The sequence below is a fragment of the Streptomyces sp. NPDC029292 genome (assembly GCF_055569295.1).
This window is the reverse complement of record NZ_JBVHXR010000025.1, coordinates 55,339-99,832: the sequence shown is the minus strand read 5'-3', so window position 1 is coordinate 99,832 and position 44,494 is coordinate 55,339. Positions and strand designations below refer to the sequence as shown.

Sequence of the window (44,494 nt, the reverse complement as noted above, 5' to 3'; positions counted from 1 at the left end):
CTCCTCCCCCCCTCCTTCCACCCTCCCCTCTTCGTCCTCCTTCTCCTCCCCCCCCCCCCCCCCCCCCCCCCCCCCCCCCCCCCCCCCCCCCCCCCGCCAGAGCATCAGCGGGCTTACCTGGCGAGTTCGGCCGGTTCATCCAGCCGCGTCAGCTTCCGCGGGTTTCTCATCAGGTAGATCCGGGTGACCCGCCCGTTCTCCACCACGAGGCTCACCGCGGTGGGCTCGCCGTCGACCTCGAACCGGCCCGCGGGCGCGCCGTTGAGCCACACCGTCGTCGTCTCGAACGCGTCCACCACACGGTCCGCGCGCGCGAGCACCGTCGCCACCAGTTCGGCCCCGTGGAGCGGAGCCGGCGCGGCGGCCGCAAGCCCGCCGCCATCGGCGATCAGGACCACGTCCGGCGCCATGACCTCCATCAGCTCCTGCAACTGCCTGGTGCGCAACGAGGCCAGGAACCGTTCCACCACGGCCTGTTGCTCCGACCGGCTCACCTGCACCCGTGGCTGACGAGCCGTCACATGCTCGCGTGCCCGGCGCCCGATCTGCCGCACCGCGGCCGCGGACTTCCCGACGGCCTCGGCGATCTCGCCGTACGGCATCTCGAAGACCTCGCGGAGCACGAACACCGCTCGCTCCGTCGGCCCGAGCGTTTCAAGGACGGTCAGCATCGCGATCGAGACGCTCTCCGCGAGTTCGACGTCCTCGGCGACATCAGGGCTGGTCAGCAGCGGCTCCGGCAGCCACTCGCCGACGTATTCCTCGCGGCTGCGCGACAACGTCCGCAGGCGGTTGAGCGCTTGCCGTGTGACGACCCGGATGAGGTACGCGCGCGGCTCACGCACCTGCGACTGGTCGACGTCGGCCCACCGCAGCCAGGACTCCTGCAGCACGTCCTCCGCGTCGGCCGCCGACCCGAGCATCTCGTAGGCGACCGTGAACAGCAGGCTGCGATGGGTGACGAACGGGTCCTCGGTCATGCTGTCGACGCTACCCGGGACTTCTCAGGACGCTTGGCCAGCGGAATCTCGCACGCATCGGAGTAGCCCTGCGACGTAATCCCGTGCGCCGTGTTGGTCCTGGTCGACAGGTTGGCAAAGCCGATGAACACGGTGAGCTCGACCAGCGCCGCCGGGCCGAGCCGGCCGAGCAGCCTCGCCGACAGCTCGTCGGTGACGGTCGTCGGCGTGTTCGTCATGGCCTCTGCGTACTCCATCACCTCCCGCTCCAGCGGCGTGAACACCTCCGACTCCCGCCAGCGCGGCACCTGGCTCGCCTTGGCCAGGTCCAGGTTCTGGTTCTGCGCCGCGAAGTAGTTGATGTCGAGGCACCAGCTGCAGCCGACCTGCGCCGCAACAGCCATGTGCGCGAACGTCTTGAGGCTCGCGTCGGCCGCATCCCACGCGCCCACCTTGGCCGAGAACTCCTGGTTGGACGTGGCGACGTCGGGGTTGTTGAATACCACCTCCACGGGCTCGGGCACGGCACCAAGCTGCTTGATCAGGTTTTCCCTCATCTCGGTGGGGAGCTCCGCCTTCGGAATGCGCGGTGTCATGGTGTTCTCCTTATCCAGTGGCCTGTTGGCCTGTTGGGCATGAAGACACCGTCGGTCCCGCGAATGTGACAACCACCATCGCCACCGCGCACAGATCGTCGGCGCGCACAGGTCCAAGGGATCACCTTCAGCGAGACCGGTCACGGACGGATCCGGCTCGGCCCTCTCCATGCGGGCGCCTCCAACTACGGCCTGTCCGTGGAGAACGAGCAGATCACCATCAGACTCACGCCTGACGAGGCCCTGGTCCTCTCGGACTGGCTGGAGCGCGTACAGATGACCGACCTGAGCCGTCTGGTCGACGACGAAGCGGTGTGGGCTCCGATCCACAGGCTTGCGGGGACCTCGGGCAAGGCTCTGCCTGCTGTGTGACTGTTCATCCCTCGGTTGGTGGCGGGCAGGCCTGTAGGGCTGGGCGGACGGACGGACAGGCTTCGCCGGACCAACGTAAAACCCGTGGGCGGCCTCGCAGATGACGCCGTAGCCTCCCCGGATGGCTACCGTTTCTGTCGAAGATCTCGCACGCGCGTCCGCATCCGTCGGCGACCTGATCGCCGGGGTCCGCCCCGAGCAATGGAAGGCGCCGACGCCGTGCACGGATTGGAACGTACGCGATGTGGTCCGCCATCTGGTCGGCATGGACCTGGTGTTCACAGCCATGCTCGAGAGTGGCCCGATGCCCGAGCGTGGAGCGGACCCCCTCGGTGACGACCCGGTCCGGGCCTACCGGGCCTCCAGTGCTTCGCTGCAGGCCGCCTTCGCCCGTCCCGGGGTTCTCGAGCGGAGTTATCGCGGGCCCTTGGGGAGTGCTACGGGCGCCGAGCGCTTGCAGATCCGCCTGTACGATCTGCTCGCTCACGGATGGGACCTCGCCCAGGCCACCGGAATCCCTGGCCGGCTGCCCGAAGACCTTGCCGAGCAGGCCCTGGCTTTCGTCCAGGTCCAAGTATCTGCCCAGTCCCGAACGGGACGATTCGCCGAGCCGCAACCCGTCGAGGAGACCGCTCCGGCCATCGATCGGCTCGCCGCGTTTCTGGGCCGGCCGGTTCCACCGCAGCTGTGAGACCGATCGCGGGCAACTGACCGCCCCCGGAGCCACGCTACGCCCTGGCCGCTGGTGGCCTGGGTCAGCCGCAGCGAGGAGCCTTCTGTCAGGACGATGTGCGCGTGGTGCAGGAGCCGGTCGACGGCGGCGGTGGCCGGCGTCTTCGGCATGATCGAATCGAATCCAGTCTTCTAGCCCACCCGCTCCGCCAGGAAGTCCTCCCAGCTCCGCTTGCCGATCTCCGCGCCGTCGAGCGTCAGGTTGTCGCCCGCCCGGTACGCGCGGCCCGCCTTGCCGGGGATGCGGACCGGCATCATCAGGCGGCGCTTGCCACGGGCCTCGAGGTAGCCGCGGGCCAGGTCGTCCAGGCTGTAGACCTTGGGGCCCGCGAGGTCGGGCACCAGGCCGGCCGGGGCCCCGAGGGCGAGTTCGGCGATGCGGGCCGCCACGTCACGCGCGTCGACCGGCTGGATGCGCAGGCCGCCCGGCACCGGGAACACCGGCATCTTCGCCATCCCCTGCACCATCTTCAGGGACAGGTCGTGGAACTGGGCGGCCCGCAGCGTCGTCCACGGCACGCCCGACTCGGCGATGGCCCGCTCGGAGTCCAGCTTCGACCTCAGCCAGGCCAGCGGCACCCGGTCCGCCCCGATGACCGAGATGTACACGAGATGCCGTACGTCGGCGGACCGCGCGGCCCGCACCAGGTTGCGGGTCGCGATGTCGTCGCCCTTGGGGCCGCCCGCGAGGTGCACAACGGTGCCGACCCCGTCCAGCGCCTCCTCGATCCCCTCGCCCTTGATCAGGTCGACGGCCACGTACTCGACGCCGTCGGCGGCCTCGCGGGCGTGCCGGCTGAGCACCCGTACGTCCCGGCCGGCCTCCCGCAGCAGCGGGACGACGAGCCGCCCGAGCGTGCCCGTGCCGCCGGTGACCAGGATGGTTGACGTCATAGCTACTCCCAGGGTGGTGGGGGCCGGAGGTTCGAAAACCCTGTCCCCTCAGCGGTTTCTCGGTGTTCTACTTCTCTGACACCCCGCGAGGAAGGAATGTGACACGGTGCGCGAGAACGCATGGCCGGCAGAGCGTTTCGAGGAGCACCGGGCGCATCTGCGGGCGGTGTCCTACCGGATGCTCGGCTCGGCGAGCGAGGCCGACGACGCCGTCCAGGAAGCCTGGTTGCGGGTCAGCCGCGCCGACACCGACGACGTCGAGAACCTCGCCGGATGGCTCACCACGGTCGTGGCGCGGGTGTGCCTGAACATGCTCCGCACGCGCGAACGGCAGCGCGAGGAGCCCCTCGACGTACGGCTGACCGACCCGGCCATCAGTACGGAGGACGGGGGCGACCCGGAAGAGGAAGCGATGCTCGCCGACTCCGTCGGGGTGGCGCTGCTGGTCGTGCTCGACACGCTCTCCCCGGCCGAGCGGCTCTCCTTCGTCCTGCACGACATGTTCTCCGTGCCCTTCGACGAGATCGGCCCGCTGCTCGAACGCTCCCCGGCCGCCGTACGACAGCTCGCGAGCCGCGCCCGGCGCAGGGTCAAGGGAGCCTCACCGCTGCCCGAGGCCGATCTGACCCGCCGGCGCCGGGTCGTCGACGCCTTCCTGGCCGCCACCCGAGGCGGCGACTTCGAGGCGCTGGTCGCCCTCCTCCACCCGGACGTCGTGCTCCGCGCCGACCAGTTCGTCATCCCCACGCCCGAACCCGTCCTCGTCAGCGGCGCACACACCGTGGCCAAGGGCGCGATGGCCGCCACGGGCCGCGCCCGCTTCACCGGCCTCGCCCTCCTCGACGGAACGGTCGGCCTCGCCATGGCCCCGCTCGGCCGCCTCTCCCTGGTCCTCGGTTTCACCCTCACCGACGACGGCCTCATCACCGAAATCGACGTCATCGCGGAACCGGACCGTCTCAGCCGACTCGAAGTCGCCGCACTCGACGCCTGAATTCACTCCGGGCCCCTGGGGACCGGGCGGCCGCCCGGTCGCGGAGGGCGCCGCGAGCGTCGTCTGGGCGGCCGCCCTCCCCGACGACGGCCCCACCGGCGGCTTCTTCCGTGACGGACATCCGCTGCCCTGGTAGCTCACCAGGGCAGCGGCCGCGCGTGCACCACATCCAGTCGCGACACGGCCCGGGTCAGCACCACATAGAGCCGGTGCAGGCCGCGCGCCTCCGCCTCCGCGACGGCGGCCGGTTCGACGGCGACGACATGGTCGTACTCGAGTCCCTTGGCGAGCGTCGCGGGCAGCACCGTGACGCGCGCGCCCAGTTCGTCGGGTCCGGCGGCCGTGATCCCCGCGGCGTGCAGCGCCTCCCGCACCCGTACGACATCCGTATCGACGGCGATGACCCCGATGGAGCCCTCGTGCGCGAGCGCGCCGCGCACGGCGTCGACGGTCGCGGGCAGTACGTCCGACACCTGCCGGACCCGCAACTCCCCGTCCCCTCGCAGTGATCGAGCCGGAGTAACCCCCACGTCCAGCCGCGCCAGCAGCCGGTTGGCGAGCTCGACGACGGCACCCGGCACCCGGAAACCGGTCGTCAGCGGTACCACCGCGGCGTCCGGTTTCCCCAGGTGGCCGAGTAGTTCGTCCCACTCCCGCGCCGCCCATGGCGTGGTGCCCTGCGCGAGATCGCCCAGCACGGTCAGCGATCCGAACGACGCCCGTCGCGCGATCGTCCGGCACTCCATCGGCGACAGGTCCTGCGCCTCGTCGATGACCAAGTGCCCATAACTCTTGGGGTGTTCGATGAGCCCGGCGATCTCGTCGAGGAGGACGAGGTCGGCGGCCGACCACCGCGCCGACTTGTACGAACGCGGCGGCTTCGCCCACAGGATCGCCTTCTGCTCGTCCGCGTCGAGAACACCGTCGGCGGCAGCCGCCAACACATCGGTGTCGGTGAGGAGTTGGGCGAGGAGCTCCTCGGGTCGCACCCTGGGCCAGACCTCGTCGACGTACGCGCTCATGGCCCGCGCCCGCGAGATCTTCTGCACCCACGCGTTCGTACACGACCCGGCGCGCCGTTCGGCCTGCTCCTGCAGGTGCCGCACGGCCCGCGTCCGAACGCGCTCCCGCCCGACGGCGTACGGAGGTTCTTCGGCGCGTACGTCGTCCACGATGCGGCGGAGTTTGTCGGCCGGGACGCGCCAGCGGTACGAACCTTCGGGTACGGCAAGGGAGTTGACGGGCACACTGATGTGTCCGTACAGGGCCCGGCGCAGCACCTCCGCCATCCGGGCGTCGTGCTTGACGACGGCGGCGGGCTCGTCGTCCCGTGCGGTCACGGGGTGCCGGGCGATCTCGTCCCCGACCGTCGACTGGCGCACGCTCATCTCACCGAGGGCGGGCAGCACCTCCGAGATGTACGAGAGGAAGGTGCGGTTGGGGCCGAGGATCAGCAGGCCGCCGCGGCGGATGCGCTGGGGATGCGTGTAGAGGAGGTACGCGGCCCGGTGCAGGCCGACGGCCGTCTTGCCGGTGCCGGGAGCGCCCTGCACACAGACCGAGGCCGCGAGATCGCCTCGTACGAGATCGTCCTGTTCGGGCTGGATGGTCGCGGCGATGTCGCGCATCGGGCCGACGCGGGGACGCTCGATCTCACCTTGAAGGATGCCGCTCTCAGGCGCCCGCCCCTGCCCCTCCCCCTGGGGGCCCTGCCCGACATGCTCGTCCTCAAGTGCCGTGAGGTCGGTGGAGTCGCCGTGGCTGCCGGGCGCCCAGCCGAAGCGGCGGCGGACGGCGACGCCCTGCGGGTCGCGGGCGCTCGCCTGATAGAAGGCGCGGGAGACGGGTGCGCGCCAGTCGACGACGAGGGGCGGGGCGGAGGGGTGCTCGGTGATCCGCAGCCGCCCGATGTGGTAGCTCTGCCCGGCGTGCTCGCCGGCCGTCGGGTCAGCGGTGCGAAAGTCCAACTTGCCGAAGAACAGCGGGCCTTCGGGCAGTTCGCGCAGCTCCTTGGCATGGCTGCGCAGCCGGTAGCCGAGCACTTCGGCGTCGGCACCGGAGGCGGAGACGTCCTCGCCGGTGACGACCTGCTCCTCGGCACCGTCGACCATGGCGGCGAGGGCGGCGCGACAGGTGTCGTGGTAGGCGCGTTCGCGGGTGAGGGAGTGGGCGAGGGCGGGGCCGAGGGCAGGGTCGGGTGACGTCATTCCAGCCAGGGTAACGGAATAACGTAACCGAGTTAAATTCTTTACTTGGTAATAGCGATCCCGGCGGGTCAGGCGAACCTCGGATGCCCGGCCTCGAGCTGCGCGAACGCCCGCTCGGCCGCCGAGACCGCGTCCCGGTGTACGTCCGCCAGGTGCTCCCCCGCCGCGATCCGGCGCCAGTTCTCCAGGGCGAGAATGCGCTGCACGGCCACGATCTGCCCCGCGGCGAGCCTGGCCTCCAGGTCGCCGCCCAGGGCCTCGGCGAGCGCCGCCTCGGACCGCTCCAGGTACCCGTACATCCGGCCGGCGAGCGAGGGCGTCCCGTACAGCAGCCGATGGAAGGCGAGAACGCCCGGGTGGTCGTTGAGCCCGGTGATGGGATCGCACCGCTCCAGCCCGTCCAGGAAGTGCCGCCGCAGCGCTCCCAGCGGGGACGCCCCTTGCGCGGCCACGCGCGCGGCCTCCGTCTCATGGTCGGCGAACCGGTACAGGACGAGGTCCTCCTTGGCCGGGAAGTACCGGAAGAGGGTCGGCTTGGAGATCTCGGCCGCGGCGGCCACCTCGGCGACGGACACCTCGTCGAACCCCTTCTCCAGGAAGAGCCCGATCGCGATGTCGGAGACGGCCTGGTACATCCGCTGCTTCTTGCGCTCCCGGAGCCCGATCTCACCCATGTCTCCGAGACTACGCACCACGCCGGGCCGCTCTTGACCTCAAGCAGACTTGAGGTCGAAGACTGCGGAGCAATACCTCTCTTCTCTCCAGCTCTCTCCAGCTCTCTCCAGTTTTCTTCAGGTTCTTAGGAGTGTTCCGATGCTCGCAGCGCAGGTGAAGGAGTTCGGCGGCCCCGAGGTGCTGGTCCCGGTGGAGGTGCCGGACCCGGTCCCCGGACCCGGCGAGGTCGTGATCGATGTCGCCTACGCGGACACGATCTTCGTGGAGACCCAGGTGAGGGCGGGCTGGGGCCGCGACCACTTCCCGCTGACGCCGCCGTACATCCCCGGGGGCGGCGTGTCGGGTGTCGTCGGCGCGCTCGGCCCGGACGTCCCCGCGGAGTGGCTGGGCCGCCGGGTCACCTCCTTCGTGACAGGCAGCTACGCGGAACGGGCCGTCGCCGCGACCTCGGCCCTCACGATCGTCCCGGCCTCCCTGAACCTCCGCACGGCCGCCGCCCTCGTCCACGACGGCGTCACCGCCTCCGGCCTGCTGGAACTGACCGCCGTCGGCCCCGCCGACCGCGTCCTCGTCCTCGGCGCCTCCGGAGGCATGGGCACCCTGCTGGTCCAACTGGCCCACGCGCGCGGGGCCCGGGTCGTGGGGGTGGCCCGGGGAGCGGCGAAGCTCGCTCTGGTACGGGAGCTGGGGGCGGACGCGGCGATCGACGCCACGCTTCCGGACTGGGCGGCTGCCGCCCGTCACGCGCTCGGCGGAGACGACGAGGCCGCCGACGTCGTCCTGGACGGCGTGGGCGGCCACCTCGGCGCCACCGCATTCCCGCTGACCGCCGACGGCGGCCGCTTCTCGGCCCACGGCGCACCGTCGGGCACCTTCTCCCCCGTCGACCCGGACGAGGCCGCCGCCCGCGGCATCAAGCTCTTCGGCATCGCGGACGTCCAGTTCGGCCCCGAAGATCTGCGCCGCTTCACCTCCGATGCCCTCGCGGCGGCTGCGGCGGGGCGCCTGCGGCCGGTGATCGGCGAGGTGTTTCCGCTGGAGGGGGCGGGGGACGCGCATGCCGCTATTGAGGGGCGGGGGGTGGTGGGGAAGGTGGTGTTGGAGGTGTGAGGCAGGCGCGCGTCAGGGGGAGAACGTCGGGCGGGGCCGGCGCGGGTGTCGGACGTGTGCGCAGTCCGAGGGACCCCGTGGCAGCCGCCAGCGTCATCGCGTACGCGTCGAGGGCGCGCCGCACGTTCGGCGTGTCCAGCGCGGCGCCCGTCACCAACCGGTCCAGATCGACGTAGGCCGAGCGGACCTGCTCCATCCACCGGTAGACCTGCCAGTCGTTCTCCCACCCGGCGACACAGCCCTTCGGGAGCTTCTGCTTCCATCGCTCGAAAATGCGATGCCGGATACCGGCCCGGGTGGGCGTCAGATGCAGATGGCGTACGAGGTCGTACAGAGGGTCGCCGATCATCGCCATCTCCCAGTCGATGATCGCCAGCCCGGTACCGCGCCCGTCCCGTACCAGGTTCCACGGGTTGAGGTCCCCGTGCAGCAGGACAGGGGTGCGCTCGGCCACCCTGTACCGACCGAGGATCTTGCGGAGCAGGCGGCCGTCCGGCAGCCCTTGCAGCCGGGCCTGGTCCTTGGACACTGCGGGGAGGTCGTCAACGAGTCGGACCAGCCGCTTGCTCAGCCAGCCGTAGAAGTCGGAGCTGCCGCCGGCGGGATCCAGTGACAAGTAGTTCACTCGCGCCAAGGCGGCCAGCTGGTCGACGAGTTGGTCCGCATCATGGGGCAGCAGTCCATGGACGGGATGGTTGGGCGGCCGGTCGGAAGGGCCTTCGTAGGTGTGGATCGCGAACTGGCAGCCCAGCTCGTCGTCTCCGAGAGCGAGCACTTTCGGAGCCCTGACTCCGAGATCCGAGTCCTCGATGACCTTCAGTACGGCGTGTTCGCTCAGGAATCCTCTCTCGCGCCGGGCAACAGCCACGGTCTTGCGACGCACCACCACCGGATGCGGGAAACCGTTCACGGACACCACGGAGTTGAGATGGGCCGTCCCCTTGAACACCCGGTCGGCGGGGGCGGCGCCTTCCGCGGCCAGCGCGGCCCGCACGAGGACCGGCGGAAAATCCGCGCGTTCCGCGACGCGCTTGTCCCGGGCCCACTGGAACGCCGTGACCGACGGGCTTCCACCCCGCCCCGCGAGACGTGACGCCTGCCAGCGGAACAGCGCGCGCTCGACCTCGCCCTCCGTGGGCAGCTGCGCCAGGCCGAGGGGGGCGGCAGCGTCCCGCAGGGCCCTGCGGATCGCGCCCGCGGCCTTCTGAAGCCGTTGTTCGCCGAGCGAGCTCTCGAGGGAACGCGCCGCGTCGATCACATCGGTGTACGCGGCACGGGCACGCTCGAAGTCGACGTAGTGCCGCCAGTCCCGGGCGAGACCATTGACCGCCATGGGTCTGATCCGCTGCATGGCCTGCTTCCACGCACGGATCACCTCGCCCCACTGGCTCTGGGGATACCGCATGCGGACCAGGTGGCTGACGAGGCCGTGCAGCGGATCTCCGTACGTCGCGGCCTTCCAGTCGAGACAGACCACGGAGGGCTCGGCCGTGTCCAGGACGATCACCTTGTCCCGGCCGAGATCGGTGTGCAGGAGACCGTAGGGCCGACGGGCCATCGCGGGCACGCGCTCGGCCAGCCTCCGCAGGGCGTCGCCCGGGACGCCGAGTACGGCGAACAGCCCACCGACTTCGGTCCAATTGGGCTGCAATAACTGGGACTCGGCCAGCTGTGCCAGCTTCAGCAGAGAAGCCCGGCTGTCCTTTTCGTCGCGCCGCCAGTCCGCGGGCAGCGGCGGCAGGGTCTCCTTGCGCACCTGAGTCAGCTGCGCAAGAAACTGGGTGAGTCCCAGGACCACCCAGGAGTCAACGGGCTTCTCGCCCGGACACCAGGCGTCCAGAACCTGGCCCTGGATGCAGCTGTGCGCTCCGGTGCGACCGCACGGGCCGAGGCACTGGGGAACCTGGGGAACCCGACGCCGGACGGCAGCAAGGACCGCCGACTCACCGTCCGGCCAGGCCCCGATCGCCACCCGCACTCCTGAGATGCTCGCGCCACACCACGAAAAGGGATGCACTCACTAGAAAAGTGATGCACACCTTAGCGGCGTGCGCCTGCTGGGACGACCGTGGCGGCGCCCTTCTGAGCGAGAGCCGCCGCAGATGCCCGAGACGCGCAGCACATTTAACGTCTCAGTGCGCTCGTCGTTACTTGGCGAGACGGTTCCAGGTCGATTCGAACCAGGACTGCCAGCCGTTCACGAGAACCGATTCCTGGGACAGCGGGTCGTCGTCCTTGGCGAAGTGGGTCAGAGTCGAGCCCACGCCCATCACGTCGACGACGTCCACCACGTCGCCGTCATCGAAGGCCGTACGGTGTTCGACCGGTTCGTACGGTCCTGTCACCGCCTCGGCGCGATTGAAGAGGTAGATCTTGGAATAGGGAACAAGCGGGACGTGGCGGATATCCACCTTTGCCGTCAATTCCGACTTATTCGTGTCGATTTCCCTCAGGGTGTCACGCAGGGAAGTCGTGTGACGTTCCGTGATGACCTTCAGCCTCTCCCCGGGCCGAAGATCGTCAGGGGCATGCTTGGCGAAGGGGTAGGGCAAGCGCACGTCGCCGGACGGGAGCATCATGCGGATTTTGATGCTCCTCGGCTTGATCTCCTGCGCCCAGATGCGATCCTTCTGCATGCGCACGTAGGTGTCGAGAGTTTCCGACGTCAGAGTGAACACGTCCAGCGCAACCTCGGACTTCTCGAAGGCCGCGTCGAACAGCGGGCGCAGGGACACGGCCTTCGCGGCGCCATTCCTGCGCGTGCTCGACTGGACGGTCTGCGACCGCAGCACCCTTGATCCGCTGCCCTGCCTGGACTCGATCCACATTTCGTCGGCCAGCTGCCTGAGCACCCGCTGGACGGTGTCACGGGACACCCCGAGCTGCTGGGCCAGTTCACGCTGTGGCGGAAGGAAGCTTCCGACCGGATAGTCGCCCTCCGCGATGCGGGAGACCAAGGTGCCCAGCACCTCGTGAAACCTCTTGCCGCCCTCGTCGGCGGTACGTCCGGTACCCACATGCCGACCCTACCGCCACCAGTCCACCGGCAAACCAATTTCGGTCAACTCCGGCACGACGCCCTCCGCTTGATTAGCCGGATGACCGGGAGGGAACAACCAATCCAAGGCAACCAGTCCAATTGGACCGGGAGTTGATCGATTCTTCAGAGATGGACAGGGGTGGGGTCCCGTGATCTTCTTCGAACTGCTGAGGGCGGTTCTGACTCTCGGCATCGAGCAGTTGCTCCAGACTCGCTACGGGATTCTGGGGCTGCTCTGCGTCGGCCTGCTCACCATCGGCCTCCGAGCCCGCAATGCGACATTCCTGACCGTCGGAGCCGTGCTCTTCATGCTGCTGATGGCTCAGGCTCAGACGCCCAGTTGAGTCCAGACCGAGTCGAACCAGCTCCGCATGCAGCCCACCAGGACGGATCCGGGAGAGTCCGGGTCCTGGTCCTTGACGTGATGCGGCAATCCGCTGCGGAGCGATCTCACCGGCACGGATGCGTTCCACCTGTAACCGGATGTGGGCGTCCAGCGATTCGGACGTCAATGTGTGGACGTCAAGGGTGACTTCGGGGCACTCGAAGGCTCTGCTGACGATCGGCCCGAGGGCCGGGGGGCGGACCGATCGCGGGCTCCTCGGAGTCAAGGACTGCAGGCGCTGCGTCTTGATCACACGCGACCCACTGCCGCGCCTGGACTCGATCCAGCCTTCGCTGCCCAGTTCCCTCAACGCCCGCTGCACGGTGTCCCGCGAAACCTCGTACTCCTCAGCGAGCTCGCGCTGCGCCGGCAACCGGGCCCCCAGCGGATACGTCCCGTCTGCCATGCGGGCACGCAGCGCCTCCGAGACGCGCAGGAAGTCACCGCCGGGATTCAACGCCGCTCCTTCAGCACCCTCAACACCGGTTCCAGCGATTCCACGATCAGCTCGGCCCCCGCATCACGCAGCTTCTTCGCCTTGTCCGCGTTACGCGCGTAGCCGAGGAAGAAGACGCCGGCCTCTTGGGCGGCACGGAAGTCCGACGGCGCGTCGCCGATCATCAGGGATGCGGCGGGGGCGGCTCCCATCGCGCTCATGGCCCGGTTCAGGCAGTACGGGTTCGGCTTCAGCAGGTGGAGGTCGCGGGTACGTCCGTAGATGTGAGGGGCGAAGCATTCGTCGAGGCCACGGCGTGAGACGTAGTCGAAGACCGTGCGCGCGGAGTTGTTGGTGGCCACAGCCAGCCGGGCGCCCACCGCGGTCCAGGTCCGAATCAGCGGATCAGCGAATGCCGTGGGCATGGCGGTGGGGACGGCCTTCAGCTCGTGCTGGGTAAGCATCTCCTCGAGCTCGGCCACCAGGTCGCTGCCCGGATGCCGTCGGTCGACGGCATGCAGGACGACATGCGGATCGGGATGGACGCGCTCCGCCTCGGTGAGCAGCTCCCGCAACCCCTGCAGCTCCAGCCACGCCACCAGGTTCTTCGCCACGTCCTCCGCCGAGTGCCCCGCGAACAACCGGCAGATCGGCCCGTCGAAGTCGAAGAGCACGAAGCGGGCGCGGGTGATCACTTGCCTCAACTTCTCTGTCTCTGCTGCCACCGATTCAGTCTGCGCCGTATCAGAAGTCACTAGGAGAGTGTCAGGTCCGTGGTGATGGTTTCCCAGAGGGCGTCGAACCACTTCTGGGATTCCTGCACGAAGGCGGCGTCGCGTTGACCGACTCGCTTCTCGAAGGAGAAGAGGAGCGACTTGGAGCCGAGGACGTCGTACATCTCCAGGACTTCGCTGTCCACGGCCTCCTCGCGCTTGGTGATCATGTAGTAGGCGACCAGTGCCTCCGTCTCGTTGAGGAGGTACAGCTTCACCGGTGGGGTGAAGGGCAGCGCGCGGAAGGTCACGCGGACGTCGATGCCGTGGGAGGAGCGGAGTGACTGGAGATTGTGGCGCAGGACGTGGCCCTGGGCGTTGCGCTGGTCGAGCCAGCGCTTGTGGACGGCGTCGTCCTCGCCGCGGCCCTCGACCGGGACCGGGAACGCGAGGGTGATGTCCCGGGAGGGCAGCAGGATGCGTACGTCGATCGACTCGGGGCGGATCTTGCCCTCGTGGATCTGGCGGACCGGCTCGCCCAGGGCCAGCATCAGGGTCTCCGCGGTGAGGCACGCCGCGTCGATGTGGACGTGCGGCATGGAGAACGCCTCGGCGAGTCGCGGCGCCAGGCCCACCATGGTCGGCTGGGGTTCGTCCCGCATGGGAGGTACGTCGGCGATCCGCGGGGGGCTGCCCTTGCTGACGTTGCTGAGGAGGCCGTCGTCCTGGAGGACGCGCAGGGCCTGACGGACGGTGCCGCGCTCCACGCCGAATTCCTCTGCCAACTCCGCCTGGGTGGGCAGGCGGTCGCCCGCCTTGAGGTCTCCGGCGCGGATGCGTTCCCGCAGGACATCGGCGATCTCCTGGGGCGAGAGCCTTCTACTGCCGTTCACTGCCACGTTCTCCTGGGTCACGACCAAACGCTACAACTCCCATCCATCTATGGGGAGTTGTTTGAGAGTTGTTTATGAGTAGTGGCCAAGTGGGGACAACTTAATCAGAGTTGGTAGCCAACTTGGCCAAGTTGGCGGAAGTTTTGCCTCCCCCTCGCCAAGCCCGCCCGTAGCAGTCAGGAGGAACCACCATGCCCGTCATAGCCCTCCTCTCCGCCGTCTTCGTCGTCGGCTTCGAGCAGCTCGTCCAATGGCAGTACGGTCCGACAGGCATCGTCGGACTGCTGCTGCTCACCATCGGGATCAAGGCCAAGAGCCCCACCTGCAGTTCCATAGGGGCGGTCGTCCTCGCCGTGATGGTCGCGGGCCCCGCTCTCTGACGGGGCTCGCCCCATGCTGTGCGCGGCAGCCCACCCAGGAGACCTCAGCTCGTGAGCAGCAGCTCCGAGCTGATGGTCTCCCACAGCGCGTTGAACCACAGGTGGGACTGCTCCACGAACGTCGTGTCCCGCAGCCCTGCCCCCTGCGCGAAGGGGAAGAGCATGGACTGGGTGCCCTGGACGTCGTACATCTCCAGGTGCACGTGGTCGATCTCCTCCTCGCGCCTGGTGAGGGTGTAGTACGCGAAGAGCGCCTCGGCCCCGTTGAGCAGGTACAGCTTGACGGGTGGTGTGAAGGGGAGCGCGCGGAAGGTGACGTGGACGTCGATACCGTGCGTGGAGCGCAGGGCGAGCAGGTTGTGACGCAGCACCTGGCCCTGCGCGTTGCGGTTGGCGAGCCAGTTGCGCTGGAGCCGGTCGTCGCCGGACGCGTCCACCGCGGCCGGGAAGGCGAGATCGATGTCGCTGCTGGGGAGCAGCACACGGACGTCGATCCTGGCCGGTTTTATTCGCCCGGCGTGAATCTGGCGGAGCGGCTCGCCCATTGCGAGGGTGAGCGATATCGACGTCAGGCACAGTGCGTCGATCTCCACATGGGGAGCCCCGAAGGCGGCCGTTATCCTCGCGCCGAGCGCCACCGTGGTGGGCAGCGGCTGCGCTTCGGGCCCGGTCAGAGCCTGTCCCCAGCTCTCGGCGACGGTCGCCGGGCTTCCCTTGGACACGTTCACGAGCAGACGTTCCGACTGCAGGATGCGCAGCGCCTGCCGTACGGCTCCGCGCTCTACGCCGAACTCGTCCGCCAGCCTGGCCTGCGTGGGCATGCGCTGTCCCGCCCGCAGCTGACCGGACCTGATCCGGCTGCGCAGCTCGTCGGCCACCTCAAGGTGTGACCTCAGTGGCCGTGGTGACCTGTTCCGCCCATTGACGGCGGCGTGTTCCGGGTCCACGACCAAACACTACAACTTCCCGCCATCTTTGGGCAGTTGCTTGATAGGTGGTTATGAGTCGACCCAACGCGGAGATAAGTATCAGTAAGTTGGTCGCCAACTTGAGCAACATGGTCAAGCTTCCCGGGGGTTGGCCGCCAGAGTCGCACCTGTCGACCAGGTGGACCGGGCGTACGGCCCCAGCGGGGGTCCGCCTCCCCGTCCCCAAGGAGGGACCGCATGCCGCTCATCGCCCTCGCCGTCGCCGCCCTCGCCATCGGATTCGAACAGCTCATCCAGTGGAAGTACGGGCCGATGGGCATCATCGCGTTCGTCGCGCTGTCCATCGGCCTCAAGGCCAAGAACACCATGATCAGCGGCATCGGAGCTGTGATCCTCGTGATGCTGCTCGCCCAGTCCGGCTGATCGGGCGCCACCGTCCGGCAGTCCGGCTGACCGGGCTCCCTTCCGGAGGGGAGCCGGGAGCTCGGTCAGTCCGTAACACCGCACAGCACAGCCACAACTGAATGCGCAGCCACAACTGAATGCATCACCACAACTGAATCGCTACGGATCAGCAGTCATCGTCCGCACGGAAGGAGGCCCGCTCAGCCGAGATCAGAAGATGTCCGGGCACCACGGTCGCCTGGACGTGCGGAGCAGGGCGTCGGCAACGGAGGCGGCGCCCGCTCGTTCTTCCCGCACCCGCCCCAGCGCCGCGAGCCGCACCGCCGACTCGTCACCCAGCCACAGTGCAGCCAACTCGCTTACATCCAAGGCGAGTTCGGCGCCCTCAGTGGTCGGCGCACAGGACGCGCCGTCGGGACCCGCGTCCAGCCGGTAGCGCCCGGCGGACAGCCCGTCCCGGTCGGTGACGTCCAGGACCAGCGTCCCCGAACTCCCGTACGTACGCGCCTCCAGAGCCCGTACGACATCCAGGATCCGCACCCACAGCCAGTCCGCCTGCGTGGTGATGCGGGCGGCGCGCGGATCCGGCAGGAAGTGCGGCAGCAGGTCGTCGGGGGCCCGCCAGCCGGTCTTGACCTTCGTGATCCAGTCGATCGAGCAGAGGTACTGCCACAGGGCGCGCTCCGCCGCCGGCGTCACCGCGATCAGCCAGTTCACGGCCGCCGTGTTCAGCGGCTGCTTGGCGTCACCCCACTTGTCGTCCGACTGGTACGAGACCATGCCCTCGACCTCGCCGGTCGCCGAGCGGTACACGGCGTAGAACGGCTCCGTCCAGGGGTGGAACAGGCTCACGCCCGGCGCACCGGTGTTGAGCCGCCACCAGCGCTCGTCGCGGCTGACCGCGCCGGGCTGGCCGCGCCTGAGCCGTTCGTGCAGCTCGGGGCCGGTCTTCCGGACGTCCTCGGCGTCCACGAGGTCGATACGGCCGCCATCGGCCGGGCCCGACCAGCGGGGGTCGAGGCCCGCCCTGGGCACGTCGATGGTCCACTCGGCGGTGCTGGTGGCGGGGCCGAAGCCGTACCGGCCGTAGATCGGGTACTCCGCCGCGATGAGGGTCGCGACGACATCGCCCCGCTCCTTCGCCGCCGCGAGGTCGGTCGCCATCATGCGGGTGAGGAGGCCTCGGCGGCGGTGGGTGGCGGTGACGGTGACGTTCGAGATCGCGTCCGCGGGGACCGGCGTGCCGCCCACCGTCGTGAGCTCCTGCGGGAACGACCTGAACGTCGCCACGATGGGGGTCCCCCCGCTCGAGCGAAGTCGAGAGTGGGGGAGGCCGGCGTCGAAGGCGCCGAGTGTCCGCTCCGGCACGATGTACGAACTCCGGTCCGCGATCTCGCTCTCCGTCACGGCCGGGGGGCGCAGAAACCCCGTGCTGAGCGCCCGGATCCAGTCCGGGATCTCGGACTCCGTGATGGCTCGTACGTCGATGTCGGCGCGGTGGGTCATGGAGACACGCTAGGTGTACGACGGTGGGGGTGTCGCGGGGGTTTTCCCCGCTCCTCGAACGCCGGACGGGCTGGAGATGCCCCCTCCGGCGTTCGAGGAGCGGGGTCTGGGGCGGAGCCCCAGGAAGATGAGGGTCCCCCCGCTCATGGGGGTCCCCCCGCTCGAGCGAAGTCGAGAGTGGGGGAGAAGCCGAGAGTGGGGGAGGGCAGGGGCGGCGGGGGCGAAAACCACTCCCCTCAGAACGCCGCCCGCACCTCTCCCACCTCCTGGCCCCCGCCCAGCAGCGGCGCCCGGCCGATCCGCGAGACCACCGGGGCATCCACGCCCAGCAGACCCAGCGCTCGGGCCAGCACAGGACCCAGCGCCCGGCCCCCACCGTCGTCGATCTTGAAGGCGAGGGCCCGGCCGTCCGGGAGGGCAACGGCCTGGACGGCCTCGGCGCCCATCTTGGAGAGGGCGCCCGGGACCTCCCGCATGAGCCAGGTGTCGGGACGGCGGGTGCCGGCGACGTACTCGGGGTGCGCGCGCATGGCGTCGGCGACGCGGCGTTCGGCGGAGCCGGGGGCGGCGAGGACGAAGGTGCGGAAGGCGCGGGCCAGGCCCGTGAGGGTGATCGCCATCAGGGGCGCCCCGCAGCCGTCCGTACCGACCGCGGCGACGGGCTCACCGGCCGCCTCTTCCACCACGGAGTGGATCAGCTGCTGGAGGGGGTGGCCGGGGTCCAGGTAAGACTCCGTCGGCCAGCCCCGCAACGCGCACACCGCGATCATCGCGGTGTGCTTGCCGGAGCAGTTCATGGTGACCCGGTCGCGGACGGCGCCCGCGGCCAGGTAGGCCTCGGCCTCCGCCGGGTCCAGCGGCAGATCCGGCGGGCACTGGAGCTGCGCGGCCGTCAGCCCGTACTCGCCGAGCATCTGCTGGACGAGATCGCGGTGGAAGGTCTCCCCGGAGTGGCTCGCGGCGGCGAGGGCAAGGCGCTCCCCGGCCAGGTCGAGGCCCGCGCGCAGGACACCGGCCGCCTGCATCGGCTTGTTCGACGAGCGCGGGAAGACCGGCGCGGACACATCGCCGAGCGCCAGCTCGACCGACCCGTCCGCGGCCAGCAGCACCAGGCTGCCCCGATGGTGACCTTCGACGAAGCCGGAACGCACGACCTCGGCGAGGACAGGGCGTTCGGGGAGTGCGGCGGACGCGGAAGGTATGAGGGATATCGGGGCGGCGGACATCGGCGGTGGCCTTCCAGGACGGGGACCCACCCAGGCGGCCGGACCGGTCCGTCCCCGGACCGATCCCGCACGGCCGTGAACCGGGCCTTCCCGAGCCAACGGGAACCACGGAACCCGGCCAGGAGCCCGGGATGTTCCCGAACCCGAGACCGAACCCGGGACCGGACCCGGGGACCGAACCCGAGATCCAACCCGAGACCGGACCCGAACCCAGCCCCAGAGGGCCGCCGCGCACCCCCGGGATCGCCGGGACCGTCGCGTCACATGAGCAGGTCGTCTACTTGTGCTTCGCCTTCACGGTACCTGCGAGCGATCTCGGCGCTGCAATCGTCGGCCGTGCGCTGGAGCTGCTGGCGCCGCCGGGAGACCTGCTGCTCGTACCGTACGAGCCGTCCCATCCCCGCGCCCAGCTCGTCGTCCGTACGGGCTTCCAGGTCCGACAGCTCGACCTCGGCGAGCATGTCGGCGGCCAGCCGCCGGTACTCCTCGCCGTGCGGCGTGCCCACCGTCACATGGCGGGCCGACGAACGGTGCCGGGCGGGCGCGTCCGTCAGGATCTCCGGGAGCCGCTCCACGACGGACGGCTCCTCCGGGACGGCGAGCGACAGCTGCCCCGAGGGCGCCCGAAGCCCCCCGCGGCGCGCCAGCTCGGCCCGCAGGATGTCGATACGCCCCTGGAGCAGCCGTCGTACGTAGCTGAGGTCGGCCTCGTCCCGCTGGGCGTCCCGGCGCAGCACGCGCAGCTCGGGCAGCCGCAGCACGGCCAGGTCGTGCGGGGGCTCGTCCGCAGGCAGCGGGCTGTCGGTGCGCTGCGCCGGCGGCCGGGCCGTCATCCCTTCCGCCCATGGGCTCGTACGGGTCAGTGACACGGCGCCGGGCTGCTGCCCGGTACTCGGTGTGCTCATGTGCCTCTACCGTCCCCTCGACCGGCGCGGTCCACCCCACGGATGCACCGCAACACACCGCATCGTGCCACCCCAAGTGGTCGCTATGTGACCGAGTGCCCCTGATCAGCCCCAGATGGGGGGGTAGCGACCCCCGGAAATCACGCGAAGGGCTCGCACGGCATGATGGTCCGCATGCGTGCGGTGGTGCAGAGAGTGGACGGCGCGAGCGTCGTCGTGGACGGCGAGACGGTCGGCGAGATCAGCGGCGAGGGGCTGTGCGTCCTTGTCGGGGTCACCCACGAGGACACCAAGGAGAAGGCGGCCCAACTGGCCCGCAAGCTCTGGTCCCTTCGCATGCTGGCCGACGAGAAGTCCTGCTCCGACATCGACGCACCGCTGCTCGTCATCAGCCAGTTCACCCTGTACGGCGACGCCCGCAAGGGCCGCCGCCCCACCTGGAACGCCGCCGCCCCCGGCGACATCGCCGAGCCCCTCGTCGACGAGGTGGTCGCCCAACTCCGCGCCCTGGGCGCGACGGTGGCGACGGGCCGCTTCGGCGCGCAGATGCGGGTCTCCCTGACGAACGACGGCCCGTTCACCGTGCTCCTGGAGATGTGAGGTGTGAGGTGTGAGGTGTGAGGTGTGAGCCCTAGGGCTCGACCACGACCTCCTGCGCCGCCGCCGTCGTGTCCGCCACCAGCGGCGCGTCGAGCGGCACGTTCCGCTTCACCAGGGCCAGCGCGATCGGGCCCAGCTCGTGGTGCCGTACGGATGTGGTGATGAAGCCGATCTTGCGCCCGTCCGGACCGTCGGCCGCGAGGCGCAGCTCCGTGCCGTGCGGCGGCAGATGGACCTCGCTCCCGTCGAGGTGCAGGAAGACGAGCCGACGCGGCGGCTTGCCCAGGTTCTGGACGCGCGCGACGGTCTCCTGGCCGCGGTAGCAGCCCTTCTGGAGGTGCACCGCGCTGCCGATCCAGCCCAGCTCGTGCGGGATGGTGCGGTGGTCGGTCTCGAAGCCGAGCCGCGGGCGGTGATGCTCGACGCGCAGCGCCTCGTACGCGAGGAGCCCGGCCGCCGGGCCGCCCTTCTCCGCGTACGACTCCAGGTCCGCACGGGGGAGGAAGAGGTCACGCCCGTACGGGGTCTCGCGGACGACGACGCCCTCCGGCACCTCGGCGATGGAACCGGCCGGGAGGTGTACGACGGCAAAGTCGGCCGTGCGGTCGGCGACTTCGACCCGGTAGAAGAACTTCATCGACTCCAGGTACGCGACCAGCGCGTCCTGGGTGCCGGGTTCCGCGTGCATCCACACCGTCTCGCCGTCGTCGACGAGATACAGCGCATGCTCGATGTGGCCGTGCGCGGAGAGGATCAGCGCCTCGGTGGCGCGGCCCGCCGGGAGGTCCGAGACGTGCTGGGTGAGCAGCAGGTGCAGCCAGCTGAGCCGGTCGTCACCGGTGACGGTGACGACAGCGCGGTGCGAGAGATCCACGAAGCCGGTGCCGTCGGCGAGGGCGCGCTGCTCGCGGAACAGGTCGCCGTAGTGCGCGGCGACGGCTTCGTCCACGCCCTCGGCGGGAACGGCGCCGGGCAGGGACAGCAGGGGGCTCTTCATATCCACATAGCCTACGACCCAGTAGACGCCGATTTTATTTCTTGCGGGCGCTACTTGTTGGGCTACTTGTTGGGCCGCTGTTCCGGCTACTTCTCCGGCTACTTCTTTGCCGCGCAGTCCTTGCAGCGGCCGAAGATCGCGAAGTGCTTCATGTCCGTCTCGAAGCCGAACGTGTCGCGGAGCTTCGCGGTGAACTCGGCGGCGACCGAGATGTCGGCCTCGATGACGTTCGTGCAGTCGCGGCACACCAGGTGGATGTGGTGGTGCCGGTCGGCGAGGTGGTACGTCGGCGCGCCGTGCCCGAGGTGCGCGTGGCTGACCAGACCGAGCTCTTCGAGGAGCTCCAGGGTCCGGTAGACCGTCGAGATGTTGACCCCCGACGCCGTTTTGCGCACTTCAACCAGGATGTCGTCCGGGGTGGCGTGCTCCAGCGTGTCCACCGCTTCGAGCACAAGCTGCCGCTGCGGAGTCAGCCGGTAACCGCGCTGCCGCAGATCACTCTTCCAGTCGGTGCTCACCACGCGCCCAGTCTAGGCCGCCAGGATCTTTCTGACGCGAGTCACGATGTTCTCGAGGCTGAAGGGCTTGGGGAGGAAGACGACCGGGACGTCGTATCCGGCGCCGCGCAGGATGCGGGCCACCTCCAGGCTGTCGAAGTCCGGGAGGCGTACGTCGAGGACGACGAGGTCGGGGGTATCGGCGTACGCGGTGTTCAGCGCGGCGACACCGCTGCCGACGGCGGTGACGTCGAAGCCGGCCAGCCGGAACGTTTCCGCGAGCAGCTCGCAGACGTCTGGCTCGTCGTCGACGACGAGCACCTTGGCGGCAGCGGGAATGGAAGTGGGGCCGGTCACTCTCGCAGAGTTACCGGCCCCGGATCAGAGAAGCGTGAACTTTCCCTGTGCGCTGCTTAAGAGGCGTCCTGGCTGCCGGGCCCGGCCGATGGGGCCTGGCTGACGGGGCCCGGCTGACGCGCTTGGCCGATGAGGGCGCGTCCTACTTGAAGAACGCGATCCCGTCGTCCGGCATGTCGTCCGGCAGGGCCTTCGCCCAGCGCTCGACGTCCTCGGGGGTGACGACCTTCTTCAGGTGCGCGGACATGTAGGGGCGCAGCTCGACCTCGGGGGTCTGCTTCTCGCCGACCCACATGAGGTCGCTCTTCACATACCCGTACAGCCGCTTGCCGCCGCTGTAGGGACCGGACGCGGCCGTCCGCGCCACGGCGTCCGTGACCAGGTCGATCTGCGGCTTCTTGTCGGCCAGCTCGCCGTACCAGATCTCGACGACACCGTCGTCGCGGGTCATGACGACCTCGACCTTGCGGTTGCCGTCGACGCGCCAGAAGCCGGACTCGGTCTCCAGCGGCCTGACCTTGTTCCCGTCGGCGTCGAGCACCCAGGTGTGCGAGTGGTACTCCAGGAAGTCCCGCCCGTCATGGGTGAAGGTGACCTCCTGCCCGAAGTTGCACTTCTCGGAGCCGGGGAAGTCGTGAACGCCCGCCCCGGCCCAGTTGCCGAGCAGGAAGGCGAGGGGGACCAGGTCCTTGTGGAGGTCCGACGGGATCTCGATCATGAGCAGCTCAGAAGTCTCGTACGTCTGTGAGAGGGCGTCTGTGAGGGGGCGTCTTGGATGGGGGTCAGCGCTGGCCCTGGTACAGCTTCTTCACGGTCAGCCCGGCGAAGGCGAGAACGCCGACGCAGACCAGGACCAGCAGGGTTTCGAAGAAGATCTCCACGGGGTGCTCCTCGGATGAGCGGGTGTGCGGTGGAAGCGGTACACAAGAGCCGGGCCCCAGCTTAGTCGGCCGGGGCCCGGCTCTCTCTGCCAGGTACACCCTGGTGGCTCAGCCGAGCAGCTGGCTCTGCAGGATCACCGTCTGCTGGAAGGGCACCGCCCGCGCGCGGCCCTTGCGGGACTGCACGACCAGGGCGAGGGTGTCCCCGGCCCCGAGGTACGCCTGCCGCACCTGCTCGGCACCGTACGGCTCCGTCTCGTCGTACACATTGCGTACGACGTCGTCGACCGCCGCGCGCTCCGGGAAGTGCTCGTCCCGGGTGACCTCGTCGGTGCCGCGCAGCCCGTACTGCGGGTACGCGTAGGTGGTGAGCTGGTCGGACTGCAGATCGTCCACGACGGCCGCGGTGTCGAAACGCAGCAGGTAGATCCGCGTGTGCGTGCCGTCCTCGGTGGTCCAGCCGCGCGCCGCGATGTGCCGCAGGCCGTAGTCGGTCAGCAGCTGCCCGACGGTCTCCCGGTCGTCCTTCTTGGCGTACTCGGCCAGGAAGGTCTTGACCGGCAGCCAGCCGTCCTCGCCGCGCAGTGCCGCGTCGGCCTTCGCGCCCTTCGGGGCGGGGAGGACCAGCTTGCGCAGGTCGGCGTAGTGGGCGCCGGCCTTGTTGGCGTCGGCGAACGGCGCCGGGCTGCCGGACGGCAGCGGCGGCTTGCTGATCGTCGGGTAGTCCCAGCGCCCGTCCGCCTCCGTCGCCAGACCGGGTACGTCGGTGCGCTCCATCCGCGTGATGCCGTACGCGGCCGACGTACCGACCGCACCGAAGACCACCACGGCGGCGGTCCAGCGCAGGATGGCGCGGAGGACTCGGCGGTCCTTCTTCACCGGGGGTGCCGGGGGGTCGACCGTCACCGGGGGTGCCTGGGGGTCGGCGACCGCGGGCGGCGCCTCGGGCACCGGCGGGACGGCGGCCTGCGGCTCAACCGGTGGCGTCTGCTCGGTCTGCTCGGTCTGTTCGACCGGTGTCGTCTGGTCGGTCTGCTCGGTCATACCGCCTCCCCCGGCTCGACGATGCGGTCGAGCTGCTCGCGCAGGAGCGCCGCGACCCCCTTGGTGTTCAGTGGCTTGGCCGCCTCCGCGGTGACGCTGACCAGGACATCGCCCTCATAGGCGGAGCAGACCATGACGTCGAGCTCCTCGTCACTGTCCTTGGGCGGCAGGAAGCACTTGGCGTTCTTGTGTCCCTCGATCTTCGGCCCCTTGCGGAAGACGGAGAGGGCGTCGAAGAACTCGTTCTGGAACGTCGACATGTTCCGGACCGCCGTCTTGTCCTCCACCTGCATCAGCTCGATGCTCACGGTGAAGGCCCGCTCGGCGTAGACCGGGGAGTCGCTCGCGTTCGCCGTGCTCAGGTAGCTGCGCATCACCATGCCCTTGGTGTGCTGCTTGTCGATCTGCTTCTCCAGCCGCCGCCGCTGGGTCCGGGGCAGATCGCGGATCGACTCCTTGCGCAGGGCGGTGGCCTCGCCCCCGCTGAGCGCGGCGTCGGAGCCGAACTCGGCGATGTCCGGGCCCCGGCTCCAGCCGTCGGTCTCGTACGGCACGAGCATGGCGGCGAGCCCCGAGGCCGCCTTCGCCGTCTTGGCGTTCTTCTTCGCGGCCTTCGGGAACTTCCAGACCGGCGCGCCCGCGTCGCGGTCGGCGTCCTGGACCGTCACGACGGTGTAACCGGTGCCACCGATGACGGCGCCGACGAGCAGGACGGAACCGGCGATGGCGGCGATACGGCCACGGCGTACGGGCTTCTTGGCGGGAGCGGGCTCTGGGGCGGGCGTCACGGACTCCGTTACGGGGTTCACGGACTCCGGTGCGGGGTTCACGGCGTCCACGGGCTCCAGCGGCTCCGGGGTTGTCGGTTGCTCGGTCACAGCCGCTCCATCTGCCGCTTGGCCAGGTCCATGATCTTCGACTTGGAGATCGGCTTGGTGTCGTAGATCCAGATCTCCATGGCGATGTCACCGCGCCAGGCATGCGCCTGCGCCTTGTACACCGGCAGATAGCCGGGCTTCGTGTCGGGCTTGGTGGTCACGTACGCCATGCCGTCGCCGGTGCCGGGGATGGGCCAGCCGCGGGTGTCGTCGACGTTCCAGTTGGCGGACCGGTCGGCGGCGGCGAGGCCCTCCTCCTGGCGGTACTGCACGAGCCGGATCTCGACGGTGTACGTGCTGCCGACGCGCCACTCGGTGCCGACCGCGCGACGGAACTCGGCGGCGACGAGCTCTCTGAACACGTCGTCCGAGTTCTTGAGCTGGTCCGCGTAGTCGCCGATGTCCAACCAACTGTCCTCGCCCTGCAAGGAGCTGAGGTCCCGCGCTCCCTTCGGCCGCTTGATCAGCAGCTTGCGCAGGTCACCGTCCGTCTTCACCTGGTAGTCCTGGGCGGCGGACAGCGGCTCGGGGCCCTCACCCTTGGCCTGCACGACCACGGGCTGCGACAGCGAGGGCAGCTTGGTGGGCTCGCGGTCGGCCTGGACCAGATAGCCGGCGCAGGTACCGGCGACGAGACCGAGCACGGCGGCGGTGGCGATGAGCAGCGTCGTACGGCCGCGCCGGCGCTTCGGAACCGCCGGGGCCTCCGGGGCCTCCGGGGCCTCCGCCGCAGCCTGTGCATCCGGCAGTTCAGACACTCCAGGCACTCCCGGTACTTCAGGTGCCTCAGGTCTTTCAGGTACTTCGGGCACTTCTTCGTGTACTTCAGGTACTTCCAAGACGTCCCCCCACAGAACGTGAAGCGAGGATTCCGTATCCGCGCGCACAGGAGACCCATGGCCTACACATGGGGTTGCACGGGAGTTGATTACGATTCGGACTACCATTCGGGCATGGCGAAGAAGCTCGTGATCAAGGTGACGGCGGGGGCCGATGCCCCGGAGCGCTGCTCACAGGCGTTCACCGTCGCGGCGGTGGCCGTGGCCAGTGGTGTCGAGGTCTCCCTCTGGCTGACCGGCGAGTCCTCGTGGTTCGCGCTGCCGGGCCGCGCCGCCGAGTTCGAGCTGCCGCACGCGGCGCCGCTGCCCGACCTGATCGACTCGATCCTGGCGGCCGGGGGCATCACCCTGTGCACGCAGTGCGCGGCCCGCCGCGAGATCACGGAGAAGGACGTCATCGACGGCGTACGCATCGCGGGCGCGCAGGTGTTCGTGCAGGAGGCCTTGGCGGACGAGACGCAGGCGCTGGTCTACTGAGGCGTCCGGCGCTTCCGACGTGAGCGATGCGTGTGCACCCAGAGGCAGAAGGGGTGCCCCGCCGGGTCGAGGAAGACCCGTACGTCCTCCTGGGGCTGGTGGTCGGCGAGCCTGGCTCCCTCGGCGAGGGCACGGGCCGTCTCCGCGGGCAGGTCGTCGACCTCGATGTCGAGATGCAGCATCATCCGCTGGTCGCGTGGGCCGGCGGGCCACACGGGCGGCGTGTAGAGCCGCTCGGTCTCGAAGGCGAGCGCGGTGCCGCCGTACGGCGGGCCGATGAGCACCCAGTCCGGCTCCTCCGCGCGCACCACGTACCCGAGCAGACGCATGTAGAAGTCGGCCAGTTCATGCGCGTCCGGCGCGTCGAACACCACGGTGGACAGTCTCGTACGCGACATGAACGTCCTTCCGCCGCCTTCTACGGCCGCCGCTTCTTCCCGTCCAGCTCGTCCCACCACTCGTCGGACTTGGGATCGCCGGACGGGTCGTCCCACCAGCGGTCCTCGGGCCCCCGCCGATTGGCCACCATCGCGGCCAGCGGCGGAATCACCATGGCCACCACACACATCCCCACGGCCACGGGCATCGACCACAGCCGCACGACTCCCCAGGCCATGACGAAGAGCCCGATGCACGTCCCCATCATGGCGAAGTACACGTGACGCCTGCGTGTGTACATAGCTCCAGCGTAGGCCCGCAAAAGCCTTACGGCGCAAGGGCGCGAAGCCGGAAAGAGCCACCCCCGTACACACCCGGGGCCGCACCCCGACGGGCGGAGTCCGGCTTGGCGCCGGCAAAGCCGAAAGGCCGCACCCCGATCCGGAAAGCGTCCAACCCCCGGGGGTGCGGCCCTTCAGCCGTTCAGGTGACTGCCGTCAGGACGGCGGTCCGTCGTTCAGACGGCGATCGCGACCTCGGCGAGGCCGCCCGTCTGGGCGACGACCGTGCGGTCGGCGGTGCCGCCGGGCACCAGGGCGCGCACGGTCCACGTGCCCTCGGCCGCGTAGAAGCGGAACTGTCCGGTGGCCGAGGTCGGGACCTCGGCGGTGAACTCGCCGGTCGAGTCCAGGAGACGGACGTAACCGGTGACGGGCTCGCCGTCGCGGGTCACCTGCCCCTGGATCGTGGTCTCACCGGGCTTGATCGTCGAGGCGTCGGGGCCGCCGGCCTTCGCTCCACACATATTTCGTTTCCGTCCTTCAGGCCTTGAGGGTTACTTGTTGGCGCCGAGCTCGATCGGGACGCCGACCAGGGAGCCGTACTCGGTCCAGGAGCCGTCGTAGTTCTTGACGTTCTCGACACCGAGCAGCTCGTGCAGCACGAACCAGGTCAGGGCCGAGCGCTCGCCGATGCGGCAGTACGCGATGGTGTCCTTGGCGAGGTCGACCTGCTCCTCGGCGTAGAGCTCCTTGAGCTCGTCGTCCGACTTGAAGGTGCCGTCGTCGTTGGCGTTCTTCGACCACGGGATGTTGCGCGCGGACGGGACGTGGCCCGGACGCTGCGACTGCTCCTGCGGCAGGTGGGCCGGGGCGAGCAGCTTGCCGCTGAACTCGTCGGGCGAGCGGACGTCGACCAGGTTCTGCGAGCCGATGGCCGCCACGACGTCGTCGCGGAAGGCGCGGATCGCGGTGTTCTGGGCCTTGGCCTTGTAGTCGGTCGAGGCGCGGTTGGGGACCTCGGCGACCAGGTCGCGGGAGTCGAGCTCCCACTTCTTGCGGCCGCCGTCGAGGAGCTTCACGTTCTCGTGGCCGTAGAGCTTGAAGTACCAGTAGGCGTACGACGCGAACCAGTTGTTGTTGCCGCCGTAGAGGACGACGAGGGTGTCGTTGCCGATGCCCTTCGACGAGAGGAGCTTCTCGAAGCCCTCCTGGTCGATGAAGTCACGGCGGACCGGGTCCTGGAGGTCCTTGGTCCAGTCGATCCGGATGGCGTTCGTGATGTGGTTCTTCTCGTACGCGGACGTGTCCTCGTCGACCTCGACGATGGCCACGTTCGGGTCGTCCAGGTGGTCCTGGACCCAGTCGGCGTCTACCAGGACGTCGCTGCGGCTCATGCTTTTTCTCCTCCGGGGCAGTTGCGGCGGGGCGGTGCGTTAGAGAGGTGCGGGTACGCGGCACACGGGCGGTGGCGTACGCGGCGCAGGGGTGGCCCTGACAAGACCTGCCAAGAGGGTCAAGGGCCCGGCTCGCGGAAGTACGGACGCTTCCGCTCAGAAAGTGCGACAGAGCATGGCGGCGACGCGGCACAGGTCTACTGCCCGCCGCTTCGTGAGATCCGCCTGTCGCTTCATGTGGTCGATCGTAGGGACGGACAGGCGGGCATGTCACCGGCGTGTCGGATCCTGAGACGCGATCGTCCGCAATGTGGGATGAGAACAGTCGTGAGGCCGTACCCGCCCGATTCCCGGGCGACTGCAGCCCTCATCACATCTCTCGAACAACTGCCCTACGGACGGGCTCGTCTCGCCCTTCGGACAGCCCGTCCTCCGGGATCCGCCCTGCCCGACCAGCAGGAACCGTCCTACCCGACCAGCTTGACGTCCGAACCCTTCACCGAGATGTCGACGCCGCTCTTGGCCGCCTCGACCTTGTCGAGCTGGATACCGCCGGGCAGTTCGTCGATCTTCTGCTGGAAGTCGGTGATCGCGCGGATCCGGCCCTCGGCGAGCTCGACGCCCAGCTTGGGCAGGGAGTCGGCGTGCACCTTCACCGTGTCGCCCGAGACGCTGACCGAGCTGAGCACGGAGACCGGCTGGGGCAGCTTGGTGCCGAGGACGGTCGCCTCGACCGTGAGCTTGATCTTGCCGTTGCCGCCGTCGGAGAGGCCGATCACCTGGGCGGTGACGCCGGTCGCGACCTGCGTGGGCTGGGCCTTGGCGGCCTTGAGCAGCTCGTCGTACGCGATGGAGGCGGTGCCGGTGGCGCTGTTGGCGGTGGCGGAGCTGTAGTCGCCGTTGAAGACGACGCCGTGCATCTCGGCGTTGAGGTCGTCGATGCGGATGGTGTCGGCGGCGGCGTTCGTGCCGCCCGTCGACGCCTCGTAGTCCTTGATGCCGATCTTCACGTCGTCGAGCTCGCCACCGGCGACCTGGGTGAGGAAGGGGAAGCCCTCGATGGACACGTCGGGGGTGCTGGACAGCCCCTCCGTGGTCTTGATCCTGTCCGCCGCCTTGTCCTCCGCGAACCCCACCGCGACCCGGTCCGCGATCACGAACAGGCCGCCCAGGATGACGACAACGATCAGGATTATTCGCAGTGCGCGCATGCTCGGTGTTTCCCCCACCTAGGCCGGCCCGGTCTCAACGACCCGAGTGGCCGTCGAGCGCGAGCGTAACCCTCCGGGACTTGCGGCCGGGGAAACCCGGGGAGTTGTCGATCACCTGTGACAGGGCAGCACCCCGCGCCGGTGTCGCCCGCCCGGGGCTGTAGCCCCCAGACCCCGGCTTCGGCCTGAACGGCCTCGTCCTCAAACTCCCCCACTCTCGGCTTCGCTCGAGCGGGGCGACCCCCACGACGGGCTGAATTCATCCGGCCCGCACTGAAGAGCGCAGCCCCCCAAGGGCTGGAGAATGCCCCCCGGCGCTGCTCAGCCCAGCGCCCGGCCCAGCAGATAGATCGCCGGAGCCGCCGCCGCCAGTGGAAGGGCCACGCCCGCGGTGAAGTGGACGAAACGGGACGGGTAGTCGTAGCTGGCGACCCGGTGGCCGATCAGCGCGCAGACGCCCGCTCCGAGGCCGAGGAAGGCGCCCTGCGTACCGAGGTCCGTGAGCCCGCCCACGGCGATTCCGGCGCCCGCGGCGGCCAGCAGCGCCACCACCACGGAGGCCGCGGTCGGCAGCGGCAGCGCGCGGGCGAGGATCGCCACGGCGACCGCGGCGGCGCCCACCGTGACGGCGTCCGGGTCGGCGGCGAGGTGTCCGGTCGCGACGATCGACAGCGCCGCCGAGGCGACGGTCGCCATCAGGCCGTACATCCGGGTGTCCGGGTCGGCATGGCTGCGCAGTTGCAGGACGAGGGTGAGCAGCACCCACACGCCGAGGGTGCCGAGGATCGCGGCGGGCGCGTTCTCCCGGCCCGTAGCGAGCAGCGCCACGTCGGCGGTCAGCGCACCGGCGAACGCCAGCGCGATGCCCTGCCGGGCGGGCCACATCCCGTTCAGCCGGAACCATCCGGCCGCGGTGACGGCCTGCAGCAGTACGAGGGGGACGACGAGGGCGTACTCCCCGACCGCCGCCGCACCGGACAGCAGCAGCCCGAGCACCGCGGTCAGCGCGGCGGGCTGCATCCCGGGCTCGATGATCGGCGACCGGCCCTCGGCGCGGGCGCGCTGGGCGTCGGTGACGCGGGCGTTGCCGGTGACGGTCGGGGGGCCGTAGCCGTAGCCCGGGGCGTCGTCCTCGGCCGGGGGGACGGGTGCTTCTGCCTGCGGTTGCGGGGCGTAGTCCCACCCCTGGGCCGCGGTGTCCTGCGGAAGCGGCTGGGCCGTGACGCCGTACCCGTACCCGTACCCGTGCGCCTGCTGCTGCCCGTACCCCTGCGCCTGCTGCTGCCCGTGTTCCTGCTGCTGCCCGTACCCCTGCTGCTGCGGCTCCGCGTATCCCCGAGGGGGCAGATACGCCGCGTCCGCGGCCGGCACGGGCTGCTGCGCCTGCGTCTGCCAGGTCTGCCCCTCCCACTGCTGGGTGTACTGCTGCTGCCACTCGGGCTGCTGCTGAGGCTGCTGCGGGGACTGTTGCTGGTGCTGCTGATACGGGTCGTACCCCTCGTACGGCGGCTCGTACTGGGGCTCATACGGCTGGTTGCTCATCGTCTCGCTCACCCTCCTGCGAACGGCGGGAGCACCTCGACCGTGCCGCCCTCGGCCAGCCGTACCGTCTCATGCCCGCGGGTCCCGACGGGGTCACCGTCGATGAGGAACGAGCATCGCCGCAGGACGCGGACGAGTTCGCCGGGGTGTCGCTCGCGGGCCGCGTCGAGCGCCTCGGCGAGCGTGCCGGCGTCGTACGGCTCCTCGGCGACACCGGCCGCGGCCTTGGCGGCGGCCCAGTAACGCACCGTGCCCTTTGCCATCTCGTCCCTCAATCAGTGTGGATACGTGACATCAGTGGATCCCGTACATCAGTGGATCCCGTGAACACCGTCAGGCTAGCCCGCGTGCGCGGCGGCCCATTCCCCGATGCGGGCCAGCAGCTCGTCGTCCGCCGCGTGCTCGGCGTGGCCCATCCCGTGCTCCATCCAGAGTTCGGCGTGCCCCCCGGAGGCGGCGGCCAGCATCCGGGGGTGGTCCACCGGGAAGTAGCCGTCCTGGTCGCCGTGGACGATCAGCAGCGGGGTGGGCGCGATGAGCGGGACCGACTCGACGGGAGAGGCCGGTACCGGGTCCCTCCCCCACTGCCTAGAGGGCGTGGGAGGTGCCCCCACGCGGTGGTGGATACGGGTGCGCAGGCCGATCCGCCCCACGAACCGGCCCTCCGGGCGGGTTACCAGCCAGTGCAGGCGCCGCATAGGGGCCGTACCCCGGTAGTACCAACGGGCCGGTGCGCTCACCGAAACCACGGCGTCCGTACGCGCCTCCGTGCGCCCCTCGTGCTCCTGCCCGGCCACCCGGTGCAGCGCCGCGTGCCGGAGCACCACCGAGCCACCCATCGAGAAGCCGACAGTGACCACCCGCGCGTGCCCGAGTTCACGCGCCCAGGCCACCGCGGCCGCGAGGTCGTGGACCTCCAGGTCGCCGACGGTGGAACGGCCGCCGGAGGCGCCGTGACCACGGAAGGAGAAGGTGACCACCGCCGCATGACGCGCGAAGACACCGGCCGCGCGGCGCACGTGCGGGCGGTCCAGATCGCCCGTGAAACCGTGCGCGACGACAATCACCAGGTCATCAGAAGGCCGCGTTCCAGGCTCGTACGCCGCATCGATCGTCACCCCGTCGACCGTGCGCAGAAACCTCCGCAAAGGGGCGCGCCGGGCCGTCTCAAGGGATGGACGAAGGGAAGATCCCATCTCGTGACCTGCCGGAACTGAGCTCATGTGGGCTATTCTGCTGGGCAGAGGACTCGGGCAGCGTAGCCCCCGGGTCCTTTTGTGCTTTCTGAAGCGTTGTATACGAAGCGGGAAACCGCAGGTGTACGAGGGCCACGAATGCATAGCGGTTCCCAGGGGCGCGGGAATCGCACGTACGAAGCAGTGCCGCAAACGTCCTCGCAGGGACCGAGGAGGAACCAGACGTTATGGGCGAGCGATCCGTGCACGACCGTAAGACGACCCAGGCAGGTGGGGCGCGATGAGTTCTCTGCTGCTCCTTACCAATGCCCTTCAGCCGTCGACGGAGGTGCTTCCCGCTCTCGGCCTGCTCCTGCACAACGTGCGAGTGGCTCCGGCGGAAGGCCCCGCTCTCGTCGACACCCCAGGTGCCGACGTCATTCTGATCGACGGACGCCGTGATCTCCCGCAGGTGCGCAGCCTGTGCCAGCTGCTGCGCTCCACGGGACCGGGCTGTCCGCTGATCCTCGTCGTGACGGAGGGCGGTCTCGCGGCCGTCACCGCCGACTGGGGCATCGACGACGTACTCCTGGACACCGCCGGTCCGGCCGAGGTCGAGGCGCGGCTGCGTCTCGCCATGGGCCGGCAGCAGATCGTCAACGACGACTCCCCCATGGAGATCCGCAACGGCGATCTCTCCGTGGACGAGGCGACGTACAGCGCGAAGCTCAAGGGCCGGGTCCTCGACCTGACCTTCAAGGAGTTCGAGCTCCTGAAGTACCTCGCGCAGCACCCGGGCCGCGTCTTCACCCGCGCCCAGCTGCTCCAGGAGGTCTGGGGCTACGACTACTTCGGTGGTACGCGGACGGTCGACGTGCACGTACGACGGCTGCGCGCGAAGCTCGGACCCGAGCACGAGTCGCTGATCGGGACCGTCCGGAACGTCGGTTATCGATTCGTTACGCCCGAGAAGGTGGACCGCGCCGCGGACGAGGCGAAGGCCAAGGCGGCCCAGCCAAAGCCGGATGATGCGGACGAGACGGCGCACCTGGACGCCACGGCCGCCGACGAGATCACGGCGGAGGCACCGGAAGCCGCCGTACGCCCTGCCCAGAGGTAGGTCCATCCGCGTAGACTCCGCGCGTGGCCAAGGTGACTAGGGATGATGTGGCGCGGCTGGCGGGTACTTCCACCGCCGTCGTCAGCTATGTCATCAACAACGGACCGAGGCCGGTTGCCCCGGCCACGCGCGAGCGCGTTCTCGCCGCGATCAAGGAACTGGGGTACCGGCCCGACCGGGTCGCCCAGGCCATGGCATCGCGGCGGACCGAGCTCATAGGCCTGATCGTGCCGGACGCACGCCAGCCCTTCTTCGGGGAGATGGCGCACGCGGTCGAACAGGCCGCCGCCGAGCGCGGAAAAATGGTGCTCGTCGGCAATTCCGACTACGTCGCCGAGCGCGAGGTCCACTATCTGCGGGCCTTCCTCGGCATGCGGGTCTCCGGGCTGATCCTCGTCAGCCACGCGCTGAACGACCACGCGGCCGCCGAGATCGACGCCTGGGACGCCCGTGTGGTGCTGCTGCACGAGCGCCCCGAGGCGATCGACGACGTCGCGGTCGTCACGGACGACATCGGCGGCGCCCAGCTCGCCACCCGCCACCTCCTCGAGCACGGGTACGAGTACGTCGCCTGTCTCGGCGGCATCGCGGAGACCCCCACCGTCGGCGACCCGGTCTCCGACCACGTCGAGGGCTGGCGGCGCGCGATGCAGGAGGCCGGGATCCCCACCGAGGGCCGGCTCTTCGAGGCGCCGTACAACCGCTACGACGCCTACCAGGTCGCCCTGCAGCTGCTGGCCGGGCCCGACCGCCCGCCGGCGATCTTCTGCTCCACCGACGACCAAGCGATCGGTCTGCTGCGGGCCGCCCGCGAGCTGCGCATCGACGTGCCGGGCGAACTGGCCGTGGCCGGCTTCGACGACGTCAAGGAAGCGGCCCTGACCGACCCTCCTCTGACAACGATCGCATCGGACCGCCCGGCGATGGCCCGCGCGGCCGTCGACCTCGTCCTCGACGACGGCCTGCGGGTCGCGGGGTCGCGGCGCGAGCGGCTGAAGCTGTTCCCGTCGCGGTTGGTGGTGCGGCGGTCCTGCGGCTGTGAGTGACCGGCCGCGGGTGTGCCTGTAGGCGTGCCCGCAGGTGTGCCGTAGGCGTGCCCGCAGGTGTAGTACGCCGACGCCCGAGCCCCTGATTTCCGGGGCTCGGGCGTCTTTATATCGGGCATACGAGCTTCTGTCGGGCTTCTCAGGGGGGACTCAGGGAGCTCTCATGATCGGGCGGGACTCTCTTTTACATGACCGAGAGCTTCCGCCGCAGCGGCGAGTACCCCCAGGGCGACAACGACCAGTCGGCACACCCCCTGCCGGTGGCCCCCCAGCAGCAGCACGCCTCTTCCCCCGTGAACCCCGAGTGGCCTGCCCCGCCGGCGTACGAGCCGGCCGCGCCGGTCGCCGTCGAGCCGGGTACCACCGTGTGGCCGGGCTCCGGTCAGGGCGGGAACGGCGGGTACGGCGGGTACGGCGGGTACGGCGGCGAGGGTCACGGCGGAGGTGCCTTCGCGGGCTACCCCGAGCCGGCCGCGGCCTCCACCGCGGTGCTCACCGCCGAGCCGATCCCCGGGGGAGCGGCTCCGGCTGCGGCTCCGAAGAAGCGCGCCAGGGGCACGCTCGCCCTGCTCGCCGCCGTCGCGATAGCGGCCGCGGTCGTGGGCGGCGGCACCGCGTACGCCTTCCAGGAGCTGACCGGCAAGGACACCGTCTCCTCCAGCAGCACCAGCACGAGCGTGGTGCCCTCCGCCAAGAAGGGCACCGTCGCCGGTGTCGCCCAGGCGGTCAGCCCGAGCATCGTCGAGATCAGCGCCACCTCGAACGCGGGCTCGTCCACCGGTTCCGGCGTGATCATCACGTCCGGCGGCGAGATCATCACCAACAACCACGTCGTCTCGGGTGCCTCCGAGATCAAGGTGCAGCTGAGCACCGGCAAGTCGTACACCGCGCAGGTCGTCGGCACCGACAGCAAGAAGGACCTCGCGCTCATCAAGCTGGAGAACGCGCCCTCCGGCCTCACGGTCGCCACGCTCGGCAACTCCGACGGCGTCCAGGTCGGCGACGACGTCGTCGCGATCGGCTCCCCCGAGGGCCTGACCGGCACCGTCACCAGCGGCATCGTCTCGGCCCTGAACCGTGACGTGACCGTCTCCACCGACGAGAGCCAGGGTTCGCAGCAACAGCAGGGCGACGGCAGCGGCCAGTGGCCGTTCTCCTTCGGCGGCCAGCAGTTCAACGGCGACACCGGTTCCTCGACGACGACGTACAAGGCGATCCAGACGGACGCCTCACTGAACCCCGGCAACTCCGGCGGCGCCCTCATCGACATGAACGGCAACATCATCGGCATCAACTCGGCGATGTACTCGGCCGCGGACTCCTCGTCCACCTCGTCGAGCGCGGGCAGCGTCGGTCTCGGCTTCGCCATCCCGATCAACACCGTCAAGTCCGACCTGGCCACACTGCGGGCCGGCGGCTCCGACAGCTGACACCTGGAGGTTGACATGATCACGCGCGTCTCCCACATCATCGCCGACAGCGACCCGGCCGGTTTCACCCTGGCCCTTGAAGTGGCGTACGAGCTGCACGCCCCGGCGACACGGGTGCCGGAGGTGGCGGTCCCGCAACTGATGGGTCTGCGTACGTCCGCCGCGCGCGCCCACCGCCGCAAGGTCCCGCTGCGTCGGCTCACCGCGCTCAGCGCGCTGCCGAGCTGAGCCGGTACTTCCCCCGGCCGATCCTCCGCCCCCGCCCGCAAACGTGCGAGGCTGAAGGCGTCAGCCCCACCGTCCCACCGCACCCGAGGAACTCCAGCCCATGAGCCCCGCCGAAGGCGACCGTGAACCCCAGCGCATCCTGATCGTCGACGACGAGCCGGCGGTGCGCGAAGCACTCCAGCGCAGCCTCGCCTTCGAGGGGTACGACACCCAGGTCGCCGTCGACGGCGCGGACGCGCTGGAGAAGGCGACCGTGTACCAGCCGGATCTGGTCGTCCTGGACATCCAGATGCCCCGCATGGACGGTCTGACGGCGGCCCGCCGGATGCGCGGCGCGGGCACGACCACGCCGATCCTGATGCTCACCGCCCGCGACACCGTGGGCGACCGGGTCACCGGCCTGGACGCCGGCGCCGACGACTACCTCGTCAAGCCCTTCGAGCTCGACGAACTCTTCGCCCGGGTCCGGGCCCTGCTGCGGCGCAGTTCCTACGCCGCAGCGGCGGTCGGCACGCAGGAGGACGACGCGCTCGTCTTCGGCGACCTCCGCATGGACCTGGCGACCCGCGAGGTCACGCGGGCCGGACGCCCCGTGGAGCTGACCCGCACGGAATTCACCCTCCTGGAGATGTTCCTGGCCCACCCGCGCCAGGTCCTCACCCGCGAGCAGATCCTCAAGGCGGTCTGGGGCTTCGACTTCGAGCCCTCCTCCAACTCCCTCGACGTGTACGTCATGTACCTGCGCCGCAAGACCGAGGCGGGCGGCGAGCCGCGCCTCGTCCACACGGTGCGGGGTGTGGGGTATGTGCTGCGGTCGGGTGGCGCGGAGTGATCCGCAGGTTCAGGTCACTCCCGCTGCGATCGCGACTGGCGTTGCTGGTGGCGGCGGCGGTGGCGTTTGCCGTGGCGGCTGTTTCGGTGACGTGCTGGTTCATCGTGCGGGGGAAGTTGTACGCCGAGGTCGACAACCAGTTGCAGTCACAGGCGACCCACCCGCAGGGCGGCAAACTCCTCGACACCATCAACAATTGCGGCCAGTCGTCCGACGAACCGTCGACGGATCAGGGCGGCTTCCGCGCGGGGACCGAGTACTACCTCCAGGTGGTCAAGGCGAACGGCGAGTCCTGCGTCGCCTCGATGTCACCCGGCCAGGTCAAGATCACCAGCAGTGACACCGACCTGGCCAAGAACCCGAACCGCGGCATCTTCCGCAATGGCACGGACACCAAGGGCAACCCCGTACGGGTACTGACGGTTCCCCTGATGATCAGCGAACCCGGCGGCGGCGCCCCGACGGTGGTCGACGATGCCGCGATCCAGTTCGCCTTCCCTCTCGAGGGAACCAACTCCACCCTCAACGAACTGGCCCTGCTCCTCCTCCTTGTCGGCGCCATTGGAGTGATCGGCGCCGGAGCCGCAGGCCTCGCCGTGGCCCGCGCGGGCCTGCGCCCCGTGGACGAGCTCACCGAAGCCGTGGAACACGTGGCCCGCACCGAGGACCTCACCGTCCGTATCCCGGTGGAGGGCGACGACGAGATCGCGCGCCTGTCCGAGTCCTTCAACTCGATGACCTCCGCGCTCGCGAACTCCCGCGAGCTGCAACAGCAACTCATCGCAGACGCGGGCCACGAACTCCGCACCCCCCTCACCTCTCTGCGCACGAACATCGAGCTCCTCACCCGCAGCGAGGAGACGGGCCGCCCGATCCCCCCGGCGGACCGCAAGGCCCTGCTGGCCTCCGTCACGGCACAGATGACCGAACTGGCGTCCCTGATCGGCGACTTGCAGACGCTGTCGCGGTCGGACGCGGGGACGCCGGCGGGCCGGGCGGAAGTGGTCGAGCTGCAGGAAACCGTCGAGGCGGCCCTGCGCCGTGCCCGGCTGCGTGGCCCGGAGCTGACGATCACGGCGGACCTCCAGCCCTGGTTCGTACAGGCGGAGCCCGCCACGCTGGAGCGGGCGATCGTGAACATCCTGGACAACGCGGTGAAGTTCAGCCCTGGGGGCGGCACGATCGACGTCATCCTCAAGGGCGGCGAGCTGACGGTCCGCGACCACGGCCCCGGCATCCCCAGCGAGGAACTCCCGCACGTCTTCGACCGCTTCTGGCGCTCCCCGTCGGCCCGTGCGCTGCCGGGCTCGGGCCTGGGCCTGTCGATAGTGGCGCGGACGGTGCAGCAGTCCGGCGGCGAGGTGTCCCTGCGCCCGGCGGCGGGCGGCGGCACGATCGCGACCGTACGCCTGCCGGGCGCACCGACGCCTCCGCCCGAGTTGCCGTAGGGCCGGAGATCCGGGGGCGTCGGCAAGGGCAGTTCAGTGCCCCGGGACCACCAGGTCGGCCCGCTCCCGGGGGCGGGTCACGGCCAGGTAGTGCTCCTCGGCCAGGCGCCAGCGGGTCTCCCAGTCGACCGGGCCGTGGTCGTGGCCGCGTTCACGGAGCCGGCGCAGGGACTCCTCGCGCGGGGTGTCGACGTAGACCACCAGGTCGTAGTAGTCGGCGAGTTCGGGCCGGGCGGTGTACACGCCCTCGACGACGACGATGCCGGAGCGGGGAACGGTGTGGACCTCGTCCGATGTCAGGGCCCCGGTCCCCCAGTCGTAGCGCCGGTGGGCGCCGTCGCGGCCGGCGGTGAGCGGGGCGAGCACCTCGTCCCGCAGCCGCTGCCAGTCGAAGTAACGGTGGTAGCCCTGCTCGGGGTTCAGCCGGGCGCGCTCCCCCGCGTCCATGGGACGGTAGAAGTCGTCTCCGTGCACGACCACGGCGCCGCACACCCCGGCAAGGGCGGCGGCCAGGGTCGATTTCCCGGAGCCTCCCATGCCGTCGAGGGCGACCAGGGCGAACCCCGCACGGCCGCGGGCGCCGGCTGCGGCGGCGATCCGCTCGGCACCGGTGGAGATCATCGTCATGACGGCATTCTGTCCGGGCGGCCACCGAGGGAGAAACAGCCTCAGGCGGGAAGTGGCCTCACACGAACGAGACGCCCGGTCGAAGACGAAGGATCACTGCCCGGGCGGCCCCATGAAGCCGTCGTAGGTCACTGGCCGGGCTCCAGTCCCTGTACCCGGTAGCGGATGTTGGACACCTCTTCGAGGAGCGCCTTGGCCTCAGCATGTCCGTCGCTACAAGTCGCTCTTGGCCTCCGCCAGAAACGACGCCCACGCCGTCGCCTCGAAGACGACCACCGGGCCGTCCGGGACCTTGCTGTCGCGGACAGGAACCAGGCCGACGTAGCCGTAGGCGACCTCGACGCAGTTCGTGTCGCCCCCGTCGCTGTAGGACGACTTGCGCCACACAGCCGTACCGAGGTCGAGGGTGCCTGTCTCGTCTCGCCGATGACATCGAAGCGGCTCAGCTGGATTCCGGGGAGCAGGTGCTCGCGGGAGCCAAGGCTGTGCTCGCCGATCCCAAGGCGGGTGAGCGAGCGGTCCGCTTCGCGCTCACCAGGGCGGCCGAGTCCCTGGAGGACGTACTCCGGGTCGCGGTCAGCCTGGGCGCACGCTGTTCCCGGGAACGGGGACAGCTACAAGGGGTGACCGCGCCGGCGTCGAGGTGAGGCGAGCCTGGTCGGGGCGCTCTCGCGCAAGGTCGGCGCGGTTCGGCGCGCGACCTTATCCGAGCCAGGTCACCCGTTGGATGTACACCCGCTTCCGGTAATCGATGATCTGATACCAGACCATGAGCGGTCCCATGGCGATCACGCGGAGGCCCTGCGGGTTGGTCACGCTCGCCCCGTCGCCCGGGTCCTGGCCCAGTGAAGCGAGGACGACCAGCTGCCTCGCGACCTCCTCAGCCGCCGCGCATCCTTCGGAGGACAGGTCGCCGACCACCCAGTCCGGCTCCGCCCCGTACTCCCAGGACCACTCCGGGTCGCGCGGCTCCTGGTCGTTCAAGCGTCGATCTCCCGCTCGGCCTCACGCAGAATCGCGTTGATCTCCGCCATCGCGGCGCGGAACGCGGCTTCGCCGACCGTGTCGTCCTGGGAGATCCGCTCGGCCTCGTGCAGGCGGGCCGCGCGCGCGGGATCCCGCTCGATCGCCACAAACACGCCCCAGCGTCGCAGGAACAGTCGAAGCGGAGCGGTGCTCCCGGTCTGGCTGGCCTGGTCGAAGGCCCGCCCGGCCTCCAGGTCGAACTGCGGCAGGTTCACGAGACTCACCCGCTTCACCGCCTCGCGCAGTGCGTCTCTCGTCAGGGGCGGCATCGGGGTGCTCGGCCCGTCCTGATGCACCGGCTGTGCGCTCATCCCTCGTCCCCTTCTCCTCCGCAGGTCAGGCTCAGTGTGCCCGCAGTCATCACCTGCCAGGGTAGCCGCGTACGACCACACCCGACCGGTCATCGGCGGGACCGGCCGGAGTAGACGCCCCGGACCGCCCCGGTCTTCTCCGCCGCGGCCCTGTAGACGTTGGCGAGCATGTCGGAGGCCCTGTCGAACTCCTCGTCGCTGACGTCACCGTCGGTCGCACCGCGGACGACCGTCCTGTGAGCCTGGAGCCGCTCGGCCTGCTGTTCAGCAGTCAGCTGCTCGACGAGCCGCCCCAGCGTCAGCCCCGGTCTTTGGCGACCCGGGCGAGGTGATCACGGGCTTTCTTGGACACCTGGATGGTGGTGCGCTGTGTCATGGGGAAACCATGCCTCGACCAGCGCCGACCGCGAGATGGCCTCACCCGAACGAGACGTCCTCGCACACGCCTCCGGTTTTGACCGCCGCCGCGAAGAGCGGCGTCCCGAAGTGTGCCCCTCCGCCGCAGCCCCCACCTCATTTCCTTCTCCTCACGGCAACCATTCCTTCACCAGTGGCAACAGGTCAACGACCCTCCCCTCCACAGCAATTGGACGGAACCGACTCGTGAGCGAGACCCACAGCCCCCACAGCAAGGCGCGGCACCGCAGACGCAAGACCGCACTTGTGGTCGGTGTTCCTCTGGCCCTCACCGCCGCCGGAGCCATGGCCTACGGCGCCGTCTTCGGCGTCTTCGGCGCGGACTCCCAGCCGAAGGCCTCCGCGGCGACCACCACACCGGCGTGGGCCACCGCCACCGCGGACGGCTTCGCCTCAGCTCGGCCGGGTCTACATCACCAACTCCTACATCACGGGCAACGTCGACTTCATCTTCGGCCGGGCGACGGTCGTGGTCGACAAGTCGGTCATCACCCTCAAGAAGCGCTGGAACGGCACCTCAGCGGGTTACGTCACCGCTCCGAGCACCCCCGCCGACCGCAAGGGCATCCTGATCAACAGCTCGGCGGTGAACGGCGACGTCTCCGCCGCCGGCTTCTACCTCGGCCGCAACTGGCACCCGAGCGGCAGCACGGCGGTCGACCCGCAGACCACCGTCCGCAACACCACCCTCAGCGCCGCGATCAAGTCCACCCCCTGGTCCGACATGGGCGGCTTCTCCTGGAAGGACGACCGCTTCGCCGAGTACAAGAACACCGGCGCGGGCTCCGGCGCCGCGAGCAGCGACCGCCCGCAGCTGACGGACGCCCAGGCCGCCGACCAGTCGGTCACGGCGTGGCTGGGCGACTGGACGCCGACCGCTTCCTGATCCTGTGGGGCCCTGTGGGGCCCTGTGCGGGGAGGCTGAGGGAAGCCGCTATCTCGCTCCCCAGCCTCCCCACATCCCTTTCCAAGCCCTCCCACAGTGCTCCGTTACACGTTGGAGCGATGGCGCGGAAGATCCTGCTGGCCGACGACGACGCGGACGTACGAGAGGGGCTCGGACGGCTGCTCAGGTTCGAGGGATACGAGACTGTTCTCGCCGGGGACGGGCGCGAGGCCCTCGATCTCGTGGGCGAGGCGGACGGGCGGCCCGACCTGGTGCTGATGGACGTGACCATGCCCGGTCTCGACGGACTGGCCGCGACCCGGCGGATACGGGCCTCCGGGTCCACCGTCCCCATCCTCATGATCACCGGCCGGGACGCCGTCGGCGACCGTATCGTCGCACTCGACAACGGCGCCGACGACTACCTGATGAAACCCTTCGCGAGCGAGGAACTCCTCGCTCGCGTACGGGCGTTGCTGCGCCGCAGCCCGCGCCCCGAGCGGGCGCCGGGCGCGCCCCGCCCCGGCGACCGACTCGCCTTCGAGGACATCGCCATGGATCTGCGGGCCCGCACGGTGACCCGCGACGGCGACCCGCTCGACCTCACCAGGACCGAGTTCGCCCTGCTGGAGCATCTGCTGCGGCACCCGGCCAAGGTCCTCAGCCGAGCCCAGATCCGCAAGGAGGTCTGGGGCTTCGACTTCGAGCCGGCGTCCAACACGCTCGACGTGTACGTGATGTATCTGCGCCGGAAGCTGGAGAGCCGCGGCGGACCGCGGCTCATCCACACCGTGCGCGGGCTGGGCTACACCTTGCGTACCGCCTGACCAGCAGCAGCGAAAGGGACCTCAAGTGGAAAAGGACCTCAGGAATCCAGCAGGGTTCCCGGCAGGTCGAACAGCTTGGTCTTCCCCGTGGCGAGGTCCACGCGGGTCACCGTCTTGTCGGCGTAGACGAGCCAGCCCGCCGACGTGTGGGTGAGGTCCGCGACCCCGGTGAGGCCCTTGACGCGGGCGCGGTGCAGCTCTTTGCCGGTGGTGGCATCGACCTCCACCAGCTCGGTGTCGTTGCCGATGGCCGCCGCGACCACGACGGAGGAGTCCGTCGCCGCCACCGCGTCGGCTCGGCCGCCGTCCACCGAGACCGCCGTCTCGGCGGCGCGGCGGGTGAGAGTGACCTTGACACCGGCGCCGGACTTGCCGGAGGCCGGGGAGCCGACGACGACCGGGCGGCCCGACGGACACACGAGATCGGTGACGGCCAGGCCGCTCGGGACAGCCACGGAGGTGATCTTCCCGTCGGTCAGGTTCGCGACGGAGACCTTGGTGCCACTCCCCGATCCGCTGCCCAGGCAGATCGTGTTCGAGGCCGGGTCGGATGCCGCCAGGCCGATGGTGCCGGGGACCTTCAGCTCACGCTTGGTGGTCCAGTCGGCCGGGTTGCGGACGAGCACACTGGACTCGGCGGAGCCGCTCGCCGACTTGGCGTCGGACAGCCCCGCGACCTCGGCGACCAGGGTCTTGCCCGGCAGGATCAGGCGCAGCCGCTCGCCGCCGGTCAGGCCGTCCAGGACGTGGTCCTTGCGGTTGATCTCGTACCGCCGGTCGGGCTTGCCGCCCTTGCGCGGGACCGTCAACATCCAGCGCCCGTCGGCGAGTCGGACGATGTGCGGACTGACCGAATCGTCGTCATCGGCCTGTTGGGGCACCACGGCCAGGCTCTGCGCGCGAGACTTGTCGGGGTTGATCCCGACAACCGTCACCAGACCGTCGACCTTGGCGAGCGCGAAGGTCGAGGAGCCCTTCCAGTCCTTGCCCAGATCCACCCCGCCCGGCCCCGAACAGGCCGTGGTCAGCGCGGCCGTCGTGCCGAGCGCGGCCAGGAGGAGGGCGGCTCGGGCCGCCGGACGGGTCAGCCGTGTGTGGTGTCTGTGGGTCTGCTGCATGAGTGTCTGGTGCTCGTGTGTCTGGTGCTCGTGTATCTGGTGCTCGTGTATCTGGTGCTGTGTCGTGAGGAAACGCATGGGGGGTGGCTCACCAGTCCTTCATGGCATCTGTGGGGGACATCCTCGCGGCCCTGCGCGCCGGGGCCAGCGAACCCATCGCCACCACCAGCACCGTCAGACCGAGGAGCAGCAGCAGGGTGCCCGCCGACGGCAGCGGCACCCAGCCCTTCACGTACGGCGCGAGCTCCGTGCTGCCGCGCATCGCGGCCGCGGCGCCGCCGGCGAGCAGTGCGCCGAGCACGGTGCCGATCACCGCGGCCACGGCACCGACCAGCGTCATTTCCGTCACCAGCATCGTCAGCACCGACCTGGTGCGGAAACCGACCGCCTTGAGGATGCCGATCTCCTGCGCCCGCTGCCGCGACAGCGCGCCGGTCACGGTGACCGCACCGACGAACGCCAGCACTCCGAGCACCCCGAGCAGCACCTGGCCGACCGTCTTGATCATCTCCAGGACCGCGGGCAGCGCGCTGAGCTGCTGCTGGAGCGTGACCGCCGGATAGCCCAGCTTCTGCACCGACTTCGTCACGGCCGGCACATCCGCCGCCGTCTTCGCGACCACGGTCAGCTGGTCGTAGCCGATCGTGGAGAGATAGCTCTTCTCCGGCTCGCCGGATCGCTGCGCCGCCCACTTGACGACGGTGGAGTCGGCGGCGTACGCGGCATCCGGGTTGTCCAGCTGCCAGGTCGGGTCGTACACCCCGACAAGGCGCGCGTGGCCGGAGACTCCGGTGCCCTCGCCCTGCCGTACGAAGCGGGTGGTCTCCGTCTCGATCTCCTTGCCCACCAGCTTGCTCAGGTCCACACCCTGGGAGGCGGCCGGGGCGACGATCTCACCCGGCCGCAGCGGAAAGAGCTTCGCGCGTACGGACTTGGTGATCGGCGGGGGCAGCGCGGGGCGGTAGGTCGTCGCGTACAGCAGTACGGTGTCCCCCGCCTTGGTCATGACCCCGAACGACACCTGCGCCCGGTGCTGCACCGACTCGACGTGCGGCAGCTTCGCGAGCCGGGCGGCCGTACGGTCCGTCAGCTGCGCGGTGTCCGGGCGGTCGGAAGGGCGGTCGACGGTGATGCTGCGGTTGGCGTTGCTCTCCTTGACGCCCGAGTCGGTGACCCCCTGCGCCCGGTCGGCGATCCCCAGCGCGCCGAGACAGACGGCGGCCGCGACCGAGACCAGCGCGACGAGGCCGACCAGGCGGCGGCGCAGGGC

At 69.8% G+C, this 44,494-nt stretch carries 51 protein-coding genes and 5 pseudogenes (1 of these 56 cut by a window edge); 19 read left to right on the top strand and 37 right to left on the bottom strand.

The window, feature by feature from the left end:
- Positions 1 to 113: 113 nt before the first annotated feature.
- On the bottom strand, positions 114 to 980 hold the full coding sequence (locus tag ACZ4WS_RS40215) for an RNA polymerase sigma-70 factor (RefSeq protein WP_467988101.1): 867 nt from the start codon (positions 978 to 980) through the stop codon (positions 114 to 116).
- On the bottom strand, positions 977 to 1,555 hold the full coding sequence (locus ACZ4WS_RS40210) for a carboxymuconolactone decarboxylase family protein (RefSeq protein WP_467988100.1): 579 nt from the start codon (positions 1,553 to 1,555) through the stop codon (positions 977 to 979). Before ACZ4WS_RS40210 ends, ACZ4WS_RS40215 begins: the two co-directional genes overlap by 4 nt.
- 198 nt (positions 1,556 to 1,753) lie before the next feature.
- Between ACZ4WS_RS40210 and ACZ4WS_RS40205 the strand changes: the two genes are divergently transcribed.
- Both ACZ4WS_RS40205 and ACZ4WS_RS40200 read left to right on the top strand, forming a co-directional pair.
- Positions 1,754 to 1,927 carry a hypothetical protein gene (locus ACZ4WS_RS40205; protein WP_467988099.1) on the top strand — a complete coding sequence of 58 codons (174 nt, stop codon included), beginning with the start codon at positions 1,754 to 1,756 and terminating at the stop codon, positions 1,925 to 1,927.
- 121 nt (positions 1,928 to 2,048) lie between these two features.
- Complete coding sequence (locus tag ACZ4WS_RS40200) at positions 2,049 to 2,618, top strand: TIGR03086 family metal-binding protein (RefSeq protein ID WP_467988098.1); 570 nt, start codon at positions 2,049 to 2,051, stop codon at positions 2,616 to 2,618.
- A gap of 38 nt (positions 2,619 to 2,656) precedes the next feature.
- Here ACZ4WS_RS40200 and ACZ4WS_RS40195 read toward each other — a convergent pair.
- Both ACZ4WS_RS40195 and ACZ4WS_RS40190 read right to left on the bottom strand, forming a co-directional pair.
- Positions 2,657 to 2,788 (bottom strand): annotated as a pseudogene (locus tag ACZ4WS_RS40195) (ATP-binding protein); the annotation flags it as partial.
- A 3-nt stretch (positions 2,789 to 2,791) separates the two neighbouring features.
- Positions 2,792 to 3,553: an SDR family oxidoreductase gene (locus ACZ4WS_RS40190; RefSeq protein ID WP_467988097.1), complete on the bottom strand. Its 762-nt coding sequence runs from the start codon at positions 3,551 to 3,553 to the stop codon at positions 2,792 to 2,794.
- 106 nt (positions 3,554 to 3,659) lie between these two features.
- Between ACZ4WS_RS40190 and ACZ4WS_RS40185 the strand changes: the two genes are divergently transcribed.
- Positions 3,660 to 4,547: a sigma-70 family RNA polymerase sigma factor gene (locus tag ACZ4WS_RS40185; protein ID WP_467988096.1), complete on the top strand. Its 888-nt coding sequence runs from the start codon at positions 3,660 to 3,662 to the stop codon at positions 4,545 to 4,547.
- A 19-nt stretch (positions 4,548 to 4,566) separates the two neighbouring features.
- Positions 4,567 to 4,683: pseudogene (locus tag ACZ4WS_RS40180) on the top strand (short-chain dehydrogenase); the annotation flags it as partial.
- Between the two features lies 1 nt (position 4,684).
- Here the strand turns inward: ACZ4WS_RS40180 and ACZ4WS_RS40175 are convergent.
- Together ACZ4WS_RS40175 and ACZ4WS_RS40170 are read right to left on the bottom strand one after the other, a co-directional pair.
- The gene (locus ACZ4WS_RS40175) at positions 4,685 to 6,754 is read right to left on the bottom strand and encodes a HelD family protein (RefSeq protein WP_467988095.1); all 2,070 of its coding nucleotides are present in this window, start codon (positions 6,752 to 6,754) and stop codon (positions 4,685 to 4,687) included.
- Between the two features lie 68 nt (positions 6,755 to 6,822).
- On the bottom strand, positions 6,823 to 7,428 hold the full coding sequence (locus ACZ4WS_RS40170) for a TetR/AcrR family transcriptional regulator (RefSeq protein WP_467988094.1): 606 nt from the start codon (positions 7,426 to 7,428) through the stop codon (positions 6,823 to 6,825).
- 139 nt (positions 7,429 to 7,567) lie between these two features.
- Here ACZ4WS_RS40170 and ACZ4WS_RS40165 point away from each other — a divergent pair, with 139 nt between their 5' ends.
- Complete coding sequence (locus ACZ4WS_RS40165; RefSeq protein WP_467988092.1) at positions 7,568 to 8,539, top strand: zinc-binding dehydrogenase; 972 nt, start codon at positions 7,568 to 7,570, stop codon at positions 8,537 to 8,539.
- Here ACZ4WS_RS40165 and ACZ4WS_RS40160 read toward each other — a convergent pair.
- Together ACZ4WS_RS40160 and ACZ4WS_RS40155 are read right to left on the bottom strand one after the other, a co-directional pair.
- Positions 8,493 to 10,511: a phosphotransferase gene (locus tag ACZ4WS_RS40160; protein ID WP_467988091.1), complete on the bottom strand. Its 2,019-nt coding sequence runs from the start codon at positions 10,509 to 10,511 to the stop codon at positions 8,493 to 8,495. The two genes, ACZ4WS_RS40165 and ACZ4WS_RS40160, sit on opposite strands and share 47 nt — an antisense overlap.
- A gap of 175 nt (positions 10,512 to 10,686) precedes the next feature.
- Positions 10,687 to 11,508, bottom strand: coding sequence for a winged helix-turn-helix domain-containing protein (locus ACZ4WS_RS40155; protein ID WP_467988090.1), 822 nt, complete (start codon positions 11,506 to 11,508; stop codon positions 10,687 to 10,689).
- Between the two features lie 220 nt (positions 11,509 to 11,728).
- On the opposite strand from ACZ4WS_RS40155, the gene ACZ4WS_RS40150 reads away from it, so the two are divergent.
- Entirely contained in the window at positions 11,729 to 11,923 is a 195-nt protein-coding gene (locus ACZ4WS_RS40150) for a hypothetical protein (RefSeq protein WP_467988089.1), read from the top strand.
- Positions 11,924 to 12,202: 279 nt separating this feature from the next.
- On the opposite strand, the pseudogene ACZ4WS_RS40145 reads toward ACZ4WS_RS40150, so the two are convergent.
- From ACZ4WS_RS40145 to ACZ4WS_RS40135, 3 genes and pseudogenes are all read right to left on the bottom strand, one after another.
- A pseudogene (locus ACZ4WS_RS40145) lies at positions 12,203 to 12,421 on the bottom strand (GntR family transcriptional regulator); the annotation flags it as partial.
- Positions 12,418 to 13,206: an HAD family hydrolase gene (locus ACZ4WS_RS40140; protein ID WP_467988088.1), complete on the bottom strand. Its 789-nt coding sequence runs from the start codon at positions 13,204 to 13,206 to the stop codon at positions 12,418 to 12,420. The pseudogene ACZ4WS_RS40145 and the gene ACZ4WS_RS40140, both read right to left, overlap by 4 nt.
- Entirely contained in the window at positions 13,155 to 14,033 is an 879-nt protein-coding gene (locus ACZ4WS_RS40135; protein WP_467988086.1) for a GntR family transcriptional regulator, read from the bottom strand. Before ACZ4WS_RS40135 ends, ACZ4WS_RS40140 begins: the two co-directional genes overlap by 52 nt.
- A gap of 164 nt (positions 14,034 to 14,197) precedes the next feature.
- On the opposite strand from ACZ4WS_RS40135, the gene ACZ4WS_RS40130 reads away from it, so the two are divergent.
- Positions 14,198 to 14,386: a hypothetical protein gene (locus ACZ4WS_RS40130; protein ID WP_467988085.1), complete on the top strand. Its 189-nt coding sequence runs from the start codon at positions 14,198 to 14,200 to the stop codon at positions 14,384 to 14,386.
- Positions 14,387 to 14,430: 44 nt separating this feature from the next.
- Here the strand turns inward: ACZ4WS_RS40130 and ACZ4WS_RS40125 are convergent, their stop codons facing one another.
- The gene (locus ACZ4WS_RS40125) at positions 14,431 to 15,339 is read right to left on the bottom strand and encodes a winged helix-turn-helix domain-containing protein (RefSeq protein ID WP_467988084.1); all 909 of its coding nucleotides are present in this window, start codon (positions 15,337 to 15,339) and stop codon (positions 14,431 to 14,433) included.
- 213 nt (positions 15,340 to 15,552) lie between these two features.
- Here ACZ4WS_RS40125 and ACZ4WS_RS40120 point away from each other — a divergent pair, with 213 nt between their 5' ends.
- Positions 15,553 to 15,738, top strand: coding sequence for a hypothetical protein (locus ACZ4WS_RS40120; protein ID WP_467988083.1), 186 nt, complete (start codon positions 15,553 to 15,555; stop codon positions 15,736 to 15,738).
- 192 nt (positions 15,739 to 15,930) lie between these two features.
- Here ACZ4WS_RS40120 and ACZ4WS_RS40115 read toward each other — a convergent pair whose 3' ends face one another.
- From ACZ4WS_RS40115 to ACZ4WS_RS40105, 3 genes are all read right to left on the bottom strand, one after another.
- Complete coding sequence (locus ACZ4WS_RS40115) at positions 15,931 to 17,226, bottom strand: GNAT family N-acetyltransferase (protein WP_467988081.1); 1,296 nt, start codon at positions 17,224 to 17,226, stop codon at positions 15,931 to 15,933.
- A gap of 236 nt (positions 17,227 to 17,462) precedes the next feature.
- Complete coding sequence (locus ACZ4WS_RS40110; protein WP_467988080.1) at positions 17,463 to 18,452, bottom strand: asparaginase; 990 nt, start codon at positions 18,450 to 18,452, stop codon at positions 17,463 to 17,465.
- Positions 18,453 to 18,712: 260 nt separating this feature from the next.
- On the bottom strand, positions 18,713 to 19,357 hold the full coding sequence (locus tag ACZ4WS_RS40105) for an RsiG family protein (RefSeq protein WP_467988079.1): 645 nt from the start codon (positions 19,355 to 19,357) through the stop codon (positions 18,713 to 18,715).
- Between the two features lie 174 nt (positions 19,358 to 19,531).
- Between ACZ4WS_RS40105 and dtd the strand changes: the two genes are divergently transcribed.
- Positions 19,532 to 19,957, top strand: a complete 426-nt coding sequence (gene dtd, locus ACZ4WS_RS40100; protein WP_467988077.1) for a D-aminoacyl-tRNA deacylase — start codon at positions 19,532 to 19,534, stop codon at positions 19,955 to 19,957.
- A 31-nt stretch (positions 19,958 to 19,988) separates the two neighbouring features.
- Here the strand turns inward: dtd and ygfZ are convergent, their stop codons facing one another.
- The 7 genes from ygfZ to ACZ4WS_RS40065 form a co-directional block, all read right to left on the bottom strand.
- The gene (gene ygfZ, locus ACZ4WS_RS40095) at positions 19,989 to 20,954 is read right to left on the bottom strand and encodes a CAF17-like 4Fe-4S cluster assembly/insertion protein YgfZ (protein WP_467988076.1); all 966 of its coding nucleotides are present in this window, start codon (positions 20,952 to 20,954) and stop codon (positions 19,989 to 19,991) included.
- A 98-nt stretch (positions 20,955 to 21,052) separates the two neighbouring features.
- The gene (locus tag ACZ4WS_RS40090) at positions 21,053 to 21,475 is read right to left on the bottom strand and encodes a Fur family transcriptional regulator (RefSeq protein WP_467988075.1); all 423 of its coding nucleotides are present in this window, start codon (positions 21,473 to 21,475) and stop codon (positions 21,053 to 21,055) included.
- A gap of 9 nt (positions 21,476 to 21,484) precedes the next feature.
- Positions 21,485 to 21,808, bottom strand: a complete 324-nt coding sequence (locus tag ACZ4WS_RS40085) for a response regulator transcription factor (protein ID WP_467988074.1) — start codon at positions 21,806 to 21,808, stop codon at positions 21,485 to 21,487.
- 142 nt (positions 21,809 to 21,950) lie between these two features.
- On the bottom strand, positions 21,951 to 22,526 hold the full coding sequence (locus tag ACZ4WS_RS40080) for a heme-binding beta-barrel domain-containing protein (RefSeq protein WP_467750658.1): 576 nt from the start codon (positions 22,524 to 22,526) through the stop codon (positions 21,951 to 21,953).
- Positions 22,527 to 22,797: 271 nt separating this feature from the next.
- Complete coding sequence (locus ACZ4WS_RS40075) at positions 22,798 to 23,733, bottom strand: hypothetical protein (RefSeq protein WP_467988073.1); 936 nt, start codon at positions 23,731 to 23,733, stop codon at positions 22,798 to 22,800.
- Positions 23,730 to 24,611 carry a hypothetical protein gene (locus ACZ4WS_RS40070; protein WP_467988072.1) on the bottom strand — a complete coding sequence of 294 codons (882 nt, stop codon included), beginning with the start codon at positions 24,609 to 24,611 and terminating at the stop codon, positions 23,730 to 23,732. The genes ACZ4WS_RS40075 and ACZ4WS_RS40070 overlap by 4 nt, the downstream gene beginning before the upstream one ends.
- Entirely contained in the window at positions 24,608 to 25,369 is a 762-nt protein-coding gene (locus tag ACZ4WS_RS40065; protein WP_467988070.1) for a hypothetical protein, read from the bottom strand. Before ACZ4WS_RS40065 ends, ACZ4WS_RS40070 begins: the two co-directional genes overlap by 4 nt.
- 195 nt (positions 25,370 to 25,564) lie before the next feature.
- Here ACZ4WS_RS40065 and ACZ4WS_RS40060 point away from each other — a divergent pair, with 195 nt between their 5' ends.
- The gene (locus tag ACZ4WS_RS40060; protein ID WP_467988069.1) at positions 25,565 to 25,927 is read left to right on the top strand and encodes a DsrE family protein; all 363 of its coding nucleotides are present in this window, start codon (positions 25,565 to 25,567) and stop codon (positions 25,925 to 25,927) included.
- Here ACZ4WS_RS40060 and ACZ4WS_RS40055 read toward each other — a convergent pair.
- The 9 genes from ACZ4WS_RS40055 to ACZ4WS_RS40015 all read right to left on the bottom strand — a co-directional run bounded on the left by ACZ4WS_RS40055 (position 25,921) and on the right by ACZ4WS_RS40015 (position 31,956).
- Complete coding sequence (locus tag ACZ4WS_RS40055; protein ID WP_467988068.1) at positions 25,921 to 26,325, bottom strand: VOC family protein; 405 nt, start codon at positions 26,323 to 26,325, stop codon at positions 25,921 to 25,923. The genes ACZ4WS_RS40060 and ACZ4WS_RS40055 overlap by 7 nt on opposite strands.
- 20 nt (positions 26,326 to 26,345) lie before the next feature.
- Positions 26,346 to 26,606 carry a DUF3099 domain-containing protein gene (locus tag ACZ4WS_RS40050; protein WP_467988067.1) on the bottom strand — a complete coding sequence of 87 codons (261 nt, stop codon included), beginning with the start codon at positions 26,604 to 26,606 and terminating at the stop codon, positions 26,346 to 26,348.
- A gap of 216 nt (positions 26,607 to 26,822) precedes the next feature.
- On the bottom strand, positions 26,823 to 27,110 hold the full coding sequence (locus ACZ4WS_RS40045) for a DUF1416 domain-containing protein (RefSeq protein ID WP_054232391.1): 288 nt from the start codon (positions 27,108 to 27,110) through the stop codon (positions 26,823 to 26,825).
- Between the two features lie 30 nt (positions 27,111 to 27,140).
- Positions 27,141 to 27,980: a sulfurtransferase gene (locus ACZ4WS_RS40040; protein ID WP_467988066.1), complete on the bottom strand. Its 840-nt coding sequence runs from the start codon at positions 27,978 to 27,980 to the stop codon at positions 27,141 to 27,143.
- 156 nt (positions 27,981 to 28,136) lie between these two features.
- Positions 28,137 to 28,217 carry a putative leader peptide gene (locus tag ACZ4WS_RS40035; RefSeq protein ID WP_350310325.1) on the bottom strand — a complete coding sequence of 27 codons (81 nt, stop codon included), beginning with the start codon at positions 28,215 to 28,217 and terminating at the stop codon, positions 28,137 to 28,139.
- Positions 28,218 to 28,447: 230 nt separating this feature from the next.
- Entirely contained in the window at positions 28,448 to 29,191 is a 744-nt protein-coding gene (locus tag ACZ4WS_RS40030) for an LmeA family phospholipid-binding protein (protein WP_467988064.1), read from the bottom strand.
- Between the two features lie 321 nt (positions 29,192 to 29,512).
- Positions 29,513 to 30,733 carry a hypothetical protein gene (locus tag ACZ4WS_RS40025; protein ID WP_467988063.1) on the bottom strand — a complete coding sequence of 407 codons (1,221 nt, stop codon included), beginning with the start codon at positions 30,731 to 30,733 and terminating at the stop codon, positions 29,513 to 29,515.
- A gap of 8 nt (positions 30,734 to 30,741) precedes the next feature.
- Positions 30,742 to 30,996 (bottom strand): MoaD/ThiS family protein, encoded by a 255-nt coding sequence (locus tag ACZ4WS_RS40020; RefSeq protein WP_362067333.1) that lies wholly within the window; start codon positions 30,994 to 30,996, stop codon positions 30,742 to 30,744.
- A 75-nt stretch (positions 30,997 to 31,071) separates the two neighbouring features.
- Complete coding sequence (locus ACZ4WS_RS40015; RefSeq protein WP_467988061.1) at positions 31,072 to 31,956, bottom strand: alpha/beta hydrolase; 885 nt, start codon at positions 31,954 to 31,956, stop codon at positions 31,072 to 31,074.
- A gap of 253 nt (positions 31,957 to 32,209) precedes the next feature.
- Here ACZ4WS_RS40015 and ACZ4WS_RS40010 point away from each other — a divergent pair, with 253 nt between their 5' ends.
- The 6 genes from ACZ4WS_RS40010 (at position 32,210) to ACZ4WS_RS39985 (ending at position 38,012) form a co-directional block, all read left to right on the top strand.
- Positions 32,210 to 33,028 carry a winged helix-turn-helix transcriptional regulator gene (locus tag ACZ4WS_RS40010; RefSeq protein WP_467988060.1) on the top strand — a complete coding sequence of 273 codons (819 nt, stop codon included), beginning with the start codon at positions 32,210 to 32,212 and terminating at the stop codon, positions 33,026 to 33,028.
- A gap of 23 nt (positions 33,029 to 33,051) precedes the next feature.
- Positions 33,052 to 34,074, top strand: a complete 1,023-nt coding sequence (locus ACZ4WS_RS40005) for a LacI family DNA-binding transcriptional regulator (RefSeq protein WP_467988059.1) — start codon at positions 33,052 to 33,054, stop codon at positions 34,072 to 34,074.
- A 188-nt stretch (positions 34,075 to 34,262) separates the two neighbouring features.
- Positions 34,263 to 35,504: a S1C family serine protease gene (locus ACZ4WS_RS40000; RefSeq protein ID WP_467988057.1), complete on the top strand. Its 1,242-nt coding sequence runs from the start codon at positions 34,263 to 34,265 to the stop codon at positions 35,502 to 35,504.
- 15 nt (positions 35,505 to 35,519) lie between these two features.
- Complete coding sequence (locus tag ACZ4WS_RS39995; RefSeq protein ID WP_467988056.1) at positions 35,520 to 35,732, top strand: hypothetical protein; 213 nt, start codon at positions 35,520 to 35,522, stop codon at positions 35,730 to 35,732.
- 100 nt (positions 35,733 to 35,832) lie between these two features.
- Positions 35,833 to 36,564 (top strand): response regulator transcription factor, encoded by a 732-nt coding sequence (locus tag ACZ4WS_RS39990; protein WP_467988055.1) that lies wholly within the window; start codon positions 35,833 to 35,835, stop codon positions 36,562 to 36,564.
- A complete protein-coding gene (locus ACZ4WS_RS39985) occupies positions 36,561 to 38,012 on the top strand; it encodes a HAMP domain-containing sensor histidine kinase (RefSeq protein WP_467988053.1) in 1,452 nt (483 codons plus the stop codon). The genes ACZ4WS_RS39990 and ACZ4WS_RS39985 overlap by 4 nt, the downstream gene beginning before the upstream one ends.
- Before the next feature lie 33 nt (positions 38,013 to 38,045).
- Here the strand turns inward: ACZ4WS_RS39985 and ACZ4WS_RS39980 are convergent, their stop codons facing one another.
- Positions 38,046 to 38,639 (bottom strand): uridine kinase family protein, encoded by a 594-nt coding sequence (locus ACZ4WS_RS39980; RefSeq protein ID WP_467988052.1) that lies wholly within the window; start codon positions 38,637 to 38,639, stop codon positions 38,046 to 38,048.
- Between the two features lie 213 nt (positions 38,640 to 38,852).
- On the bottom strand, positions 38,853 to 39,026 hold the full coding sequence (locus ACZ4WS_RS39975; RefSeq protein WP_467988051.1) for a DUF397 domain-containing protein: 174 nt from the start codon (positions 39,024 to 39,026) through the stop codon (positions 38,853 to 38,855).
- Positions 39,027 to 39,043: 17 nt separating this feature from the next.
- On the opposite strand from ACZ4WS_RS39975, the pseudogene ACZ4WS_RS39970 reads away from it, so the two are divergent.
- Positions 39,044 to 39,286, top strand: a pseudogene (locus ACZ4WS_RS39970) (hypothetical protein); the annotation flags it as partial.
- Positions 39,287 to 39,341: 55 nt separating this feature from the next.
- Here ACZ4WS_RS39970 and ACZ4WS_RS39965 read toward each other — a convergent pair.
- Together ACZ4WS_RS39965 and ACZ4WS_RS39960 are read right to left on the bottom strand one after the other, a co-directional pair.
- Positions 39,342 to 39,623 carry a hypothetical protein gene (locus ACZ4WS_RS39965; RefSeq protein WP_467988049.1) on the bottom strand — a complete coding sequence of 94 codons (282 nt, stop codon included), beginning with the start codon at positions 39,621 to 39,623 and terminating at the stop codon, positions 39,342 to 39,344.
- The gene (locus ACZ4WS_RS39960; RefSeq protein ID WP_467988048.1) at positions 39,620 to 39,976 is read right to left on the bottom strand and encodes a hypothetical protein; all 357 of its coding nucleotides are present in this window, start codon (positions 39,974 to 39,976) and stop codon (positions 39,620 to 39,622) included. Before ACZ4WS_RS39960 ends, ACZ4WS_RS39965 begins: the two co-directional genes overlap by 4 nt.
- A gap of 802 nt (positions 39,977 to 40,778) precedes the next feature.
- Between ACZ4WS_RS39960 and ACZ4WS_RS39955 the strand changes: the two are divergent.
- Together ACZ4WS_RS39955 and ACZ4WS_RS39950 are read left to right on the top strand one after the other, a co-directional pair.
- Positions 40,779 to 41,279, top strand: a pseudogene (locus ACZ4WS_RS39955) (pectinesterase family protein); the annotation flags it as partial.
- A gap of 119 nt (positions 41,280 to 41,398) precedes the next feature.
- Complete coding sequence (locus ACZ4WS_RS39950) at positions 41,399 to 42,106, top strand: response regulator transcription factor (protein ID WP_467988047.1); 708 nt, start codon at positions 41,399 to 41,401, stop codon at positions 42,104 to 42,106.
- Between the two features lie 38 nt (positions 42,107 to 42,144).
- Here ACZ4WS_RS39950 and ACZ4WS_RS39945 read toward each other — a convergent pair whose 3' ends face one another.
- The gene (locus ACZ4WS_RS39945) at positions 42,145 to 43,224 is read right to left on the bottom strand and encodes a hypothetical protein (RefSeq protein ID WP_467988046.1); all 1,080 of its coding nucleotides are present in this window, start codon (positions 43,222 to 43,224) and stop codon (positions 42,145 to 42,147) included.
- Between the two features lie 88 nt (positions 43,225 to 43,312).
- Positions 43,313 to 44,494 carry the 3' portion of an ABC transporter permease gene (locus ACZ4WS_RS39940; RefSeq protein ID WP_467988044.1) on the bottom strand. Its footprint extends 36 nt past the window's final position, so 1,182 of the gene's 1,218 nt are visible here — the last part of the coding sequence; its start codon lies beyond the right edge, outside the window; its stop codon occupies positions 43,313 to 43,315.

What these genes read in the sequence shown, in the direction of transcription:
- ACZ4WS_RS40215 (WP_467988101.1), bottom strand. Translation starts at nt 980, where the DNA reads ATGACCGAGGACCCGTTCGTCACCCATCGCAGCCTGCTGTTCACGGTC.
- ACZ4WS_RS40210 (WP_467988100.1), bottom strand. Translation starts at nt 1,555, where the DNA reads ATGACACCGCGCATTCCGAAGGCGGAGCTCCCCACCGAGATGAGGGAA.
- ACZ4WS_RS40200 (WP_467988098.1), top strand. Translation starts at nt 2,049, where the DNA reads ATGGCTACCGTTTCTGTCGAAGATCTCGCACGCGCGTCCGCATCCGTC.
- ACZ4WS_RS40190 (WP_467988097.1), bottom strand. Translation starts at nt 3,553, where the DNA reads ATGACGTCAACCATCCTGGTCACCGGCGGCACGGGCACGCTCGGGCGG.
- ACZ4WS_RS40175 (WP_467988095.1), bottom strand. Translation starts at nt 6,754, where the DNA reads ATGACGTCACCCGACCCTGCCCTCGGCCCCGCCCTCGCCCACTCCCTC.
- ACZ4WS_RS40170 (WP_467988094.1), bottom strand. Translation starts at nt 7,428, where the DNA reads ATGGGTGAGATCGGGCTCCGGGAGCGCAAGAAGCAGCGGATGTACCAG.
- ACZ4WS_RS40165 (WP_467988092.1), top strand. Translation starts at nt 7,568, where the DNA reads ATGCTCGCAGCGCAGGTGAAGGAGTTCGGCGGCCCCGAGGTGCTGGTC.
- ACZ4WS_RS40130 (WP_467988085.1), top strand. Translation starts at nt 14,198, where the DNA reads ATGCCCGTCATAGCCCTCCTCTCCGCCGTCTTCGTCGTCGGCTTCGAG.
- ACZ4WS_RS40120 (WP_467988083.1), top strand. Translation starts at nt 15,553, where the DNA reads ATGCCGCTCATCGCCCTCGCCGTCGCCGCCCTCGCCATCGGATTCGAA.
- ACZ4WS_RS40115 (WP_467988081.1), bottom strand. Translation starts at nt 17,226, where the DNA reads ATGACCCACCGCGCCGACATCGACGTACGAGCCATCACGGAGTCCGAG.
- ACZ4WS_RS40110 (WP_467988080.1), bottom strand. Translation starts at nt 18,452, where the DNA reads ATGTCCGCCGCCCCGATATCCCTCATACCTTCCGCGTCCGCCGCACTC.
- ACZ4WS_RS40105 (WP_467988079.1), bottom strand. Translation starts at nt 19,357, where the DNA reads ATGAGCACACCGAGTACCGGGCAGCAGCCCGGCGCCGTGTCACTGACC.
- dtd (WP_467988077.1), top strand. Translation starts at nt 19,532, where the DNA reads ATGCGTGCGGTGGTGCAGAGAGTGGACGGCGCGAGCGTCGTCGTGGAC.
- ygfZ (WP_467988076.1), bottom strand. Translation starts at nt 20,954, where the DNA reads ATGAAGAGCCCCCTGCTGTCCCTGCCCGGCGCCGTTCCCGCCGAGGGC.
- ACZ4WS_RS40080 (WP_467750658.1), bottom strand. Translation starts at nt 22,526, where the DNA reads ATGATCGAGATCCCGTCGGACCTCCACAAGGACCTGGTCCCCCTCGCC.
- ACZ4WS_RS40075 (WP_467988073.1), bottom strand. Translation starts at nt 23,733, where the DNA reads ATGACCGAGCAGACCGACCAGACGACACCGGTCGAACAGACCGAGCAG.
- ACZ4WS_RS40060 (WP_467988069.1), top strand. Translation starts at nt 25,565, where the DNA reads ATGGCGAAGAAGCTCGTGATCAAGGTGACGGCGGGGGCCGATGCCCCG.
- ACZ4WS_RS40055 (WP_467988068.1), bottom strand. Translation starts at nt 26,325, where the DNA reads ATGTCGCGTACGAGACTGTCCACCGTGGTGTTCGACGCGCCGGACGCG.
- ACZ4WS_RS40050 (WP_467988067.1), bottom strand. Translation starts at nt 26,606, where the DNA reads ATGTACACACGCAGGCGTCACGTGTACTTCGCCATGATGGGGACGTGC.
- ACZ4WS_RS40045 (WP_054232391.1), bottom strand. Translation starts at nt 27,110, where the DNA reads ATGTGTGGAGCGAAGGCCGGCGGCCCCGACGCCTCGACGATCAAGCCC.
- ACZ4WS_RS40040 (WP_467988066.1), bottom strand. Translation starts at nt 27,980, where the DNA reads ATGAGCCGCAGCGACGTCCTGGTAGACGCCGACTGGGTCCAGGACCAC.
- ACZ4WS_RS40035 (WP_350310325.1), bottom strand. Translation starts at nt 28,217, where the DNA reads ATGAAGCGACAGGCGGATCTCACGAAGCGGCGGGCAGTAGACCTGTGC.
- ACZ4WS_RS40030 (WP_467988064.1), bottom strand. Translation starts at nt 29,191, where the DNA reads ATGCGCGCACTGCGAATAATCCTGATCGTTGTCGTCATCCTGGGCGGC.
- ACZ4WS_RS40025 (WP_467988063.1), bottom strand. Translation starts at nt 30,733, where the DNA reads ATGAGCAACCAGCCGTATGAGCCCCAGTACGAGCCGCCGTACGAGGGG.
- ACZ4WS_RS40020 (WP_362067333.1), bottom strand. Translation starts at nt 30,996, where the DNA reads ATGGCAAAGGGCACGGTGCGTTACTGGGCCGCCGCCAAGGCCGCGGCC.
- ACZ4WS_RS40015 (WP_467988061.1), bottom strand. Translation starts at nt 31,956, where the DNA reads ATGAGCTCAGTTCCGGCAGGTCACGAGATGGGATCTTCCCTTCGTCCA.
- ACZ4WS_RS40010 (WP_467988060.1), top strand. Translation starts at nt 32,210, where the DNA reads ATGAGTTCTCTGCTGCTCCTTACCAATGCCCTTCAGCCGTCGACGGAG.
- ACZ4WS_RS40000 (WP_467988057.1), top strand. Translation starts at nt 34,263, where the DNA reads ATGACCGAGAGCTTCCGCCGCAGCGGCGAGTACCCCCAGGGCGACAAC.
- ACZ4WS_RS39995 (WP_467988056.1), top strand. Translation starts at nt 35,520, where the DNA reads ATGATCACGCGCGTCTCCCACATCATCGCCGACAGCGACCCGGCCGGT.
- ACZ4WS_RS39990 (WP_467988055.1), top strand. Translation starts at nt 35,833, where the DNA reads ATGAGCCCCGCCGAAGGCGACCGTGAACCCCAGCGCATCCTGATCGTC.
- ACZ4WS_RS39980 (WP_467988052.1), bottom strand. Translation starts at nt 38,639, where the DNA reads ATGACGATGATCTCCACCGGTGCCGAGCGGATCGCCGCCGCAGCCGGC.
- ACZ4WS_RS39960 (WP_467988048.1), bottom strand. Translation starts at nt 39,976, where the DNA reads ATGAGCGCACAGCCGGTGCATCAGGACGGGCCGAGCACCCCGATGCCG.
- ACZ4WS_RS39950 (WP_467988047.1), top strand. Translation starts at nt 41,399, where the DNA reads ATGGCGCGGAAGATCCTGCTGGCCGACGACGACGCGGACGTACGAGAG.
- ACZ4WS_RS39945 (WP_467988046.1), bottom strand. Translation starts at nt 43,224, where the DNA reads ATGCAGCAGACCCACAGACACCACACACGGCTGACCCGTCCGGCGGCC.